The following is a 57,671-nucleotide window of genomic DNA, read 5'->3' as shown; positions in this document are numbered from 1 at the left end:
TAATTGATGAAGAAATTTCTAAGAATCCTTTTTTCGGACCTGGTACGTTACCTTTTACTAAGATAACTTTGTTTTCAGCGTCAACTTGAACTACTTCTAAGTTTTGGACTGTTACTGTGTTTCCACCCATACGTCCTGGCATTTTTTGTCCTTTGAAAACTTTTGAAGCATCAGATGCCATACCTACTGAACCAGGTGATCTATGGAAATGAGAACCATGTGACATTGGTCCACGTGCTTGGTTATGGCGCTTGATAGCACCTTGGAATCCTTTACCTTTAGATACGCCAGTTACATCGATGATGTCACCAGCTTCAAATGTTCCAACTGAGACTTCTTGACCTACTTCGTATTCATCAACATTGACGTTTCTGAATTCACGAATGAAGCGCTTAGGTGCTGAGCTCGCTTTTTTAGCGTGACCTTCAGCTGGCTTATTAGCATATTTGCTTGATTTGCTTCCTTTTTTGTAAGCTGCTTTATCAGCATAACCTACTTGGATTGCATTATAGCCATCTACTTCTTCAGTTTTCTTTTGTAATACTACGTTTTCACTAGCTTCTACTACTGTTACAGGGATTAAATCACCGTTTTCTCCGAAAACTTGTGTCATCCCGATTTTTCTTCCTAAGATTCCTTTGGTCATCGAAAGTCCACCTCCTAAATTTTTCTATTATAATTTGATTTCGATGTCTACACCAGATGGTAAGTTTAAGCCCATAAGAGCATCTACTGTTTTAGGTGTAGGGTTAACAATATCGATTAAGCGTTTATGTGTACGTTGTTCGAATTGTTCACGTGAATCTTTATACTTATGCACGGCACGAATTACAGTGTAAACTGATCTTTCAGTCGGTAACGGAATTGGTCCAGAAACATCTGCACCAGAACGTTTTGCTGTTTCAACAATTTTTTCTGCAGATTGATCGATAACTCTGTGATCATAAGCTTTTAATCTGATTCTGATTTTTTGTTTTGCCATAATTTTCCCTCCTTATTCGTCTACATTTAAGTGATAGACTTCTCCACGAAAACTATCTCACACAGCGCCATGGCAAAGCGGCCGGGTGTGTCAGTAACCTTTCGCTTCATCGCGTGTTCTTAAAGTCCAACATTAGATATGTTACATGAAAAGCAGTGATTTATCAAGCTTTTCTGCAAAACTTTTTACTATTTGCCTAACACATACCTTGTTATTATACTTGAACTACTTATTCAGTTCAACCTCTTTTCGGAAATTTTTGATGTTTGTAATTTTAATTGATTATTTGTTCTTTTTTATTTCTATTTCATTTATTTCGTTTATACTATTATTTAGTTAGGAGTGAATATTAATGAAAAGTGGTATTCGTACAACGCTTATAATTTTGAGTTTAATGTTAATTGCTGGTGAGTTTATATATGGTATTCCGTTTTTAGGTGGGAGTATTATTTTTAGTTTTGGTTGGCAACCTTTATTAATCAATGCTTTGCTCTACTTTGTAATCGTGATTATATTAGTCGTCGATAAACAAAATTCTATTAAACCAATGTTAGTGATTCCTTTATTAGGTGTTTTCGGTTCCTTTTTAGCATTTGTACCTTTTGTTGGTATGATTGTGCATTGGATTTTATTCTTTTTAATGTTGTTCTTTGTGTTAATTATTTTTTCGACACCACTTTATGTTCCAAATAAACATGCAAAAGTTGTTTATACACAACACAAACAAGAGAATAAGAAGTTTTAAAAATATATAGTTATGATAGCTATATTATAATGAAGAAACACATCCTTTTTTATAAAATTTTTATTAGTAATAAGTGCTTACAAAAAAACCTTTTGCTGCGATACGAAACGCTGCAAAAGGATTTTTTATTTAGCCGTGAACAAATACAAAATATAATATAAACAATATCATTAAAGCATACATGATTGGGTGGACTTCTTTATGTCTTTTAGAAATCAACATAGTGATTGGATAAAAGATGAAACCACAAGCAATACCAGTTGCGATTGAATAGGATAATGGCATCATAATAATCGTGATAAATGCCGGTACGGCAACTTCGAATTTTTTCCAATCTATTTCCGCAAAGTTGGCAGCCATCAACACGCCCACGACTACAAGCGCTGGTGTAGTCACTGCACTTGTTACTACTTCCATTAAAGGACTAAAAAATATAGCTAATAAGAAACAAAAACCTGTAACAACACTAGCAAATCCAGTACGCGCCCCTACAGCGACACCTGACGTAGATTCAATATAGGAAGTTGTTGTTGTCGTACCAAAAATTGAACCAACTATCGTTGCTAATGAATCAGAAAATAGTGCGCGTCCAGCTCTCGGTAATTTATTATTCTTCATCATACCTGCTTGTGTTGCTACTGCAACAAGTGTACCTGCAGTATCGAAGAAATCTATAAATAAAAACGTTAAAATTACAATTAAAAATTGCACAGTGAACAACTGACCGGGATCTTTGAATGCTTCAAAAGCGGCTCCAAAAGTAGGTTCAATACTTGGTACTTTGCCTACAATGCCACTTGGTGTATGTATTAATCCTGTAAGCATACCTAAAATAGATGTTAGTACCATACCAATAAATATAGCACCAGGTACTCTAACAGCATACAGAATCACTGTTATTATAATTCCAAATATTGTTAACAATACTGGACCATCAGTTATATGACCCAAAGTCACTAACGTAGAATCATTATTAGTAATAATTCCTGAGCTTTGTAATCCTACAAAGGTAATAAACAAACCTATACCCGCTGAAACCGCCATTTTCATTTGATAGGGTATTGCATTAATAATGGTCTCTCTTAAACCTGTCATAGTCAGTATTGCAAAAACTACACCAGAGAATAACACACCAGTCAAACCTACTTGCCATGGAATTCCCATTGTTAACACCACTGTAAATGCGAAAAACGCATTTAAGCCCATGCCGGGTGCTAAGGCAATTGGATACCTAGCTATCAAGCCCATGAATAACGAACCAACAAACGCTGCTAGTGCTGTAGCAACAAAAATAGCACCTTGATCCATTTTCATATTTTCTGAAACACCTTTTACGCCTGCTAAACTTAGTACTTGAGGGTTGACAGCTAAGATATATGCCATTGACAAGAAAGTTGTAAGCCCACCAAGTATCTCTTTCTTATAGTTTGTTTTATGTTTTTCAAACTTGAAATACTTTTTCACGGTTTAGTTCTCCTTTTTTTAAAATACCTACACATTCTAATACCAATTTCACTATTTTACAATAGCAAACACGAACTTCTTGTCAAAATTAATGCTATTCGTTCGATTAATTTAAAATTTCAAACCTTTTAACGCATCTTGAAATGGATTGTTCTCTAAGCCATCATTGTTATTCATATATTTTTTTAAATCTTTTTTGTTTACTTTATCTGATTTTTTATTTTTATGACGTTTATCCATTTGTGCTTGTGTTTCAGTATGTCCGCACACACAACGATATACTGCTTCTTTTCCTTTTCCAAACAACATCATTTTTTTATGGCAATTTGGACAACGCGCATTGGTTTTTCTTTGAATATTCTTTTTAGTTTTACATTTCGGATCCTGACAAACCAGCATTTGTCCATTTTTAGTTTTAACTTTAATCATAAATTTGCCACATGTAGGACATTCCGTTGTGGTTAAATTATCGTGTTTATAATTCTGTTCGCTTTCTTTAATTTCACTGACAACTTCATGTGTGAAATTTTTCATCTCAGATATAAATTGATTGGCATTATATTTACCTTGTTCTATTAAAGATAGTTTTTCTTCCCACTCAGCAGTTAATAGCGGAGATGTTAATTTTTGTGGTGCAAGCTCTAGTATTTGTTTTCCTTTAGAGGTAACTTTGATTTTACCGTCACGTGATTCGATTGCATTCATATTAAATAATTTTTCAATGATATCTGCTCTAGTCGCAACAGTTCCAATTCCACCTGTTTCTTTTAATGTTTCATTATATTTTTTATTGTTTAATTTAAAGAATTTTTGTGGGCTTTCCATCGCTTTTAATAATGTACCTTCATTAAAATATGAAGGTGGCGTTGTTTCATGGTGCTCAATTTTAGCTTGTGTGATATGCAATTTGGATGATTTTGTTAATTTTTCTATTTGCTCGTTTACTGATGCTTCAGTTTCATAAATCGCTTTAAACCCTAATTTTTTAGTAATTTTATCTTTAAATTCGAATTTATATTTCCCACTTACAATTTGGATTGATACAGCCTCGTATTCGTGTGGCGGCATAAGATTTTCTAAAAATCTTTGAGCAATCATCAGATAAATTTTTGTTTCACGTTGGGTTAGTTGATTCATATCTGGACGTACTTCTGTTGGAATAATTGCATGGTGGTCTGATACTTTTTGATTATTTATAAATTTTTCATTTATTGAAAAAGATTGTGTTAATTGTTTTTTTGCAATTTCTTTTAACGATGTGCCCATGATAGCTTGTATTCTATCTTTTAGTGTATTTACCATATCATCAGTTAAATAATTAGAATCTGTTCGTGGGTATGTTACTAGTTTATGTCTTTCATACAAAGTCTGTAAAACATTCAATGTTTCTTTTGGACCAAAGTGATAACGTTTGTATGCCTCTTGTTGCAAATCTGTTAAACTGAACAGTTTAGGTGCATAGGACTTTTTATGTTTTTTATTAATACTTTCAATCAAACCGTCTTTCTCACTGATTTCACTTTTTATCTTTTCAAAAACTGATTTATCATTACTTGTCTCTGGCGTCACACATTGGAATGTAAGCCCCCCAGCAACAATATTCATTTTATAATAAGTTTGTGGAGAAAAGTGATTAATTTCGTTTTGTCTCATTTGAACGAGTTGTATCGTCGGTGTCTGAACTCTACCGAGAGACAATTGTGCATCATATTTCGTAGTTAATGCACGCGTTGCATTGATACCAACAATCCAGTCTGCCTCACTTCGAGCAAGTGCTGCATAATATAAATTGTTAAATTTACGACCATCTTGTAATTTTGAAAAGCCATCTTTAATTGCTTTTTTTGTTACTGAACTAATCCACAACCTTTTAATCGGTTTCTTATTATGAGATTTATCCAAAATTAAACGCGCAACAAGTTCACCTTCTCTACCGGCATCTGTTGCGATAATAATATCTTTTGTGTTTTTGTTATTGATTAATGATTGTACAATAGAAAATTGTTTTTTGGTCTTACTTATGACAACCGTCTTCATACGGTTAGGTATAATAGGGAGATCGTTAAGTTTCCATTCTTTATAATTATTATCATATTGTTCTGGCGTAGCATTTGTAACTAAATGCCCCAATGCCCAAGTCACAATATATTTATTATTTTCAAAGTAACCATTACGTTTATCATTTATATTTAATGCTTGTGCAATATCTCTACCTACAGAAGGTTTTTCTGCAATAATGAGTGATTTCATAATTTCGTCCTTTCAGTTCAATGATATTCTTATTGTAACATGTATATAGCACATCAAAACTTCCATTTACATGAAAAAGTTCTTATAATTAACTTAATAGTTCATCATATGGAGGTATTATATGAAAACAACAAATCCGAACGATGTCGATCAAATCTTGGAATTTTTGAATAATGCTAACTATCAATCTGCTTCTTATTTGTACAAATTACCACAAATGCATAATGATATTAGGTCTGTTATTACCAATGCAATACAGGATCCTGGTGTATTTGCACAAGTGAACAATCAAGATGAAATTACAATGTTACTTTTAGCTTTAAAGTACGAAGATAATAAATATAAAGTATTAGGCCCATTTATACGCAAAAATATTACGCCTACTATCGAAGAAATGACACAACTTTTTGATGCTTTAGCTCAAAGTAAACCTGATACTGCAAATTTTAATTTTTCTTTTGAAGAACATGAACAAGAATACTTACCGTTTATGAAATCATTAGGTGCATCCTATAGCTTTACTGACTACTATCTCATTTCTACAAAAGATATTGGAAATGTTGGTAATGAACAAAATATTATTGAATATCAACCTGCGTTCTACCCTTATTTTAGTAAATTACATGATCAAACATTTAAACATGATGTAATGACTGCTGATGAAATTGTAAAATCATTAGATGAGTACCATCGCCTATTTATATTCATGTCTGAAGGATTATTAAAAGGTTATTTATATATTGAAATCGCTGAAAACAACCATATAGCTGAAATCAAATACTTTTCTTCGCACTCTGATTACAGATTAATGGGGATTGCTTTTGATTTACTATCATATTCTCTACATTTTGCTTTTTCAACTTTTGATATTGATAAGATATATTTTAAAATACGCAGTAAAAATACTACACTTGTTGAGCGTTTCAACGAATTAGGTTTTAACATTAATTATGAATATAAAAAATTCAAGTACGTAGCGGCATACATTTAAATTATAAGTGTTTTATATTTTTACATTTTTAATATCCATATAGACTATTTTAAAAATTAAAAAGCTGAACTGTAATCTAATATTTTTACTATTCGATACCTTTACTTTAAAATGAGTGTCTAGGGCAATCTTCAGTGATTGTTTTATAAAGGGAAAGTAAAAATAAATAGAGAGTGAGTGAAGCTTAATTATGGATTTATTAATTGCCCTGCTCCCAGCATTATTTTGGGGAAGTGTTGTTTTAATTAATGTACTCGTTGGTGGTGGCCCTTACAATCAAATCAGAGGGACTACTTTCGGTGCACTTATCATAGGTATCTTATTATTACTTACTGGCAATACAAAATTCGATGACCCCATCGTGATTATTGTAGGTTTAATATCTGGTGCTTTTTGGGCATTAGGACAAGGTTATCAATTAAAATCAGTCAGTTTAATTGGCGTATCTAAAACAATGCCAATTTCAACAGGATTACAACTTGTTGGTACTACTTTATTTAGTGCTATATTTTTAGGTGAATGGAGTACTGGCACACAAGTAATTCTTGGCCTAGTTGCAATGATTTTACTTGTTGGCGGTATTGCGCTTACTTCAATTAAAGGTAAAAATGAAGCTTCAGAAAGTACGAAAAACTTTGGAAAAGCAATTCCTATCTTGTTAATTTCCACTGTAGGTTATGTCGTCTATGTTGTGGTTGCACAAATTTTTGGTGTTGATGGTATGAACGCCCTATTCTTCCAATCTATTGGTATGGCAATAGGTGGATTAATATTATCAGCTAAACATGAAACTACGATTAGAAGTACAGTTTGGAACCTGATACCTGGTGTCATATGGGGTATAGGAAACTTGTTTATGTTCTATTCACAACCAAAAGTAGGTGTGGCGACAAGTTTCTCATTTTCACAATTATTAGTAATTGTTTCTACACTTGGTGGCATTTTTCTTTTAGGTGAACGAAAAGATAAACGTCAGATGATAGGCATCTGGACAGGTATCATTTTAATCGTTATCGCTGCATTTGTTTTAGGCAATATTAAAGCTTAATCAAGTATTATAAAACTGTATTCGACTAAACACTTTAATTCATCAAAATTTATGCCGAATAACTAGGAGGAATCTTAAATGTTTAAAGATTTAGCAGGAAAAGTAGTCATTATTACTGGGGCTGGTAGTGGTATTGGAAAAGCCATGGCAGAGCAGTTTGGTGAAGAACAAGCGAATGTCGTATTAAACTACAGATCCGAACGTCATATGGATGCTATAGAAGCCTCAATTAAATTAATTGAAAATGCTGGTGGCAAAGCATTAAAAGTTCAAGCAGATATCTCTAAAGAAAATGATATTGATCACCTCATTCAAACTACTGTAAATCACTTTGGTACATTAGATATCATGATTAACAATGCCGGATTTGAAAAAGCAATCCCAACACATGAAATGCCTTTAGATGAGTGGCAAAAAGTAATTGATATTAACCTAACAGGTGCTTTTTTAGGTTCCAAAGCCGCAGTTAATCAATTTCTCAAAGAGAATAAAAAAGGTGTTATTCTTAATACTTCCAGTGTACATGATAAAATCCCTTGGCCTAACTATGTGAATTACGCTGCTAGTAAAGGTGGTTTGAAATTAATGATGGAAACAATGTCTATGGAATATGCTCAATATGGTATCCGCATTAATAATATTTCACCAGGGGCAATTGTAACGGAACATACAAAAGAAAAATTTTCAGACCCAACAACACGGGCAGAAACATTAGAAATGATTCCGGCAAAAGAGATTGGCGAAGCAAATGAAGTCGCAAATGTAGCAAGATTTCTTGCCTCTGATTTAGCAAGTTATATTCATGGAACTACCATTTACGTTGATGGTGGAATGACTAATTACCCCGCGTTTATGGGAGGTAAAGGATAAAGTCATCGCGCCAATCCAAACACATGCATTTGATCATTAATACTTATGCTCAATATATAAGGGTCCGGGACATCATTGATGTGTCCTAGACCCTTATTTTTTATATTTAAATCGTTTCATAGTCTTCCAAAAATCAATTATACAAATAACGCTTGATATATATACAATATAATAATGCTAATTAAAATCGTTAAATTACTCACCATTCCAACGAGTGGCAAAGTCTTATACTTAAATTGAATGGAATAAGGTATAATAGCAACACCTACTGGTAATAACCAAGCAACTTGTAATGTTGTTTTAATCATATCATTATCAACTGGTAAAAAGAAGTAAACGAGCAATCCTGCTATGATTCCCAATCCATAATGTAAACCTAAATACTTTAAAGCAATAGGCAAGAAGCGTTTATCAATACTAAAGTTAAGCATCAAACCTAATAATATCATTGAAAGTGGCATATTAGCGCCAGATAGTACAGAGAAAAAATTAATTACAGGCTCTGGGAAGTGTATATTAAGCATATTTAATATAAACATAATGATATATGTCATTAAAGGAACCGATTTAAGTAAATTCTTTCCTAAATATTTAAAATCAAAATTATCACCTGCACTACTGAAATAACTGCCAACAAAGTATGTAACACCAAACATAATCATTGCGCCACCTATATCTGCCATTCCAAAATATATCATTCCTGTTTTAGGCCATATCGCTTCTACAAGTGGATAAGCAAATAAACCAATATTTAGCGAAGCTGTCATCATGCCAACTGTTCCACGTATGTGATTGTCATATTTTAAGAAAAACCAAATCACGATGACCTTAGCGATAACACCATACAATATCATCATTATCGGTAATATTGATAGTGACAAATCTAAACTTGCACCATTTAAATTAACAATCACTAAAGAAGGTAATGTTATGTTTAATACGAGTGTTGAAAAGACTTGACTATCGTTAGCTTTAAAGTAATTTATCCGTTTGAGTACATAGCCTAATGCAATGAGTAATATAATAATGATAAATTGTTGGGTCACATTATTCCTTCTTTCATCCAATCATCTGTTTTCATTCTATTTTCATACTTTAACATAAGTGGCAACCATTTTAGAAGCTTTCGAATCCATGTTATAATTCAACTAATATACGAAATGCTTACATTAAACAAAAATGGAGGTAATTGAATGGATTTAAATGATAAATTAGCGGAACTGAAATATGATTATGTTAGATTACAAGGAGACCTCGAAAAAAGAGAATCAGTTAATCAATCTGTGGATCCTTTAATAAAACAACTTGAAAAAATAGAGCAAGAAATGTCAGAGGTACGTTCAGAAATTAGACAAAAAGAAAATAAATAACATCCTAGTAAATCAATAACTTACATGCTAAGATTAAGGGCGAACATAGAAAGGATGTAATAAATGCAACTGTATCTTATATTTTTGCCAGTGTTATATTTAATCGTAAGTTACATAAGTATATTTAAAATGAACACCATTATAACGCGTATTTTACGTATTATTATGTCTTTACTTTTATTATTCGTGGTAGCTATTACAACATTATCGTTCCCAGCAATCAATTGGTGGGTCTTTATTGTCCTACTGCTTATCATAGGTAATGTAGAAATTACAGCTTTCAAAAACGGCAAAAAAGACCAAAAAGCCGTTCAAATTTTAAATATAATGAGCGTTATCTTATTTGTAATTTATGTTATTTTGACTTTAGTTTTATATTAAAAACCACTATTTTAAAATACTGTAACGTCACACATATAAATCAGCCCCGACAAGATTTCTGATTAAAAGAAACTTATCGGGGCTGATTTTATATATTCAAACATGTGCTCATATATATAAGTACGGACATACAAAATCCACAAAAAGCATGTCATCTCGTATGTCCACATTTTATTTTACTTTCTTTTTCTCAAGATTTTTGACTTTAATGTAAATAATATTTCATATATTACTGGTACAACAATTAAAGTTAATAAGGTTGAAGAAACCAATCCACCTACTACAGTCGCTGCCATACCTTTTGAAATAATAATAGAACTGTCTTGACCAAATAACATTGGCAGCAACGCACCAATCGTTGCTAATGCTGTCATAAGTATTGGTCTGATACGCGTTCCTCCTGCTTCTAACAGTGCCGCTTGCATTGCCATACCTTGATGTTGTTTATTAATCACTCTATCAATTAACACAATTGCATTGGTTACAACAATACCAATTAGCATAAGCATACCAATCATGCTAGGTACAGATATTGTCTCGCCAGTCACCACTAATGCAACCACTACACCTATCACTGTATATGGCAATGAGAATAATATTGTGAAAGGTGCCAAGGCGCCTTTAAATGTTAACACAAGTACTAAATAAACTATAATAATTGCTGCTAACATCGCCATAGATAATTGTGTTACTGCATTTCCTATATCTTCATTTGCCCCTCCCATGTTAACGTCTACGTTATTCGGCTTATCTATTTTATTTAACTGTGACAACACTTTCTGTGAAGTCCCGCCAACATCATCATTTGTCACTTTTCCGGAAACTTTTGACGTATAGTCTCCTGCTTTAGTTTCTATTTTGTTTGGCGTCGTTGTTTTTTCTAATTTTGCGATATCACTTAATTCAATAGATTGACCAGTAGCTGTTTGTATTTTAGTATTTTTAAGTTTTTCTTCTGTCCAATCCGTTTCTTTATCTTCTTTAATTTTCACATCTATCGATTTACCATTTTCCTTTACGGTTGTGACACTTTGCTCAGGTGTATTCTGATTTAATGTCATGGCTAATTGTGATGCAGACAAACCATAATTGGAAGCTTTATTTTGATCGACTTTGATATTATATTGTTCGTATGTTTGAGATAAATCAGACTTAACATTAGCAATGCCATGAATATGTTTCATTTCTTTTTCGACTTTATTGACAGTTCCTTTGATAGCATCAACAGATGGACCAGTAACAGTGATTGCTAATTCATTATTTGTACTACCTGTACCCATATCCTGATTTGCCCAATCTCCAGGATGATGATATTTGTTGATATGTTTTAATACTTTATCTGGTTCTTCATCAAAGTTAGGTGTATCACTCTCATATTCAACCATGATAGCCATACTATTTGAACTACCTGTAGGATCCGTTGGCGTTGCTCCACCTACAGAGTACTGAACTGTTTTCACCTTATCTTTAGTGTTCAAGTATTTTTGTACTTGTTCGGCATGTTCTAATACACCTTGCTCTGTCTCACCTGGTTCAGGAGTGTAAGTTAATGCCATGAATTTATCTTCTCCAGTTGAGATAAAACTAGTCCCTAGTTTAGCGGCCCCTAAACCGATACTAGCGATTAAAATGATTGTACTTAAAATCATTACAATCCATTTGTGCGCTAATGACCAGCGGAGTATACGTTTATATCCTCTTCCTACCAGACCTAATGTTTCTTCTCTCTGTTGTTTGACACCTTTTTTGAAGAAAGTAGCACTTAAAGAAGGTACGATGGTAATCGAAACAAGTAAAGAAGCTAGTAAACTAAATGCAATCGCTAATGCAAATGGCCTAAACATCTCACCTACTGAACCATTGACAAACGCCAATGGGAGAAAAACTATAATAGTAACGATTGTCGACGACATTATCGGTTTAAATACTTCACTCGTCGCACTAATAATGAGGCTGTTACCAGTTAGTGTTTCTTTTTTATCTGATAAACGTCTATAAATATTTTCAACTACAACAATTGAATCATCGATCACTCGACCTATCGCAACTGTTAACGCACCAAGTGTCAATATATTTAACGACACATCTGTTAATTTCAATGCAACCATTGCAATTAATATAGACATCGGTATCGAAACGACTGAAATTGCTGTTGTTCTAATATTTCTTAAAAATAATAATATAACAATTATGGCAACAATCGTACCGAGTGCTGCTTTTTCAATCATTGTATACAGCGAGTCTTCTATTGGTTTCGCAGTATCCATAACTTTAGTAGCTTTGATATCTTTATTGTCTTTGGTAAATTCATCAATTTCTTTTTTCGTATCTTTTGCTACTTTAACAGTATTGGCATCTTGTGCTTTCGTCACTTGTACATTGACTGCATCTTTGCCATTTGTTTTAGAAATAGATTGTCGTTCATCACCAACTGAAATATTTGCAATGTCTTTGAGTTTAACAGAAGGCATGCTATTTTCACCGTCTTGATCATCTGAGGTAGGCATTGCTGCTGCCATGTTACCTCCTTGTGATGAACTTTGGTCACTCGTACTTTGACTTGCATTTTCATCGTTGTTACCTTGAGTGCTCATACTTGAAGCTGATAATGGAATCTCAAGGTTTTCCAATGCACTTATTGAAGTAAATTGGCCATCAACCACTACTGACTTTTCAGTTTTACCGAACTGGAATAAACCTAACGGGGTTTCACTTGTGGCACCCTTTAAGAATTGTTCCACACTATCTACAGTCAATCCTCTGTCTTGTAATTTTTCCTGATCAAATTTAATTGAAACTTCTCTAGATGTTTGTCCATTCAATTGTGCATTTTGTACACCATCGATTGTTTGAAGTTTAGGTAGTAACTGATTGTTAACTTTTTTTGTTGTATCTTTTAAATTATTATCCTTTGTGGTAAAAGAATAAGCCACAATTGGAAAAGCATTCATTGAATTCCTTGTTAAGTCGGGGTCTTCCACACCATCATCAAACTTAATTTTATCAAGTTCTTTTTTTAAATCGTTTTCTGCCTTATCCATATCTGTGCCATTTTCATATTCAACAGAAACCATAGAAGCATTTTGAATAGATTGTGCATTAACATTTTTCACACTTGCCATTGACCTTATTTGGTCATCAATTTTATCACTAATTTCTTCCTTCACCGTTTCTGGTGTAGCACCAGGCATGGTTGTTTGTACTGTAATCACTGGTGGCTCAACATCAGGTAATAATTCAAGTTTCATTTTTGCACTTGAATACACACCACCTAAAATGACCAGCAATACCATAAGAAAAATTGCAAATTTATTTCCAAGTGAAAACTGTAATAGTTTTTTAATCATATCTTTTCTCCTCTCAACTAGCATTTTAATGCGATACTTCATTTAATTTCATTACGTTTAATTATATATGTATTTTCTAAATTCATAAAAAATGCACGTTATAAAGTTTAAGTTGCATATTAAAACTTTATAACGTGTCTACTTTTTTACAAAATCACAAACAAAACTACTAACGTTTTAATTTACGTGAAAGTTTTATTTTAGCTTTAGTCAATTTAGGTTTAACATTTTCAATAACTTGATATAATGGTTTATTTAACACATAATCAAATTCACCTATTTTTTCACTTAAATAAGTTCCCCATACTTTCTTAAATGCCCACAATCCATAATGGTCTGATTCCTTATCGGGATCATTATCTGTGCCACCAAAATCATATGTTTTTGCACCATGTGCTCGAGCGTATTGCATCATTGCAAATTGCATGTGATGATTTGGCAAGAAGTCTCGATAATCATTTGATGACGCGCCATACAGATAATAAGATTTATTTCCAGCAAACACAAGCAATGCACCTGATAAATATAATCCTTCTGGGTGCTTAGCTTCTAAAGCTTCCATCTCATTGATAAGTTCTTGCGTTTTTTTCATTTTATTGTCAGCATCGTTTATTTTATTTAATGTCTTTTTATCTTGTTTTTTTTCAGCTAGCTTTTCTTTTTCCTTTTCTAACTGCGCTAAATCTTGGCGTAAATCCTTAAGCACGGGTTTAGGCTCTAATTTCACTAAGAATAATTCTGCATCTCCATCGGGATGTAAAGCATCATATATATTTTGGAAATAGCTAATATCTCTCGTTAAAAAGCCATCTCTTTCACCCGTAATTTTCATTAATTCGGCAAATGTTTTCAAACCTTCTCTATCAGAACGTTCTACTTTCGTACCACGTTTTAATGCCAATCTAACTTTTGAACGATTACGTCTTTCAAAACTTTGAATTAAAGCGTCATCGTTTTTATCAATCGGTGTTATCATTGTCATTCTTGGTTGGATATAATCTTTCGAAAGTCCTTCTTTAAAACCTTTATGTCTAAAACCTAATGCTCTTAGATGTGTAAGTGCATCAGCACCATTATCTACTTCAACATCAGGGTCGATTTTTATTGCATAAGCTTTTTCTTCTTTTGCTATCTGAATTGCGTATTCTAGTAATGTTTCTAATGCGAGTTTATTACTATAATCTGTTACAAAACCTCTTGAAATATAGCATAGCGTATAAGGCAATTTAGGAACCTTTTTAAATAATAACTGGGCCACTCCTAAAATCTCACCATCTTCACCTACTGCGATACGCTTTGAGTACCAGCCAGTCAATCGCTTTGTTTCTGCCCATTTTGTTAATTGTAATAGATCACCTTGCGGATGCGCTTTAACAAATGCATCATGAGCTTGATTTGTTATATTCATCTTTTCCATAAAAACTGATATCTCCTTTTACCATTACATACTTTGTTATTATACATTGCTTCACACATTCTTTCACATCATTTCCTATTATTTGCTATAATATGATACGAAATGAGGTGTTCTAGTGCGTATCATTATATTGTCATTACTCTTTTTAATCAATTTAATTTTTGTAATCCAAACATTTAGTACAACGTTTAATGTTTCATATCTAAGTTTAAGAATCATTCTCGCTGTTTTTACATTTGTAGCAACAGTGTATTTACTACTTTTATCTAATAAAAATAAATGGGGAACTTACTTAACTATTTTAACACTAATCACTTCTGTGATACACATCGTCGTTATTGCACATAGTATGTATGTTTACATTTACTAATCCGCTTCAACTTTGTACTTAAGCCCTCTAATGATTAAAGTGTACGGTGAAGTTGTATGATCGTCTTTCAAAGTAACCGCTTTATAACCTGAATACTCACCATCGTATATACGATATACAATATCATCGTTTTTCAACTTTAATGTTGTGAACGTTTCTGTATCATTCACGATTTCCATCCCAAACCACTGTTGCCATTTTTCAACCGTATGTGTTCTTTCTGTACTATTAATTTCAATCGCCTTGATACTAAAGGCGTTTTGCCGTAATGATGTTAGCTTTTCTTCTCTTGTTTCAATATTTTCATTCCATTGAATAAAAAATGGCGGTTTAACTCTATAATCTGGATCAGCTATATATAACAAGCGCCATGTAGTCTTTTCTCCTTTAGTATTTTCCCTTTCCATTTCTACAGGACCTATAACATCTATATTTTGTGCTTCAAGTTTTTCTTTTAGTTTGGTAATATCTTGCGTTTGAAATGCTATTGTTTTCAGTCCTTGTTTATACTGATCTTGAACGATTTTTGAAGGAAATGAGACTCGCCCTTCTTCACTTTTGACAATTTTTTGCAATTTTTCTGGTTTATAAATATCAAGTAATTCAATGTAAGCATTATTTAAGTACGCTAAACGATTATATGTGCCTAATTGATTATGCTTACCACCTTGATATAGTGTAAATAAATGGCCTGGGAATTTGAAATTATCTAATTGTTGTACATAATGAACGATATGATCTAATTTTAAATCTTGCATACCTTGATCCCCCTACTTTTTCTTTATATTTATTCTAACAAATTGTTTAAGCGTTTACTTCTGATAACCTATGATTACGATTAAATTTACTTTTGTGAAATCATATTTATATAGTGATTAAAAATCATATTTTAAAAAATAGCTATTGATTTCCTTGGCAGAATAGACTAAAATATAACTTGTTCAAAAATTAAGTTAGCTTTGCTAACTATTTTCGGAGGTGTGCATTCATGCAAAATAAATTTGTCTTTGATAATATCATTGCAATTTATAGACCATATACAAAACTATTCCAACCCATCTTTGAATCATTTGATCTCTATCCTGCACAATGGCTCGTTTTAAAAGATATCTCCTATAATGCCCCAACCACTTTAGTACAAATTTCAAAACGACGCTCTATTGAAAAACCGACCACAAGAAAAATATTAAAAGTGCTTTCTGAAAAATCTTTATTAACTGTAGAAACAGGTACCGATAAACGAGAAAAATGGCTTTCACTTTCTCAAAAAGGAGAGAATCTTTATAAAAGCATTAGTACTCGCGTAGATAAAGTGCAAGATGAAATCATTAAAAATACAGGTTTGTCAGATTCAGAACTGGAGCATATCACACAATCAATACAACTTATTCACGCGAAAATTTTAGAGAAAGAGGAGTTTTAACATGAATCAATCAGCATCGATGAAGACACCAATTTGGACAAAGAATTTTAATATTAATTTCATAACTAATTTTTTAGTCTACTTATGCATGTATTTACTTATCGTTATCATAGCAAGTTATACAAAATCTGAATATCATGCCTCAGACAGTATGGCAGGACTTGTATCCGGATTATTTATTATCGGTTCTTTAATCGGACGATTTATCACTGGAAAGTACGTTAATAAAATAGGACCTAAACGGATTTTAATCATTGGTTTAATCTTATTAATCATCACACAATTGTTCTATTTTATAGAAGGTGCCTTAGCTATTTTAATGTTCACGAGATTAGTTAATGGTATTGCTACTGGGGTTACTACAACAGCGACAGGAACAATTGCTGCATATGCAACGCCTCAGGAGAGAAAAAGTGAAGGTATTAGTTTATTCTCTTTAAGCTTAGTTATCGGCGCTGCAATCGGTCCATTTTTTGGCCTTTTACTTATTAATACATTCCCAATTCAATTGTTATTTTTACTTTGTTTAATGTGCGGTATCATTAGTTTTATCATTTCATTTTTCATTAAGCTAAATATCGATACAACGCGTGATATCATAAAACCTCAAACTACTGAAAGTAAAAAATTTAATATTAATAACTACATCGCCAAAGAAGCATTACCTGTGGCAATCATTATGCTCCTTGCCGGGTTATCTTATTCGTCTATTCTGACATTTTTACAATTTTTTGCACAAGAAATTAATTTAGTTACAATATCTAGTTATTTCTTTATTTTTTATGCTATTGCATCACTCATTACAAGACCAATCGCTGGTAGAATGATGGATCTCAAAAATGAAAACGTCATCGCTTATCCTGCTTTCATCTTTTTAATACTTACCTTTTTAACGTTAAGTATTACAAATAATAGTTGGTTATTAATTCTTGCGGGATTACTCCTTGGTGCTGGTTACGGAAATATTTCTTCTTGTATGCAAGCAATTGCAATCAAAGTATCTCCACCGGCAAAATATGGAATAGCTACCTCAACTTACTTCATTGGTTTAGACTTAGGACTAGGATTTGGTCCATATATATTAGGATTTGTAACCTCTGCAGTTTCATTCGCTCAATTATACGCTATTATGGGTGTACTGGTTTTAATTACTGGAGTTATTTATTACTTTGTTCATGGTAGAAAAGTAAAACACATGAACATCTAATCTTTTCATTAAACAATAAACTATATATCCCGAAAAAGATTGGTTTTAGCTGTCAATAAAAGTATTGTTGGCAGTTTTTTTACATACTTTATGGCTGAAGCGCCAATTCGTCTACATTTTACAATATTTAAAATTGAAATTTGTTTATTTATATTATAATTATTACTGAATTAGGTTTATTCTATATTTCAAATACATAAAAAAAACCAAATGCTATTTTAGCACTTGGCTTATTTCAAATTTATATTGTTGTTAATGATTATCATCTGATTGTAACCTTAATGATTAAGCGACTTTTATGTTTTCGATTTCTGTTATAATATCATCTATTACTTTTAACTGATCATCTGTGTAATAATAGAACACTTGTCTTTCATCTGTTTCTGATCGAACTTTTGAAATCAATTCTTTTTTATAAATCTTTCTTATAATAACATCTATTTTACTAGTGTCCCATAACATTTCAAAATGTAAGGTATCTCTTAATTCTTTTCCGCTAATTTTATTAGCTTCATAAACCTTAAACAGAACTACAAACTCTTCGATAGATAAACGGTGAGCTGACTTCAACCAATGTTTCAACTGACTTAAAGCCCTCTCAGACGTAATATAAAATGATGCTTTACTTTCCATAAATTTGGCCTCCTCATGATTTACTTTCATTGTTAGTATTGGCTTTATATAATGAATAAGCTTTTAAAATATTATATAACACTTTCTTCATTAAATCTATTATTTTAAAAGAAACAGATAAATAAATTTTACTATTGTAAAGTTTTTATATAGCTACAATTGATTATGGTAATCTTTTTCTATTGTTCATTATCTTTAATCGTTAAAAAATTACTTATGTATAATACATTTTCATATAAAAATATCTTTCCTCATTTTTGAAATCATTTCACATAAGATATGAGTTCAAATTATAAAAAAAATGAGTAGGAGATAATTCAATTGAAATTTGAATTATCTCCTACTCTTAATATATTTTAGAATAACTTCGTAAATGAATATAATTTTCGTATTATTAGTTATTTGAACTTCTTAAAAATTTAATAGCTATGAATGTTGTGATAAAAGTGCAATCTCCATAAACGATTGTATTTGATAAGTCAGCCACCAATATAGTTCATATTGATTTTTTTACGTTTTCTATTAGCTACTGTTTGTGCAGTACGTTCATCTGAATATCTATCATCTCTAATATTCCATAAAGCTTTAAATTGTTCAAACAGAGCTTCATCTGACACGCCTGATCGCATAAATGACTTTACATTAAATCCATCTACGGTACTAAATAGACAACCATAAAACTTACCATCTGATGATAATCTTGCACGTGTACATGTTGAACAGAATGATTCAGATACACTTGTGATAAGACCAAACTTAGCACCATTATCTTTATGTCGATAATATTTAGCTACTTCACCAAAATATTTAGGTTTTACAGGTTCTATATCAAATGATGACTCAACCATTTTTAACATTTCATCTTTTGTTACTACTTTACTGAAGTCCCAACCATTATCATTGCCTACATCCATAAATTCAATAAAGCGTATTTCAATATCTTTATCTTTGAAATATTGAATCATAGGTAAAATTTGATCATCGTTCACACCTTTTTGAACAACTACATTTACTTTGACATGAAAACCAATTGAGACCGCATAATCTATTTGCTGTAAAATTGTGGAAGCTTTGATATTCCGGTTGTTTATAGCTTGGAACACTTTGTCATCAATCGCATCTAAACTTACATTAATACGTCTTAAACCAGCATCATATAATCTTTGACCATGTTTTTTTAATAATAAACCATTGGTAGTTAAACCAATATCCTCTATACCATCAAGTTGATTCAACTCGTATATTAATTTATATAAATCTCTTCGGAGTAGAGGCTCTCCACCGGTAATACGTATTTTTTTGACTCCTAATCGCGTATAAACTTTAGCAATACGGACCATTTCATCAAAAGTAAGTAATTCATCTTTGGGTAGGAAAACAAAGTCATCACCAAATATTTCTTTTGGCATACAATAGTCACAACGAAAATTGCAACGATCTGTAACTGACAATCTTAAATCTCGAATTGGACGCCCAAGTTTATCAGTTATTTGCTCTACCATCTGATCAGCCCCCTATCTATTCTTAATGTCGTGATGTAAATCTATTAAGTCTTGTTGATAGTTAATATTTTTGTACCAATAATCAGATGAACCAATTTCGTGCACATCTAACCAATCACTTTTAACTTTTGAATAGACATTCTTAAGGCTGTAATCACCTGATTCCAATGCTGCCTCTACAAAAGAAAGCGTATGTGGACTATAAAAAGCCATCGTTGGAATGGGCATGCCATCTTCTTGGAAACCGGCGATATCTAGTTGATCTTCTATTAAATGTTCAACCATAAATTGATACAATTTACTTATTGCTTTTTGTGTAATCATCGGTGTATCTACAGAAATCACAAAGAAAAGCGTTTCATCAGTGTGTTGTTTCATGACAGAGTAAATACCAGCCAGCGGGCCTTTACCTTTGTTTTTAGCATGATCGATAACAATATTATCATAATCAAATTCATGTGCTAATATTTCATTTGTGCTAATAATTATTTCATTAAACATATTTGTAGCTTCTAAAACTTCAATGATACGTTTATAAAACATTTGTGAATGAATCTTTGCAAATGCTTTTGGTTTTCCAAATCTTTCTGATTGTCCACCAGCAAGTATGATTGCTTTCATATTTCCATTACCCTCCACTAACTGGTGGTATCAACGCTACAGTATCATTAGGTTTTACGATATCATCACCTTTGACAAATTCTTCATTAATCGCAATTTGAAACTTTTTGCTATTAATACTAGGATAACGCTCAAACAAATCTGATACAAATTCATCGACGGTAATATCATAACTTAAGTCAATATCTTCTGAACTTTTATCCAAAACTTCTTTTATTTCCGCAAAGTATAAAACTTTCATAACTTTTTCCCTCCAACTGCATCCTCATGGTTACCATGTTGATGACCTTGCCATTCAGCACCATCTTCCCAAATTTCTTTTTTCCAAATGGGCACTACCTCTTTAATACGCTCAATTGCATATTCATTAGCACGATAAGCATCTTTTCTATGTGGCGATGATACACTTATCAATACCGCTATATCAGAAATAGCTAACGGTCCAATTCTATGGACAATGGCCGTTTTTGTCCCTGGCCATTTGTTTGAAATCTCATCACCTATTTGTGCCAACTTTTTCTCTGCCATAGGTATATACGCTTCATACTCTAAATACTCTGTTTTAACTCCTTTTGTCCACTCACGTACATGACCAGTGAAAACAACAACAGCACCTTGATGTTCATTGAGCACATATTGGCGATATTGTTCGGTTTCTATTGGCTTATTTGTAATTTCAAATTGTTTCATTTAATCCATTCCCTTTTCGTTAACGAAAGATAATAACCATTGCTCAAATTTTTGAAATGCTAATGGTTGCCCAATATTAATATAATACTGAATATTTGTTAATTTATTTAACTGTTGGTAATCAGCATCATCACGATATATAAGCACTTTATCATAATTTGCCTCTTTAAAACCTTCTACTAAAATGATGTCACTGTCTATTGTAACAGATTTATCAATGATTTCATCCAACCTTTGTTTTTCAGTTCGTGTAACTGTTTGTTGTAGATGATGTCCTTGAACAATACTTTGATCTGCACCTGCATTAAAATGTTTCATGTGATCAACAGTATTTGCCTGCAGTTCAATATCTGACAAGTTTAAGTCATGTTGACCGTGGTGTTTAACCGTTGCTACACAAAAGCCATGTGATTTTAAAAATTTCACTGCGTGCGTCATCAAAGTGGTTTTTCCCGAGTTTTTATAACCTACGATTTGTAATATCATAGCGTCGTATCCATTTCATATGCTTGTGATTCAGTTAAAATGACATCAACTGTGTGGCCTTTTTGATATCCTCTTGTACCACTAGGTAACACAATCATTGCATTACTATGCGCAATCGCTACTACTGCACCGGACTTATTAAATCCTGATGGTACAACCGTCATCTCTTTACCATTAAAAGTCACTGTTGCTCGAATAAATCTAGTAAATGGATTTGGCTTTTTAAAATCTTCCATGAGTGTGGCCTGCACAATTTGTGGATATATCGCTCTGGCACCCATCATATGCTGTATTGCAGGTTTGACATAGAGTTCAAACCCGGTGAAACAAGCAGAGGGGTTACCTGATAATCCAAATAAATATTTGTTATTTGCAATAGCTACCGTAGTGACACTTCCTGGACGCATGGCGATTTTATTAAACAAGACTTTAGCGTTGACCGCTTCATAAATTTGAGGCAAATAATCGAAATCGCCTACTGACACACCTCCAGTTGTAATGACAATATCATGCTCAACCATTGCTTCACGCATCACTTGAATACTACTATTTAAATCATCTTGTTGAATTTTATATGCATTGACATCTAACTGATGCTTTTTTGCTAATGCAGTTATCATAGGACCATTTGAATTACGAATTTTTCCCGGTTCTAAATCGTCGCTAACATCCAACAATTCACTTCCTGTTGCAATCACAGCCACGCTAGGTTTTTCAAAAACTGGAACTTCTGTATAGCCATATGTTGCCAAAACAGCGATTGCACCTGGATTAACACATTGTCCTTTTTCTAATACAATATCGTCAACTTTGGTTTCTTCACCCTTTAACGAAACATTCTCATTTTCGCTAAAAGTTTTTCTTATTGTAAAATCATGTTCACCTTCGACAGTTTGTTCAAGCATAACTACAGCATCGGCGCCTTCAGGTATTTGTGCACCTGTCATAATTCTTACAGCTTCAAATGCTCCAACTTTTTTAGTTGAAACTGATCCAGCTCCAATGTGGTCAATGACTTTAAATTTAATGCGATTGTCACCGCTCGCCTCTTTTGTATCAATACTTCTTAATGCAAAACCATCATATGGTGATTTATCAAACCTTGGTATCTCATGAGTTGCTACAATGTCTTCAGCTAAAATATAGTTTAAACTTTCTGCTAAAGGTAAAGTGATTCTATTTGTAAAAATATTTTGCTTTACCACACGTTGAATTGCTTCATTCACTGGAATCGGATTTCTTTTCTCTACAGGCATCGTAAATCTACTCCTTATAATTAATAATTTCATGATATACTAGAACACGATTAGGAGGGATACTTTGACTGAATTCACCCATATAAACAAACAAGGAAATGCGAAAATGGTAGACGTCTCTGACAAAAACACAACAAAACGCTCAGCTACTGCGCATTCTAGTATTACGGTAAATCCAGCGATTTATAAACAAATCGTTGATCATACTAACCAAAAAGGGAATGTGCTTAATACTGCTCAAATTGCTGGTATTATGGCTGCAAAAAACACATCTGATATTATACCAATGTGTCATCCATTACCTTTAACTGGTATAGATATTACATTTGATTGGCAAGAAAAAACACAAGCATACACTTTAAATATACAGGCAACGGTCTCTACAACTGGAAAAACTGGTGTGGAGATGGAAGCGCTCACTGCCGCTTCAGCTGTAGCACTTACGGTTTATGATATGACAAAAGCGTTAGATAAAGGCATGGTCATTGGAGAAACTTATCTACTCTCTAAAACAGGCGGTAAATCTGGTGACTATCAAAGATAGTTGTCATAAATATTAATATGTAAGAAATAGAGTCCAACAAACTTAAAATGTTGGGCTCTAATTTATTTTGTAATCTCTTGCACTAAATGATTCAATTCTGGTTTAATGAGCTTATTTAATGCTAATTTAACTGCACCAGTAGAGCCTGGTATACTGAAAATCAATTTATTATTTACCGTGCCAGCAATTGCTCGAGATAACAACGCACGAGTCCCAACATCTTCTGTATAACTTAGATATCTAAATAATTCTCCGAATCCTTCAATTTCCTTCGTAATCAAACTGGAAACAGCTTCTATCGTTACATCTCTTTGTGCTATACCAGTACCTCCTGTGGTGATAATGACATCAATATCCTCTGCTAGCCAATGCTTTAATTGCTCAGTAATTACAGTTTGTTCATCTTTAACAATTTTATAATGTGATTCTGTAATCGTAACGTTTAATGTTGAAAGTAACTCTTTAACTAATTTACCACCTTTATCGGTTTCATAATCTCTTGTATCAGAAACAGTTAATACTGCACATCTAATATTTCTATCAAGCTTTACATTTGTATGCATATTAAACCTCCTTAGCCGAATAATTGGTTGATCAACGTTATCGCCTGTTGTGGGCGAGTCATCCCATGAATTAATAATCTCCCGCCTTTAAAGCTAACAATTCTATGTTTTTTGTATTCAAAATGTAACATGTAAGGATTACGTTGATATGGTATTTCTTGTTGTTGTAAAAATGCTTCTAACATTTCCTGGGAAATTTCTGGGTTTTCATATTGAACAGTATCTCTGCCACATAAACTTGCAAATTGTCTTTGTGTTGTATTGAGATAAGGATATGTCGGTTGTGTACCACAAGTTGTACAAGCACTATCATGCAATTTACTAAAGCCAAATGTAAAGTGTGTGCCTTCCCAAATATCACCGTAAGTAACTTTAGTCGCTATTGTTGCGCCAGTTAATATTTTTAATGCATCTCTTAATTGTAAACTGGTCGTCATAGTGACTGCTGGCTGAATAACACCTACTGTATCACAGGTCATATTAATTGTAGGTAACTGTGGAATTAAACAGTTAAAACACGGTGTTTGTTTAGGTATAAATGTTGCTTCCACATAAGTACTCTGTACGACGCCACCGTAAATCCATGGTATGGTATTTTTATAAGCAAAATCATTAATCAATTGTCTTGTTTCAAAATTATCTGTAGCATCTAGTATAAGTTCAATATCTTGCGCATATGTTTCTAAGAATAATCGATCAACATGTGCAATGTGTATGTGCAAGTTCAGATTTTGACGTATTGCCATTAGATTTCGTTCAGCTGCGACTACTTTAGGTAACTTATCTACTGCATCCATTTCTGTATACATCGTCTGGCGCTGCAAGTTACTAAATTCAATATAATCTCTATCGACAATCGTCAACTCACCTACACCAGCTCTCACAAGTCCTTCCGCAAGGTGTGTTCCTAAAGCACCCATACCAATAATTAGCACATGTGCATTCATAATTTTCTCTTGCCCAGATGTGCCTATATGCTTAAATAGCATTTGCCTTGAATAACGTTCTTCATTCACTTTGAAATCCCTCACTTTGCGTCATTATTTTCATTATAAATCTTGGCGTTCTCTGTAACAACGGTTTGAATTCATTAATCAAAAATCATGTACACCACTTTTATTCATATTACCCAAAAGGCAAAATAAAAGAGTAGGTACAAAATCAAAACTAGATATTGATTTCATAGTCCTACTCTTTATCGCAAAACAGTTTCAAAAAATATAATGATACATTTATGGCGATTGCTGATACTTTGATTTTTGGTATTAAAATCACTAATCATTATTTAAATTTGAATTTTCAATCCATCAAATGAAATGGTTGATTTTAAGCCATCTTCTTCTAATCGCTCTTCTAATTGTTTAATTTGTGCCTTCGTTAAACTTTCAGTAGCTTCAATATGAGTAAAATATGTATGCTTAGCATTAATAGTTTTAGCAATAGTCACGCATTCATCGAATGTAACCTCTCCTAAAGCATTTAACATACCTTCTGGATGAATACGTTCATTAGTTATAGGATTAACTTCATTGCTACCAAAAGGTAAAATAGCAACATCAACATTTTTCAACTTCTCCGTTGGTCGAAAGCCTTTAATTTCATCTGGAATAATAAGTATACGTTTGGTATTTGTAGTTAAATAAAAACCAAACGCGAATTGCTCTGCTAATTGAATCCACTCTACTGTTGTGTCTTCAAAACTAATTTCTGCATCATTGTCAACAATTACTAGGTTAATTACGCCTAATGATTCTAAATATTGAACATATTCCCAACGCGCAAAATATGCTTTAAAATCTTCCACTTCTTGAGTTGTAATATAAACCGTTGTCGTTTTGGACTTAGGTACTTTGTGAATAAAATCAAAATTGAGTGTTTCCCATATCCTCATCCCCATCGTGTGATCTGGATGCCAATGAGAATAAATGCCATATTTTATATCATAAATTTTTGATTGTCTTAGTTGTTGAAATATATCTTCCGAAGTGTCGATTAGTAATTGTAAATCATGAATGAAGATACCAGGCCCTGTTCGTTTTTGTGCATCTTTATGCTGTGAAACTGATTGATAAAGTGTTGGTACACCCCCAGAAGTTCCTAAACATTCGATTATCATTGGATCACCCCCTACTTATTTATAAATGTGATCATAATTCTTACGCAACCTCTCATAAATTATAGTTGCATATCATCCGATATTAATAATTTCATGTGCCAGTACTTCTGCTTCATATTGAGAATGAGTAACAAAAATAATAGGTATATTCCATAATTTAAAGATTCGTTTTACTAACAAAATACTTTCTGCTTTTGTTGTATCATCTAAACTAGAAAACGGCTCATCTAGTAACATCAAGTCTGGTTTAGTACTCAATGTTCTAGCTAATGCAACACGTTGGGATTCACCACCAGATAAACGTATTGGAAATTTATCCTTTAAGTGAACAATGTTTAATTGATTCATCAAATTGTCTATATGCTGTGAATACTGTGTCATAAAAGTGATGTTTTGAAACACAGTCATATTTGGAAATAATTGATAATCTTGAAATAAATAACCGATATTGCGTTTTTGAATTTTTACATCAACATTTGAAGTAGTATCTGTCAATATATGGTCGTTAATCTGTATATACGCTTGATCTGGTTGCTGTAGACCAGCAAGCATATTTAAAATTGTTGTTTTACCTATACCTGAAGGTCCTTTAATGGCATAAATTTTAGGTGTAGTATCATCTATTTTTACATGTAATTGTGTACTATTTAAAAGATGATTCAAAGATATATTAAGCATTAACGAACCTCCCGATAACCATCTTTATTCAATAGATTGATTGTACCAATTACAGTGATAGCAAATGCAACTAATACAATCACCCATAACCATGCTTGATTCTCTTTTCCCTGCTCTACTAAAAAATATATTTCTAAAGGTAACGTGTTAGTTTTATTAGGAATATAACCTGCTACCATTAACGTAGCACCAAATTCTCCAATTGCTCGTGCAAAACTCATCATTACACCAGCAAGTATTGAGCGCTTAGATAACGGTAAAACTAATTTCATAAAAATTTTATTTTCACTTGCACCCATCGTTCTTGCAGTATTCAACATTTTAGGATCTATACTCCTAAATCCTTGTACAGTATGCTGATACATCAGCGGAAAGCTGACAATGATGGAGGCTATTATGGCACCAGTTAAAGTAAATACAACTGGCAAATGTAATACATCGCTAAAAAATCTTCCAACCACACTATGTGGTGAAAATACAATCAGTAAAATAAAACCCATCACTGTCGGTGGTAACACAATTGGTAAGACAATGAAACTTTCTAAAAGTCTCGTTATAAAGCCACGACGCTTATACAACCATCTTGATATAAAAACACCTAGTATCGTAACGATAATCGTACTGATAATTGCAACCCTTAATGATATCCAAAACGGCGTGACATCTGGCATTTCTGCTACCCCCTATACTTTAAATTTATATTTTTTTAAAATTTCTTGCGCTTCATCTGTTTTTAAAAATTCAATCCACGCTGTTGCTAATTTTTTATCTGAAACTGTCGCTGACTTATATGTGATTGGCTGTTTTAATTTAGCGGTTTGAATTTCTTTTACGTTACTATCACCATTTTTTTGACTTTGATATAAATCTGTTTTATAAACATAACCTAATTGAGCATTGCCTTTTTCAACATAATTTAATACTTGTCGCACGTCTTTTGCAAAAACTAAATGTGGTTTAACATCATCATATAATTGATGATCTTTTAAGTATTGCTCAGCATATTTCCCTGCAGGCACAGATTTAGTCTCGCCAATAGCCAATTTTTCACCTTGTTTTAAATCAGACACATTCTTATATGTACTATTATCTTCACCTATAAGCACTAAGTCATTTTGTGCGTATTCATATTTATTTTGAGCTTGCTTACCTAAAGCATCTACATCTTTTGTATTTGCAGACATAAATACATCTACAGGTGCGCCTTTTTCTATTTGTTGTCTCAATGCGCCTGACCCACCATAATTAAAGGTGATTTTAGCATTTTTATGTTTTTTGTTAAATGCTCGTTCTAAATCTTTAGTGACATCTGTTAAACTTGCTGCAGCTGAAATATGTATTTCTTTCTTATGATCATCCTGAGTGCTAGCATCTTTTTCGCTCTGCTTCTTATCGCTATTAGAGCATCCAGTTATTAATATACATGCCATAATCGTTGCAATCATTAAAAATTTCCAAGTGTTTTTCATTTGATTGTCTCCTTTTTCATATAATTATATGCCTATTTATTTCAAAAAAAAAGAGCGTATACAAAAGTAAAAGGTACTTCGTATAGCTCAATTTTCAAAATATTTATTGTAACGATGCTATAAATGTTTTAAATGCACTTTGGCCTTGTGATGTGTTTTTAAATACACCTGCGTCTTCAAGTACACGTTTGAATTTGAAACCAAGTTCTTTTTCAATAATTTCATTTACGTTTTTCTCATGAATATCATATCGTTGTGTCATGTCTTCTGCCCATGGTTGATGTATGCTTGGCACTTGTTGTTGTTCACCTAATAAAAATGCTTTAACCTGTTGTAATTCTTGTTTTAATCTACCAGGCAAAATGGCAGTCCCCATTACTTCTATTAATCCAATGTTTTCTTTCTTGATATGTTGAACGTCTTGATGGGGATGAAATATACCATCTGGATATTGTTCCGATGTTTGATTGTCTCTTAAAACAATATCAAGTTCATATTGTTGTTCTCTATAACGGGCAATCGGCGTTACAGTATGATGACGCTCACCATTTTTACTGTATGCTCTTATATCTACAGTTTCATCTGAATAACTATTCCATGCTTTTCTAATAAATTCTGCCGCTGCCACCAAATCATTTTTATCTTCGCTTTTCAAACGAATAACACTCATAGGCCAATACAATGTAGAAGCCGTTACTGTTGAAAATTGTTTTAAGTTAAAATTGTTCATTTCCTTAGCATTATCCATCGGAAATGTGTGTCTACCCGATTGATAATGATTGTGTGTCAATATTGAACCGCCAACAAGCGGAATATCTGCATTTGAACCAATAAAATAATGCGGAAATTTATCTACAAAATCCAACAGTTGTACAAATGTTTGCTTATCTATCTTCATAGGAACATGTGATTGAGATAACACAATACTATGTTCTTTGAAATAGGCATATGGAGAATATTGAAATCCCCATTGTTCTTGTCCTAAGTTCAATCTGATGATACGGTGATTTGTTCTCGCTGCTTGTATTACAGACCCTTTAAAACCTTCATTTTCCATGCATAGTGCACATTTAGGATAATCTGTTGCAGGCGCTTCTTTCGCTTTGGCAATTTGTTTAGCATCTTTTTCTGGTTTGGATAAATTGATTGTTATTTCCATATCACCATACTCACTTGCTGTGTTGAAATTTATATTATGCGCAATTGCATCTTCTTTCACATAATGATTGCGTTTGGTTATGTTATAAAAATAGTCTGTCGCTTTCTTTGGACTCTGTTGATATAATTCATAAAACTTATAGTTCAGTACAGATGGTCGTGGTGTGATTAAATCTAATATTTGTGCTTCAATGATTTCTTTGCTATATAAAGCGTCATCTATACATTTCGCATTGATTGCTTCTTGAATCCAATATTGCGTTATCTCAAGCGCTGTAGTCTCAGAATTAAATTTGGAAGATGTTGTGTCCTCTATGCCTGAAGCATTTAAAATACTCAGCAATCTATTTTGAATATAAATGGCATCTTCCACTTCATAATCTCCATGTGCTATAGCGTGAGATACAAATAGTTGGACAGCGTAGTGATTCAATAACATCCATTATACCTCCTGATACCCGTTAGGGTGCTTTTCATGCCATTGCCAAGCAGAACCAATAATATCGTGTATATCATCATGTTTAGGTTTCCATCCTAATACTTCCTGTGCTTTATTACTTGATGCAATTAATTTGCTAGGATCTCCAGTTCTTCTTTCACCAACAACTGCGTTTATTGTTTTACCTGTGACTTTTCTTGCTGCTTCTAAAATTTCAAACACTGAATAACCTTGGCTACTACCTAAGTTAAACGCACCTGATTCTCCACCATTTTTTAAATGTTGAAACGCTAAAATATGCGCATCTATTAAATCAACGACATGTAAATAATCTCGTATGCAAGAGCCATCTTCCGTATCATAATCATCACCAAAAACAGTTAGTTCATCTCTTTGCCCTAACGCTACTTGTAATACAATTGGGATTAAATGTGTTTCAGGTCTATGATCTTCCCCTATTATGCCGTGTTCTTTAGCGCCTGCAACATTAAAGTATCGGAGTGCAGCAAAATTCACACCATATGCTTCATGACACCAATGCATCATTTTTTCCATCATTAATTTACTTTCACCATAAGGACTTGTTGGTGTTTTAGAATCATTTTCTGTAATTGGCACAGAGTCAGGTTCACCATATACAGCTGCTGTTGATGAGAAAACAATATGCATGACATCATGGTCATACATCACTTCTAACAATACTTGTAGACCATTAACATTATTATTAAAATATGTTAATGGTTTCTCTACAGATTCACCAACTAATGAGTATGCGCAAAAATGAAATACACCGTCAATATTTTCACTATTAAATACATTTTCTAAAAATGCTTTATCACGAATATCACCTTCGTAAAATTTCGCTTTATTGTGTATTGCTGCTTTATGTCCAGTGCCTAAATTATCTACAACTACAACATCATAGCCTCTATGAATTAATTGGTCTACGGCATGGCTTCCAATATAACCTGCGCCACCTAATACTAATACGCTCATGGAAAAATCCTTTCTTTTTCAAATTTATTTTAAATTGTTTTTACACCATCACTAATGCCCACATGATAAAACGATGGCTCATAGCCGATTTTTTCTATATATTTATTTGAGACTTCATCTTCTAGTGCTTGAATTTGATTTTTGTGCACTAAAGCAATTGCACATCCTGCAAAGCCAGCACCAGTCATTCTTGCACCGAGTACGCCTTCCACTTGTTGCGCAGTTTCCGCCAATGTATCAAGCTCGATACCTGTTACTTCATAATCATCTTTTAATGAGGCGTGCGAATCATTTAATAAATGGCCAAATTTTTCAAAATCATTAACAGATAATGCTTGATAAGCAAGTTTCGTACGTTCATTCTCTGAAACAGCGTGTTTTGCTCTTTTGCGTTTCACATCATCTTTAATAAGCATTTGATGTTTTTCAAATTGTTCCATTGTTAATTCACCTAAAGACTCAATATTTAATTTTTGTTGTAATGATGACAGTGCAGATTCACATTCACTTCTACGCTCATTATATTTACTTTCAGTTAATGAGCGACGTTTATTGGTATTCATGATGGATATGACATAGTCTCCAAACTTAGCAGGTACATATTCATAATCTAACGTTGCAGTATCTAGTAATATGGCATGTTCTGCTTTCCCCATACCTATAATGAATTGATCCATAATCCCTGAGTTGACACCCATAAATTGATTTTCAGTACGTTGCCCTATCTTAATAAGTTCTAATCTCTCTAAATTCAAGTTAAATAACTGCTTTACCAACCAACCGGTTAATAATTCGATTGATGCAGAAGATGAAAGGCTAGCGCCGTTTGGAATATTACCTTCTACCAAAATATCAAAGCCTTGATTAATTTCTGAAAAAGCTTCTACTAAATATTTAATAACACCTTTCGGATAATTCGCCCAATCATGCTCTTTATGAAAATCTAAATGTTCTAAGTCGAAAGAAATCATACCAACCGTTTCAAAATTATTAGAATATAGGCGAACCAATTTATCTTCTCTTTTAACAGCTAAACCATACGTTCCTAATTCAATTGCTGCTGGAAACACATACCCCCCATTATAATCAGTATGTTCTCCTATTAAGTTAATTCTTCCTGGTGCAAATGCACTCACTTCAGGCTTTACGTCAAATAAACTTTCGAATTTCTCGCGCATAGCTTCTAACATAACATCCCGCTCCTTTAAAAATCGATATACACAATAATAAAAACCCTTAGTAAACTTAAATAAAGTTTACTTGTTTACTAAATGTTTTGTCAATACACTTCACTTATTAACTTTAAAAGTCATCCTTTCTTTCAGTTGTGCTTCTGCAATTACATGAATAGCAATTTTCCTTGTTTTATTTATTCTCTCTTCTGCCATTCTTACTGCTATTTTTCCGAAGTCGTCTATCGGTATATGTACGCTACTTATAGAAGGAACCGCATACTGAATCACTTCCAAATCGTTAAAACTTATCAATTTGATATCATCAGGTAAAGTGTATTTTTTTAGTTGTAGTTGTTGCAATATGCCTAAAGCGATCATATCGTTACCTGCGATAAAAACTTGAGGTAGATGCTGGTTTTGTAATACTTCGTTTACTGCATTTATACCATCTTCTTTATGCCAACCATTCATTAATACTTCACCTTTTCTTCGGTGCTTATTACACCAATCATTGAATGCGATATACCGTTTATCTTCAATATTTTGATTATTTAGTGTTGGCATGCCTGCAAGGTTTTTTATTGTATGAGTACCACCTACGTAAACAATATCGTTTAATTCTGAATGATCTATATCATCTAATAGTTGAGTCATTGCATCGTATAAATCCGAATACACTGCATCAACTGATTTAGGCGTGTTAGGGTTATTAATAACCACAATATTCTGATTGTAACTCTGCAATTCTAGAATAGCTTCTGCAGCAAAATTACCTACAACAATAATTGCGCCAGCTTTGGCTATTTTAGTAAAATCAATCGCATCATGTTCTCCATCAATGCGAAGTGTTCTTTTTAATGATAGATTTAAACGTTTTACTTCTGCTTCAATAGCTAATCTAATCTCACGATAATACGGATCAGACATTTCTTTGGCTCTTGATGCATAAGTAATAATTTGTATACTTTTATTTTTTCTTTCAGCTTTTTTATATTGAAAATTTTCTGCTATGTCGTATATTCTTTTTCTCGTTTCTTCCGCGACAGATAAGGTGGGATCATTATTTAATACGCGGGAAACCGTTCCTGGACTCACCCTTGCTTCTTTCGCAATATCTCTTATACTAGCCATTTGCCGAATCACCCCTCACTATTGTGTTTACTATAAGTTTACTTCTAAGTCTGGTATATATCAAACAAATATTGCAGTTAAGCTTTTGGATATAAATGCAATTTATTTTTTTGCAACAAAAAATACGCTAAAATAGATAGTGAATAGGAACTGGGGGATAAATACTATGAACGAAGATGTTTTAACAAACCAACATATTGTTAGATATGAAGAAGGTAAACTTATTGAAACAACAGATCACTATGTCACAGAATTCCCACTGACGATTATGGTCAATGGTGAAGAATTTGCAACGGTCATTTGCAGTCCAAATCATATGAAAGAATTAGTACTAGGTTTTTTAGCTTCAGAAGGTGCTATTTTAAAAAGTGATGATTTGAAATCAATCCAAATTGATGATAGTAAAGGCTTTGCACATGTCGAATTAACCAAATCACTTAATGACCGGTTTGAATATTCTACTAAACGGATGATTGCATCTTGCTGTGGTAAGAGTCGTGAATTTTATTTCCACAATGATGCTGCAATAGCTAAAACATCAATGTCTAAAATTAAACTCACCCCTCACCAAGTCCTTAACATGATGACACGTTTACAAAGTGCAAGTAAAATTTTCAAACAAACTGGTGGATTGCATAATGCTGCCATCAGTGATGGAGAGGCATTTTTTGAACATAGACAAGATATAGGTAGACATAATGCCTTAGATAAACTTTATGGTTATTGCATACAACATCATATACCTGTGCGAGATAAAGTATTAATATTTAGTGGGCGTATATCTTCCGAAATCCTTATTAAAGCTGCGAAAATTGGCGTTGGTGTGATTTTATCTAAATCCGCACCAACCACATTAGCTGTAACACTTGCCAATGATTTAAATATTACAGCAATTGGTTTTATTCGGGATGGTAATTTTAATGTTTATAGCCATCCAGAGCGCATAATATCATAATGTGTTAAACGCCCTTTACATCATAAAAATACCAAATTAAAGACAAATCTTAAGTGATGATTCACCTGAGGTTTGTTTTTTTTATCTATTAAATGATGCGCTTTGATAAAAGTATCTACACTCATTCAAAATTAATAATGTATTTAATGTTGGATGTGGGTTAACGCTAATACTTACAAAAAACATCAGCCAAATATTACACCATAAAACAGTACCTTCAGAAAATATGCATAAAAAAATGTCGACAAAGTTAATGGCTTTGTCGGACAGTATAGTACGCTCACGTTGCGAGCATATTTTTTAATTAAAGTAAAAATGAGACTTTTTCAAATATCTTCTTTTACAATGTGATAACAAAAACTGATAAAAACATAACCTTGCTTCACGTACATATCTTTAGCACTATCTTCTCCATCGGCGATCAAAATCAATGGTTTGGGCATGGCTAATTCTGCAGCAAAACTTTGCATCACACTACCGACGCCTTGTCTTTGATGGCATGTTAAAACACCAAATCCATCAATTTCCACAGTTGTCTCATCTATGATCAAATCTAATATACCAGCTGGAACACCCTGCCTATATGCTATAAGACGTGTTTTAGCATCATTAATATATTGATTTTTTATCATATTTGTACTTTCTTTAACATACCCCTCACCATATGGTGCTGCAAATTGACTATGAACACTAATATAATCATCTATAGTATGCGCATCCACTACTTTAACTTCTACTTCAGAGTCTATATACTTTTTGAATTTTTGAGGTTCAATCGCATATAACTCCATGAGTCCTAATTCAAATTGCTCTTGGCTAATTAATCCTAACCATTGTTGGTCTAATGCTACGTTTTCCGGAAAAGTAAAAGTTAAATGATTAGAGTTTTGTTGCTTATGAAAATCAGTTTGTGTAGCTATATCCGCTTTCCATTGTTGAATTGAAGGCATTTGTTTATACACCCATTTATTTGCATCAAATATTAAAGGCATTTGAGGAGTTAAATAAATAGTTTTATATGCATCTTCAACGTAAACATTCCCAGGTTGGAAAATATTACTCAAAGTTATGTTCACCATCATTTCTCCTCCTCTTTGTCTCAATTAATTCTACTTAAGTAATTGCTTGAATCGACTATGGTTTAACATGATATTGCCTATTAAACTAGCAATTAGCGCTTTAATAACATCTCCTGGCATAAAGACAAAAGATAACATGATTGATTTAGAAATTGGCAAATTTGTAATAAGTCCCATTATAATCGTACCCACAACATCTAACAAAACGACACCTATCAATACAGTTGTTATTAATAATACAATAAAGTTGATCTTTTTCAAATATAAGTCTCTTACAAGACCAATAAGATATGTAATAACAGGATACATAAATAAAAAACCTGCTGATGGTCCTGCAAAAACACCAATACCACCACGGCCACCTGATAACAATGGTAATCCAGCAACAACTAAAAGTAATAAAACAACGACACTCAATGTGCCATATTTACGACCTAATAAAATGGCAGCTAGAAATATACCGATATTTTGTAACACAATTGGTACAGGCATTATGGGTAATGGTATTGCAGGTACAAAACCTAAAACTGCAATAATAGCAGTCATTAAAGCAGTATAAACTAAATATTTCGTTGACATCATCAAACCTCCTTCGATGAAAAAATTATACCACAAATGTAAACTGTTAAAAATAAAAAGTTTACAATTTAAATTTATAATCTTTTTCTAAACAAAAAAACATGAGCTTGAGACATCTTTGCTTTGTCACACGCTCATGTTTTATTTTGGTGATATTTATTTAAATCTCTAAAATACTACTGTAAATAATAGATTATGAATTCGTTTTTAAAAATTTCTCTTTCAAATCTTTTCTCATATACTCCAATGTATAAGGGTCGTTGTACCAATAAGTTTCTGCTTGCACTTCTATAACATGATTATTTTTAACTGCAGATAAGTTGTTCCATAGATCAGTTTTTTTATAACCTGGTTTTGATTTACCCTCACTCGTGGAAACGATATAATCACCAGCATAATCCGCTAGTTTTTCTTGTTTAATTTCAGCCCAGCCTTCTTTTTTAACTAACTCATTGAGTTTGTTAGGCATCTTTAATCCAAATGCTTGGTACATAACTTCTCCTCCACGTCCCCAGTTAGGTCCGTAAGTGTAAAGTTTTTTATCAAATTCATCAAAAATTGACACTGTTGTATCTTCACCAATTTTCGCTTTGATTGCTTCACCATCTTTTTCAGTTTGTGATTTCCATTTTTCTTCCCATTTTTTTACTTTATCTTCTTTTCCAAGTAGTTTACCTAATTGTCTTTGTTGATCTAAATATTTATGTTTACCATAATCGTAAACAACAGTCGGTGCAATCTTCTTATACTTTTTAATGTTTTTATCTGTAGAGTAAGCTACGATCAAATCTGGTTTTGTTTTTGCAACTTTTTCAACATCATTTTCTCCAACTTTTTCAACATCTTTAAATTTATCTTTTAAAATATGACTGTTATCGACTTGCTCATTGACAGCTACAATTTTACCTCCTAAATATTTTATTCCGCCTGCGTATGTAGGTGCAACAACTGCAATACGTTCAGGATTTTTAGGTATATCAATTTTCTTTCCGCTATCTAATGTATAAGCTTTTGTGTCTTCTTTGTTACTATCTGAGCCGCTTTCAGATTTTTTGCCGCAAGCTGCTAATATTAGAACCATTATAATTATTGGAAATATTAATTTTTTCATAAGTCTCCTCCATTGAAAATGATTATCATTACCATTGAATTATATAATGATTATAAAATTTGTACAATAGAAAACCTAAAATTTTTATTATTTTAAAAAATAAAAAAAGGAATGAGTTAGAAAATCAACTTTAATCATTGATTTCATATACTCATTCCAATATAAATCGTTTATTCAAAGATTTCATTGACTATAAAGACAAGCCATGTTCTCGGCATTTATTTAAAGTGGCCTAATACACTATGCGCAATATTAGTATAGGCCATGTCTTCCATCGGCGGATTATGCAGACCAGCTCGCATATCTCTATAATAACGTTGCAATGGTCGTTCCATTTCTAAACTCTTAGCGCCCACAATACGCATGGCAATATCTATTACTTCTAAACCTTGATTCATCACCAACACTTTACTTGCTGAAGTTTCATTCCAAATCGGTATCTCTTGTTGTTGGTTGTATAACGCTGCAGTACTCCATAAAAAGTGGCGTGCAGACAATAGTAATGATTCCATTTTACCAACATTTTGCTGTACAGTTGAAATATCGCCAATCACACCATCAATACTTGCAGGACTATAATTTTTTGCAAAATCTACGGCATAATCTCTCGCCGCTTGTGCAATACCTAGATATGTACTAGGGATATGTAGTATCCAGCCATTAGGTTGCTTGCCACCCGCACCTCTTATTTCTACAAAATTTTCTTCTGGAATGAAAACATCATTTAAAATCAAATCGTGACTTTCAGTTGCACGCATGCCTACCATATTCCAATTGTCTGCAATCTCCACACCAGGCGTATCTTCAGATATCAAGAAAAAACCAACAGTATCAATTTCTTCATAATAGGCACTTACAATAAAATGGCTTAATCTTCTACTCATTGAAGTAAAGGTTTTGACCCCATTAATCACAAAACCGTTATCTTTTTTTATTGCATGTGTAGCAGGTCTTGCGCCGCGTGTAGGACTACCTGTTTCGGCTTCACTGACAGCTCTGTTAACTAATGCACCTTTTTTCACTTCTACTGCAAAGCGCTCTAGCATATCTTGTTCCCAAGCATGTTGTTCATATAATTGCCCAACAACACTAAGGTGCCAGCCAACTGAAAGTGCAGTCGCACCATCTATTGCTCCTAAATATGTCTGTAGTACAACCATATCTTCAACAGTCGCACCCTCACCACCATATGCTTTAGGTAACGTTAATAACGTATAACCTTCTTTTACCAACCAATCAATATTTTCATATGGAAATCTTGAATGTTTATCATTATAATCAGCTTTTTCTTTAAACTGCGCTTTGATTGAATCAAATTTATCTATCCACTTTTTTTGTATCTCTGTATGTATTAATGCAGAATAATTCACAGTGTCCACCTCATTTTAGACTTTTCTCTATTAAACTTAGTGTAACACTCGCTTATAACGAATAAAAGCTATTAGATTACAAAATCTTACTTTACCGATAAGGATTAATGTGATACTTTGTACGTATTGATATTCTGGGGGTTTAAAATGATTACAGTTGAACATTTAATACATAAATATAAAAATCATACTGTTCTTAATGGCGTTAGCTTTTCACAAAATAAGGGAACTGTGACTGCTATCATCGGTCCAAGTGGATCAGGTAAAACAACGCTACTTAGAACATTGAACGCGTTAGCGATACCAAAATCAGGTACAATTCAAATTGGTAATCAAAATTTTGTCGCCGATAAACATTCAAAAAAAGATATTTCACAGTTAAGAAAGAAATCTGCGATGGTGTTTCAAAACTATAATTTATTCAAAAACAAAACAATTCTTGAAAACATTACAGTTGGCTTGATACATGGTAAAAAAATGCCTGCTAAACAGGCAAATGAAATGGCCATTTCTTATTTAGAGCGTTTTAATTTATTAAACCAAAAAGATAAATATCCTTCACAACTATCTGGTGGTCAAAGTCAACGCATAGGAATCATACGTGCCTTAGCGCTTAATCCAGAAGTACTGCTATTAGATGAACCTACGTCTGCGTTAGATCCTGAATCAATTCAAGGCGTATTGTCACTTATCAAATCTATTGCACAAGAAGGCATGACCATGGTAATCGTCACTCATGAAATACAATTTGCTAAAGCAATTGCAGATCAAATTCTATTTATAGATGAAGGTAAAATATTGAAACAAGGTACACCACAATCAGTTTTAGAATCTTCTGATTCTAAAAGAATTAATCGTTTTTTAAACACCGTAGAAATGGAGCGTGACTTATTATGAAAAATAATAAGTTACGTATTTTAATCATTTCATTGTTGATTACGGTGTTATTTAGTGGATGTAGGCAAACACAAGAATCCTCAAGTCATAATAATAAAAAAGAAATCAAAGTAGCAATTTCTGCAGAAGTTAATCCGCCTTATTTGTATACAAATAAACAAAATGAGTTTGCCGGTTTGGATATAGACTACCTAAAACTATTAGAAAAAAAGTTACCGCAATATCAGTTTAACTATGAAGCTGGCGAGGAAGAATCTAATCTTGTAGGTATTGGTGCTGGAAAGTTTGATATGGGAATTAACTGGTTTTTCAAAACACCTGAACGCGAAAAACAATTTCTCTATCAAGACGTTCCTTATAGTTACGCATTGCCTTTAATTGTTGTTCATAAAAATAATTCTGATATACATTCACTCAATGACTTACCTGATAAAAAATTAACACCAATGGCACCAAGTGGCGGATTATACTCTATATTATCTCAGTATAATAATTCACATTCTCCAAAAATTGATATCGATACTATTCAAGAACCTTCTAACGGGGACAATTTAAAAATGGTTAGCAATAACAGACGTGATGCCATGATTTTAAACTGGAACACTTACAATGCGATTCAAAAACAAATCAATGCTGATGTTAAAATTGGCGGAATTATAAAAAAAGAATCATTGCATATTGTCTATAATAAAAAGCATCAAAAATTGCATGACGACATTGATCAAGCTACTCAAGAACTAATAGATGAAGGTGAATTACAAAAACTTTCTGAAAAATATTTTGATATCAATGTATTTGATGATTTGGATGAAATAAACAAGCAAAAAGATAAATTGGAGGTACAATCATGACAAATTCTGTTAACTGGGGTGATTTATTCGGCCAAGTTTTACAACAATTACCCATAACACTATTCATCTTTATATTGTCACTCTTTTTTGCCTTAATACTTGGGTGCTTATTAGCAACCATCCGTATCAAAAAAGTAAAAGTATTATCACCTATCGTCCGTATTTATCTGTCTTTTATTCGAAGTACACCTTTAATTTTACAACTTTTTTTGGCATATTTTGCTTTGCCGCAATTATTATTATTCATCCAAATCGATATCAATCATTTTAGCAGACTGTTTTTTGTAATTTTAGCGTTCACATTGCATACGGGTGCTTATCTTTCAGAGATTATACGGGCAGGATACCAATCAGTAGACTATAGCCAAATTGAAGCAGGACTATCTGTCGGTTTATCTTACCCACGGATTTTAGTAGATATTATAATTCCACAAGCGTTACGCAACAGTATTCCAAACTTGACGACACAAGTGATTGAACTAATTAAAGACACATCTTTAGCTTTTACAATTGGGATTATTGATATGATGGGACAAGTTAAATTAATTATTGGAAATAACTATGGACTAGGTATGTTAGAAGTTTATGTCGTCATATCTATTATTTACTGGATAATCGCTCTTATCATACAAACTATATTTGCACTCATCAATAAACGAGCCCAAAAACCATATCGTGTCTAAGGAGGTAATACTTTGTCATTTATACTTTATACTGTTTCAGAAGTGCTTAAGGGTGTACCAAATACAATTATTATTTCAATTGTAGCAATGATCGTAGGTTTAATTATCGGCACACTATTTGCTTTTATTCAAACAAAAAAAATTCCAATTATCTCTCAATTTATAGTGATATATAATTCTTTTTTTAGAAGCACACCACTTATTGTCCAATTATTTATTATGTATTATGGCATACCAAAATTAGTGATTTGGAGTAATGCACAATTTACATTGACAATTAATCCTGATATTTTCTCACCATTAGTTATTGCATTTATTGTGTTTTCCTTACATGCTGTTGCATATTTGTCAGAATCTATTAAAGGGGGATTACTTTCAGTCGATACCGATCAAATTGAAGCTGCTCAAACTGTAGGACTTTCAACAATTAGAACTTACAAAGAAATTATATTACCGCAAGCATTCAGCTATGCGCTTCCCAATATTGAAAATCAATTTATAATGCTTATCAAAGGAACTTCTCTAGCATTCGCAGTACAAGTTACTGAGATTATGGCAGTTAGTCATGTTATTGCAAATGAAGGCTATCGTTTTATAACTGTATATAGTGTAGCAGCAATATTTTATTGGTTACTTGCCATAGTACTAGAATTGTTATTTTCTAAAGTTGAAAACCGTTCAGCACAATATATGACTTCAAAAACCACAGCATAAATCACAATAGAACAAAATCATTTTCATATAGACACTTATTTAAATTTTCTGTTTTATCGATTTCCAATACTCCATGTGCTTATCTATAATTTTAACCTTGACACATGTATACAAAACGACTTATTTTTTACAGTTAATATAATAGTTAGTCGTATGTACTGAACATTTATGATGCGTTTTCTTTTCAATCTCACAGTGACAAAAAATCAGCACTCAATATAAAATATGAGTATCAAAAAGGCCCGTAACTACATTATTTCAAAATGTAGTTACGGGCCTTGATATTGATATGGACGTTCCAGTCTTTTTAAGTTTTCATTTATTCCTATAACATTGTCTTTAATAGCTACATTGCTAAACTTTCGGCATACTGTCTTTTTCTTTTATAATAATTCTTAACCTTTTTAGGCATTCTACCATTTTGTAATTCATCTTTAGTTATAATAGGATAATTTTTGAACACAATAGATCCTAAGTAACCACAAACAGCACTTCCTATTGCACATAATAATGCAACGATAATCACAGTCAATGCATTATTAAAGCCAAACATCACCATTAAGCCTGCAATTGGCGTTGCAGTGCCTGTTGCTTCATTAACGAGCCCAAACATAGCAATAATAACGCCCGATACAGCGCCACCTACAAAATTTGTAGCATAAACAGGAATTGGATTGGCAGTAACGATATCTGCTTGTGATAACGGCTCAATAGCCACAGAAATCGTTGTTTTACGATCACCGAACTTCATTCGTTTAAACAAAACAAAATTCATAAACGATGATCCAAAAACTGCCAATGCACCAATTGCCATTGGTGTTTCTGTAAGTCCTAATAACGCAGTCAATGCCATTGAGCTTAAAGGTGCAGTTGCTACAACTGTTATAATCCCCCCTAGCACTATCCCCATTAGTACTGGGCTTGAAGTTGTCGAATCTTTAATGATATTACCTATTTGCAATAATGTCGCATCTACAACAGGTGCTACACCAATTGCAATAATTCGTGTGATAGGTGCAATGATAATAATTGAACCTATTAAATCCAAACCATCGGGAAATTTTTGTTCTATCCATTTCATACCAAAACTGGCTATGTAACCTGCGACAAAACCTGGTAGTAAATCCATGTTACCGCATGCAACGGCAATAACAAATGCATATACAGGAGAAACGCCCATTGCTAAAGCAACTAAACCAGCAGCAGCAACCCCGCCTAAGCCACCTGCCGCTTCACCTAACTGGCCTAAAAATGGAATTCCCATTAAATCTCCACCTACATATTTATGAAAGGCTTCGACTAAAAAAGAAGCAATTGCAGCATTTGCTAGCGCTCCCATTGCTTTTCCACCATTTGGTGCCTTACTTGTAAAAAGTGTAAACAAACATAAAACAATACCTAAAAATATAACCCCTAAAAGTAAATTCATAAAAACACCCTTCTAATATTTGTATGCGCTTTCATTTAACAAATATTAGTATATCACATTTAATGTTTTACTCAAATAATATTTTGGTTCAATATATAATTAATAAAATAAAATTACACTTTTCAGAATATTCGTTTTTTTATATATGTAACACGACTCATTTTCAAAAGTGAGTTACTTTAGGTAGTCTTGTAATGTTTTTATCATATGTTCAATTTTCTGACGTTGTGTTTCATTTATATATACAACAACTGTACGTTCGTCAATATCACTTCTCTTTTTACTCAAATAACCCATTTTAATTAATTTTTGCAATGCTTTCGTTAAGTAGTACGGTTTTAACTCTGAATATTGCGCAATTTCTTTTGCGGTAACCTCATAAGATTGACACTCATGTATATAATTCAAAATAAATATTTCTTCATAATTTAATTTGTGATATTTCTTAGTTTCTTTGAAAAACTGTTTCCCTTTTTGATACAAAGTTATTAATTCGTTTAGTTCACTTAATTCTTTTAATTTTTCCATAAAACCACTCCTTATGTTTTTTCATGTTGTTAATATATTTCAATGTGTGCCTGTCTTTATGTAATATAATTTTATCCTATTTATGCTATTGAATTCAATATGGCTTACTATGAAAAATATTAGGTTTTACTACTATTTTTTTAATATCACTTTTTATTATTAAAATTTAGTGCTACATATATCCTTTTTGTTACTAAAAATTCACTAATAGCTTATATAAATTTTTAAAATTATTAGCATTTGCTTTTAATTTAATAAATTGAAGATCACTAAAACCAACTAAAAATACTTCGGCATATCTAATAATAAGCATTGTTATATACGTCAACCAAACAACTATATTAACCAAACAAACTGCCTAATGTCATGGAGCTATGTTGTAGCACTCTCTCATTATAAACACATAAATATCAAATTATCATTTTCAAAGTGTAATGTCGTTTTTAAAACGAAATGTTTCAATTATCACTATTTACAAGTAATTTTCTCATAAAAAATCTGTATAAAAAAACAACTTGAGACATTTATTAAAGTCCCAAGTTGTGTTAATTTTCATTTCTTGTTTTTCTTTATTTAAAAAGAAACACTTTATCATATTGATATCTAGACGATACCTTAATGAATAATTATTTCTTTTTACAATCTAACGTATCTAATAAGCTAAGCGCTGCTAATCCTGTTAAATCAAGTGCATGTTTTGCACCTGCTTTACCATGTCCAGCTTCAAAGTGTTTATACGCTGCTACACCTAGCACAGTAATCGTCATTAACGAAGCAATACGTGATAATCTTTTACTTGCAAAGCTTAGCACGAAAAATACTGCACTTAATGATTCTAAAGCACCAGCTAAAGGTACTGCATTTGCAGGTAAATTAAATACTTCAGTGAAAGTATCTTTCATAGATTTGTCACCTTTTAATTTAGGTTTCGCTGCACCATATAATTCTTTTGCTAATTTTAAATTTGTTAAATAACGTAATATCATTTTTACTCTCCTTCTATTTGTTTTCAAAATATTTATCTACAATAGGTTTTACCCGCTCACCCAATAATTTAATGGTGTTTATTGTATGCTCATGTGGCATTGAACCTACAGGTGTATGCAACATAAAGCGAGATAAACCTAGTGTTTCAACAGTTTCAATAATTTTATTAGCCACAGTTTCCGGACTTCCAACATATAATGCACCATTCGGGCCTGCTTCACGAATGAAACTATTTTCATCATATAGTGGCCAGCCACGTTCCTTAGCTAATACATCATGGCTTGCTTTTACTGAAGGGAAAAATTCACGAAAAGCTTGTTCATCCGTTTCAGCAATATACCCCCAAGAATGCGTAGCAATCGGTAATTCTTTCACATCATGACCATAGGATTCGGCTATCGATTTATACATATCAATATTTCTGCGGAATCTTTTGGGGTCACCGCCAATTATAGCATAAGTGATGGGTAATCCTAATGCTCCTGCTTTCAATGAAGATTCAGGTGTTCCACCTGTAGCTATAGAAATAGGTAAAATACCATGCTCAACTCTAGGATAGACACCTAAATTTTGTATATTGGGTCTCAGTTGACCGGTCCAATTTACAATTTCATTTTGATTAATTTGCATTAATAATTCAATCTTTTCATTAAATAATTGTTCATAATCATTTAAGTTATACCCAAATAGTGGAAATGATTCTATAAATGAACCTCTTCCTACCATTATTTCGGCACGACCATTTGAAATTGCATTTAATGTTGAGAACCTTTCATAAACTCTTACAGGATCATCTGAGGATAGCACAGTTACAGCACTACTCAATTTAATTTGCTTTGTATTTCTAGACGCTGCAGCTAAGACTGTAACAGGATCAGAAACGGCATAATCAGGTCGATGATGCTCTCCTAACCCATAAACATCAAGACCATAGTCATCTGCAATTTCAATCTCTTCTATGATATTTCTTATTCTCTGAGCATTGCTAATTGCAGATGTTTCACCTTTATCGGTGAAAATTTCACTATTATCAGCAAATGATGTTAAGCCAATCTCAATTTTCATTAATTCACCTCGCTTACCAAGTATATTTTTTATACTCATTATCTTAAAACCTTTCAAATAAACTGTCAATAGCATTGCTCATGAACATTACAGCGGTATTTGTATAAATTACTCTCAATTCTTTCAAAAAATAAATAATCTCTAACTTTAGAAAATAATATATTATTTAAATAACTAAATTTTAGCATTTGTTAGCATTTGTAATTTTCTGTTATTTTACAGATTTGTAATAAATTAGAGTGCAAGATTACACATGAAATCATTAAAATGTGATAACAATGGGCGCTGAGAACTATATAAAACTAATGTTATTTGTTACATCTAACGATTAATTATTAAAGTTAAATTACAAAATGATAACATTGCACACAAACCGACCATTATCTGATAAAGTATTGCTTGTCGTTAAAAAACAACGAAAAAAAATATTTTAAACTATTGTCATTTAGAGACTGAGATAATAAATTAAATGCTTTATAATTATTAGGAGGATATTTTACAATGAAAAAAATCGCTACAGCTACAATCGCTACTGCAGGAATCGCTACTTTCGCATTTGCACAAAACGAAGCAGATGCTGCTGAAAATAATAATGGTTATAACCCTAATGACCCAACTTCTTATAGCTATTCATATACAATAGATCAACAAGGTAATTACCACTACACTTGGCAAGGTAATTGGAATCCAAGCCAAGCAGACCAAGCTCATTCAAATAACAATGGCTATGCAAGTAATGGTCAAAGCAGTAATTATGGTTCTACATATGGTAACGCTACTCAATCATATACAGCTAATAATAATACAACTGGTGGCGGTGGAGCTGCTTCAAATTCAACTTCAGACCGTAACATCAAAGTAACTACAACAAGCGCGCCATCAAGTTCATCAAGTTCTATTTCTAGCACTTCAGGTTCTTCTAACAACCTATATACTTCTGGCCAATGTACTTATTATGTATTTGATAAAGTCGGTGGTAAAATCGGTTCAACTTGGGGTAACGCTAACAACTGGGCAAGCGCTGCAGCTGCTTCAGGTTACACAGTAAACAATTCACCTTCACAAGGTTCAATCTTACAATCTTCAACTGGTGCTATGGGACACGTAGCATATGTTGAAAGTGTAAACAGCGACGGTTCAATCCGTGTATCTGAAATGAACTATGGTCAAGGTCCTGGTGTTGTTACTTCACGTACAATTTCAGCTAGCCAAGCTTCAAGCTATAACTACATTCACTAAATGTTAGCACATAAAAATAGCTAGACATAATCAAGCAGCAATTTCTATTGAAACGATATAGAAATTGCTGCTTTTTTATTTCACTTTTAGATTTTAACTGGATAATATCACTTACAATTATTCTAGATATATTTAATTAGTATTGTTTTTTCTAATACATACCAATATTAGCGATTTGGCAAAGTGATACGGACTTAGAAGTTATATGAAATTTATATAGTGTGTATAATTACTAAGTTGGAAACCTGTATTTTATCACAATCCAGCTACATCAACGATCATCAACACATACGCTTTAAAATATAAAAAAACATACTAAGATTAGTTTTGAAGCAATCTTAGTATGTTTCATATCATCTTAGATGACTGGAACTTAGGTCACCATTTGGTACTTTTATCAATTCTAGTCATCTTTTATGTACACTTTTAAAGTGATAAATCTTCAATGATGCATCAGCTTATATCTAAAATTAGCAATATAATACTCACTTGTATCATTGTAAAAATAACATGACACTACCATCATAGATTAATTTAATTTAGAGAATTAAAACCATTTAAATTATGATTTATGCAAGTATAACTATACATATATCATTTGTGTATTGTTAACATAAATCGGCTTTATACTGTACCATCGCTACAATATACAATATAAAACCGACTATAAATAGATAATAGAAGGATATTTAAAATCTTTACCTATATTGAAATATTGATGTATTCCTATAACATAAAGTAATATCGCTACAATAATTACTAAACTCAATACGGAACCACCTCATCCATAGTTTTGTTTAGCCGAATTAGCTATCTCATAAACATATTATTAATAATTCCACTTAAATCTATCTAAAAAAGTAGTAATATAAACAAGTTTGCAACTTGAATACATTACTACTTTTTTCTTAATTTATTATCACAATGTTACTATATTACTTTTATCCTTCGCTAACTTTAGCTTTCTTGATGCCAATACCACTAAATCCATAAAATATTGCAAAAAAGACACATAAATAACAAGGCACTGCCCAAATAAAGAATTGATCGACAGAAACGCCTAATTGTTGGGTATAATAAATACCAGATGTTCCCCAAGGTATCAATGGTATAATCATTGTACCTGAATCTTCCAATGTTCTAGATAGATTTGAACGATCCAAGCCCATTTTATTATACATATCCATCATTAATACACCGACCATGATTATCACTACAGAAGCAACGCCTGCAGCTAACACCATCATTAATCCACCTACAACTGTAGCAAGAATTAAAGTCCCTACAGAATTAATATTACTAGATATTTTCTTCAAGATTACATCTAAACATCCTGCTTTTTCCACAATACCAGCAAAAGCATAGCCACAAAAGATCGTGACTACAATTTCTGTCATACTCATCATACCGCCCTGTTCTATTAAATTAATCGCTTTTTCGGATAATGAGCCATGTAAATTTGGTACCATACTTTTATTAAAACCATCAAATGTTGCTTTAAAGCCATCTGTCACTTTAAAACCATTATTAAATGCACCGATAACAATCGCACTGACACTAGAGATTAACATCGATGGCACTGTTGAAATTTTAAACAACAAGCATACAATAATAATGATTAACGGTAACCATACGAAAAAGTTAATGTTATAAATCGTTGATAGTTCCTTAAGCATCGCATTAACTTGTGAAGTATTCGCATTACCTTTAAATTGTAAACCGGCAAAATACCACACAATTAATCCGATGATAGACGCTGGAACCGTTGTCCATATCATCGCTCTTATATGCGAGAAGATATTCACCTTAGTAACTAGTGCTGCTAAATTAGTCGTGTCTGATAGTGGTGACATCTTATCACCAAAAACTGCACCTGCAATAATCGCACCTGCTGCCATACCAGCTGGAATATTTAATTGTGCACTTATCGCCATCAGCGCTATGCCTGCTGTAGATGCTGACCCCCACGCAGTACCAGTAGCAACTGATGTAATTGCACAAATAATAAATGCGGATACTAAAAACAGATTAGGATTTAAAAATTCTAAGCCATAATAAATCAGTGCAGGCACTGTTCCCGAATACATCCAAGTACCCACAATAATACCTACAGATAATATAATATATATCGCTGGCATAGCAGTCGCTAAACGATTAGTAATCCCTTCTTCTAAATCTTTCCATTTTAAACCTACGCGTCTCGCAATAATTGCAGCATAAGCTGAAGAAAGAATAAGTAATGCTTGAATTGGAATATCAAACACAACAAAACCAGTTATTACAATAATAATCATCACTATGATTGTTGAAATAGATTCTAAAAAAGTTGGTTGTCTTTTCATACACATTTCCCCTTATTTATATGAATGAATATTATAATTAGTACAATCCTAACTTATCTTTTCCTAACTCATCTATCGTTAATCCTTCTTCAAAGAAGTCACGTTCTAAAATTGTTGATGCAATAATGATAATCGCATCAATGTTAGGTGTTGGCACATCAATTTCTCTTCCTAAACTTGACCAAAGCACTAAACCATATGCAATATCTTCTGTTAAATAACGATTTTTTACATGATTAGGTCCTTTAATTTGAGAAAATACAGGACTCGTATTAAACAAACGATTGAGTGGTTCATCTTCATCTTGTCTTTCTAGATAACCACGTTCAATTCGAGCTTCTTTTGCAGAAGATAACTCAAATCCTAATTTTCGCCCTAGTGTTAGTCTCTCTAACTCTACTGCATGTAATAAACGCACAGTATGTTTTGTGATTCCCTCTTCATACAACGCAAATTCATCAGCATAATCTATTCTTCCTACATTTAATAATGTTGGTCCTGGATGAACTTCAGGATTACCATTTTCTAAATTTGTTTTCCATAAACTTTCTTCTTTTACAATATGAGGATATAACTGCTCAATTGTATCAAAGCTATCACTTAACTCTTCTTTATCATATGTTGAAAAATGTACTTTTCTAACATTTAAAGATAAATCGACACGTGCTGCTTCAAAATCGACACGCGTACCATAAGTTAATGTATTTACTTCTGCAAACTTTGGCATTACATCAATATGCATATCTTCTAACACATTCATAAAACGTATTGATCCCATTGCAGCAGCAATATTAAAGAAAATTAACTGATTCGCTTTGATAAATGGCGCCATTGTGTGCGCATAATGTTCAATAAATGATGATGGTATCACAACTTGTATAACATCAGCACCTTCAAGCACGTATTCCATATCATCACTTATGTCAGTAAATTTTACGAAGGTTTCTTCACCTTCATTATTAAATGTAAATCCACCTTGTTCAATGGCTTTGTCAAATTTATCTATAGACTGATTTCTACAATATAACTTGACTTCATGTCCTTTATTAACCATATCAAGTGCTGCAGTAACAGCACCATTACCTGACCCTACAATAGCTATCTTCATAAACACCCTTCTTTCTTTAAACATTGAATTTTTTTTCGTATTAAACATTACTCTCATGTATAACCTATTAAGAAAAATGATAAACACTGGTATACAACCTATCTAATTTTCTCAATTTAAAGGTACTTAAGTGCATTTCTATATTTTAACAATATCGCCACTTTGTAAACAGGCTTTTTATAAAATTTTTCAAATAATGTACAACTCATTTTGGGTTTTGTTATAGTAATAGTAAATTAAAAGGAGGAATAATAATGACTGAAGATTACGCAAATCGTGAAGTATTAAATCAAGAACCTAATAGTGATGCAAGATTGATGGCTACATTAATTTATGTGCTTAGTTTTTTCACTACATTTTTAGCGCCACTAGTCATTTGGCTTATTAAACGTGAAGATTCTGCATTTGTTGATAGAGCTGGTAAAAACTATTTTAATTTTCTAATTTCATATGTTATCTGGCTAACCGTTTCAACTATTTTGATGTTTATTCTCATAGGCTTTATTTTATTTCCTATTTTCGCAATTTTAAATTTTATTTTTACAATAGTAGCAGCCGTAAAAGCATATAATGGCGAAGATTATTTACCTCCGTTATCTATTAGATTTTTCAAATAATTTATATCAAAATTTTGTGATTCTTTACACCTTCTGTAATATACAAATTTAGTATATGTGTTGATAATCGTGTTAAACCTTATACTTGTGCAATTTATACTATATTACAACAATATTTGCTTTTGTAACCTCACGTGTTGTTTATTACAACAATATGTGAGGTCTTTTTAATTGTTTTACAAATACGTAACATTCCACACAAAGTGATAATCTTCTGTTATTGTATAAATTGTCGTTGAAACTAACGCAGTAATTATAAAAATAAATTTTATTAAAATAATAGATGAATTAAATTTTGGGAGGACTTTTTTATTATGAAAAAAATAGTAACAGCAACAACATTAACAGCAGGTATCGGCGCAGCAATTGTAGGTTTAGATCACGGAAATGAAGCAAACGCAGCTGAACAATCTACTCAAGCTAACCAAAACACTACTCAAGCTACATCAGGATCAAGTGCAAACTTGTACACTGCTGGACAATGTACATGGTATGTATTTGATAAAACAGGTGGTCAAATCGGCTCTACATGGGGAAATGCAAATAATTGGGCATCTGCAGCATCTTCAGCAGGATATACAGTTAATAATTCTCCAGAAGCAGGTTCTATCTTACAATCTAGTGAAGGTAGCATGGGCCATGTAGCATATGTTGAAAATGTAAACAGTGATGGTTCGGTTAATGTTTCTGAAATGAACTATAATGGTGGACCATTCTCAGTAAGTGAACGTACAATTTCAGCTGGTGAAGCTAGTTCATATAACTATATTCACTTAAACTAATATTGTCATTAAGTCATCACGATTGGGAGTCATACAAAACATAAGGTCTTATACTTATTTCATGATTTTATGCGTATGATAAATACAGTTATTTATATTAAAAATGTCAATAACAATCTGTTTTTAATAACAAGTAGTAACTTATATAAGCGTCTGGGACATAAATCCCCATTCTTAAAATAAGAGGACCAATCCTTAATATGGATTGGTCCTCTTTATATTTAAAATTTTAAGATTTTGACTGTGCGTAGTTGACTAGGGGATTGTGCGAGCCTGTCGTCTCTCACTCATACGGATTCCCACGGGCGTTAGTACATAACAAAATCGATACAACTTATATTTTGTCATTCAAAAAATAAGATTTATACGTATCATTTAATAGCCACTATTAAATTAACGAGCGATATATGTATAAGATTATAACTTGACTCTACAAACACTACCAATGGAAACTTCAGTTCATTTTCTCACAAATGATATGCCACGACATATTAATGAATGAAACCGATAAAACAATCCCTGAAAATGTATTCGATGCATTTAAACATCTTGTGGTGCAATATAATACTAACAAGAGATTAAAAATCACTATATATATGTACACATAATATCATTCTCTAGTCGTAAAATAGAAAAATTGCTTAATGATCGTAGCTGAATGATGTGACTCTCACAAAATCAACCGCCTTTTTATAAACCAATAAATCATTTTAGAGTAAATCCTAAAACAATTGTCCTATTATAATCATTATTTCTTTATATTAATGGTATTTAATAAAAGAAAAGTAACGACTCAATGAGCTAATTATAACTAAAACCATATTTAAAAAGGCAATTTCTATATGATTTCAATAAAAATTGACTTTTCACTTGTCAAAGTACTGTATATACCAGACCCTTTTATATTGAATTAACGCTTACATATTGCAGGCTAATTAAAAGTTTGAGAAAATAGTAGCGTTTCATGTAAAAAGGAGGTTAAAGCAAATGCAGTGGTTTAAAGTTATCTTGGCAGGGATTATAGAAATATTATGGGTTACTGGGTTAAACTCTGCTGACTCATTTTTGAGTTGGACCGGTACGATTATTATCTTAATTTTGAGTTTCTATTTAGTCATTTCAGCTTGTAAGTCATTACCTGTTGGTACTGTTTATGCTGTATTTGTAGGTATTGGTGCTATTGGAACAGTACTGGTTGATATGATAATTTTCGGTGATCATTTTAACATTATGAAAATAGCATTAGTTATCTTACTTGTTATAGGAATTATCGGTCTTAAATTAACTACAGAGGAGGCTGAACAATAATGGCATGGATGATACTATTTATGGCAGGTTTATTAGAAGTTGTTGGTGTCATTATTCTAAATGAAATTGCTCGTACTAAAAAGAAACTGTTCGTAGTGCTTTTAGCAGTTGCCTTTATTTGTAGTTTTAGCACACTTAAACTAGCAATGACAATGGGCATACCTATGGGAACGGCTTACGCAGTATGGAGCGGTATAGGTACAGGTGGAGGCACGCTAGCTGGCATGCTTATCTATAATGAATCTAAAAATATCAAGCGTATTTTCTTTATTGTTGTCATTGTTTTAGCAATTGTTGGTTTGAAAATCGTTGGTTAACGTAACTTTTAAATTTAGTACAGTATCTACTAAAATAAAATGCTTATATAACGCTACAATGATAATCACAAGTGATATTTACTTTGTTTGAATTGAGAGCAATGTAAAAGTTTGTTTACTTATATGAAATTTACTATACTTTAAGTAAAGGAAGTGATTATATATGGTAAAAGTATTTATTGCAGGCCCAATACCAGAAGTAGGGTATAACTTGCTAAAAGAACAAGGTTATGAAGTTGATATGTATGAAGGTAAAGGAATTATTGATAAAGAAACATTGATTCAAGGTGTTAAAGATGCCGACGCTTTAATCAGTCTTCTATCTACTAATGTTGATAAAGATGTGATTGATGCAGGCTCAAACTTAAAAATCATCACAAACTATGGTGCTGGTTTCAATAATGTAGACATTAAACATGCACGTCAAAAGCAAATTGATGTAACCAATACACCAAAAGCATCAACAAACTCTACTGCCGAATTAACTTTCGCACTTGTATTGGCAGTTGCAAGACGCATCCCTGAAGGCGATAAATTATGTCGTACAACTGGATTTGACGGATGGGCACCATTATTCTTCCGTGGTAGAGAAGTTTCTGGTAAAACAATAGGTATTATTGGTTTAGGAGAAATTGGAAGTGCAGTGGCAAAACGTGCCAAAGCATTTGATATGAATGTACTATACACAGGTCCTCATCAAAAAGTTGATAAAGAACGTGAAATTGGTGCTAAATATGTTGATTTTGACACACTCATACAGCACTCAGATTTCATTACAATTAATGCTGCATATAATCCAGATTTACACCATCTCTTTGACACAGAACAATTCAAGTCAATGAAACCAACAAGTTATCTTATTAATGCAGCTCGAGGCCCTATCGTAAATGAAGCCTCTCTAGTAGAAGCATTAAAAAATAAAGACATCGAAGGTGCAGCATTAGATGTGTTTGAATTTGAACCTGAAATTAATGATGAACTGAAATCATTAGAGAATGTTGTCATTACGCCACACATTGGTAATGCTACGTTTGAATCACGTGATATGATGTCAAAAATTGTAGCAAATGACACAATAAGTAAACTTAATGGTGATGAACCTAAATTTGTCGTTAATTAATCATTGATAATTTAACAAAATAACAATGCAGCGACATCACTCATTTTTAACTCATGTTTAAACATCAATTTTTATTAAATCAAATATAAATTGCCCTATATCAATGGGATTAAAATAAAAACACTTTCGTAGAATTCATTTAAAATGAACAGTACGAAAGTGTTTTTTCTATTAGCAAAGTTGATGATTCAATAAAAATTTAAAATATTTTTATGTTAGCGGATCGTTCTAGCTGACATAATTGAATCACTGAAAATAACAAACTAGATTATTACCTTAGAAAAGTTATCTAATAATAGTACATTTTGATATTAAAAAGCGTGTAAATATAATTTTTCCGAATTACATTTACACGTTTTGTGATGTTGAGGCTTTGGCCAATGTTTATGTTTTACTTTGCTTTCGACTTATAAATGAATTTTGTCTGATTTGAAAGTAATCGATCAGGTAAAATTTTAGCAATTTTATTTCTCGCTTTCACGACGAATTTATTTGTTCTTTGAGCAGTTTTTCCTATTTTTCTAGAACGTTTCACTATTTTTTTTGTATGTTTTACACGCAATTTATTATAGCGTTCTAAGGCTAAATCAAAATCATATGATTGCATACAATTCGCTAAAACAATAGCATCTTCCATCGCTTGGCCAGCACCTTGCCCCATGTTTGGCGTCATTGCATGTGCAGCATCACCTAGAAGTACAACACGTTGATAAACAAACGATTTCAATGGGTTTAAATCATACATATCATGTAATAATATATCTGTTTCACTTTGCTTATCTAATATTTGTCTGACTTCATTAGGAAAATGATTAAATCTTGCCTGTAAATGTGGCTTCGCAAAAGCATGAACCTTAGAATCATGGGCTTTGGCAGAAATTGAAATAAACCAATAAGCTTGGTTATTTAATAATGGTACAATGCCTACTCTACCTTTTGTAGACCAAAACTCTTTAGCAACATTGTTATCTTTTAAATCAATATCATCAACTAAGCCTCTGAATACTGCGTATCCTTGATAAATTGGCTTACTATTTGGCACTATTGCTTGCCTTATGTTTGAATGGATACCATCAGCGCTGATACATAAATCAAATGATTGTGAAGTTTGCTCGGAAAATTGTAAGGTTACTTTCAAATCCCCATTTTCAATTCCTGTCACATTATGATTGGTGAAAATTGCGCTATCCGGTACATAAGATTTAATCACTTCTAATAAACTTTGACGTGACATCGTTAAATTAACTGTATTTTTTTTCAACTTAAGTTTTGATAATAGTTTGTCTTTATCATCTCGAACTTCCATCATATCGATGACTTGTCCAATGTTTTTAAGTCCTTTTGCCAAATCATAACCATTCAATTTCTCAATGACATTACCACCAATGCCAATACCAGCACCTAATTCAGATACTGTATCCTCTTTTTCAAATACACTTACATCATGACCTTGCTCTATTAATAAAGCTGCTGCAGTTAAACCACCTATACCTGCACCAACGATGGCTATTTTCATCTTTATTCACTCCAACTTTCCCTAATCTTTTAATATTATATTCACATTTGTATCATAACATAACAAAACTTAAATAAAGCTTGTAAAAATTGCGATTGCAATACTCTATAATCCAACTACAAGTAATAATCTTTGTTAATGTCATCTTTTTTAATGCCTAAATTTTTATAAAAATGTTTCATAAACCAAGCGATATTATCATCCCAATCCACATCGCTTGCATATTGATGTTCACCTGGTGTCTTAGGATTCCATCTCATTTGATAAAGTGAGATTTGTTTATTATCAAAGTAATTTTTTCTTACAAATTTGGCCCCACCCATAATTGCTTTTTCAGGTGATGTCCACGATTGTTTCTTTGCAAAACTACTACCAGTATGTACAGCATTTTCATCAAATGCACCTATACCAAAAAAATTATAATACCTTTCACTTTTATCTTTAATGCCTTTAGCTAATTCCGATTTACCATTACCTGTTTCAACTAAGGCATGACTCACTAAATATAAAACATTAACCTCATACTTATCTTGTGCTTCTAGAAAAGTTTTACCTTTCCCTTTTAATACACCTTTATTTTTTAAAATTTTATTTATTTCAGCTTCAGACATAGATACCTTTTCAGAAATATCCATATGGTTTAAATCATCTTGATCACTATTAACCTCCATTGCTTTTTTCACATCTGTAGTAGTAGCTTTAATGAATTTACCTTCCTGTTCTTTCATATTTAATGCGTCTGAACTTACTTGCTTATCTACCGCTTCATTAAAGGTATGTGTTCTTTGTTTTTCAAATAAAGATGTTTCATTTATTATTAATAAAATAGCAAATATAACAATAATTAATATTAATAATATCAACGGTATACGTTGCTTAACACGCTCGTTCATATTTTAAAATCTCCCTGCATTGCATTTTATTGAGTCAATGTGAAATAGGCAAAAATAATCGCAATAAGTACAATTATAAAGGAAACATTAATTGCAATACGCATGCCTTTTCGATTTCTAAACAATGTGTTGAAAATCACTAAGCTAATTGCCAATGAAACAACAAACATTGTAATCGCCATCGCAATATTTAAAGTGATTAAAAATATAATACCAATGACTAAAAATACATTTGAAATAATAGCCATGATTTTAATTAATTTCGGATTGATAAGACTCCACTCCTTGTAATCATATTCTAAGTAAATCATTCTGTTTATTGAAATTGTATCATATTTACTTAATTTTCAATATGTCATTTATCATAGCAAAAAAGCCCTCATGTGAATAAAAATTCACAATAAGGGCTTTTTTCATCAATATATACACTTCATTTTATGATCTAGACATGCCTCTGAGCATATTTAACATATAAGTTAAACTACGATTCATTTCGTCATCTCTCAGTACACTCATTAAGCCAGTGATAGATGTTTTTTGGTTTGGACTAGCTTGATTTGCAACACTTAATCCTTTATTTACTTTATTTAACATAATGCTCAAGTCATTGACATTCAAATCACCTAAAAGGAAAACAAGTGATGCCATATTTGTAATCAATCCTGTGTATTGTTCTTTGTTTAATTCAACTGCGAATTTATTAGCGATAACACCTCGACTATTGACCATACCTGATACTGCATCTAGTATCTTAGCATCGTCCAACGTGCTAATAATGTTAATAGCTTTCATGATACTATCTTTATTTGCTGCAATTGCATCTGTTACTTCTGCTAAACTTTCTTGTTTGATTTGTTCT

At 32.4% G+C, this 57,671-nt stretch carries 59 protein-coding genes (2 of these 59 running past the window's edge); 20 read left to right on the top strand and 39 right to left on the bottom strand.

All coding sequences use genetic code 11. The annotated features are described in order from the left end of the window. Positions 1 to 646: the 5' portion of a 50S ribosomal protein L3 gene (gene rplC, locus KA814_RS02445; RefSeq protein WP_064209386.1), read on the bottom strand. The gene continues 14 nt to the left of window position 1, outside the view; 646 of the gene's 660 nt are visible here — the first part of the coding sequence; it begins with the start codon at positions 644 to 646; its stop codon lies off the left edge, out of view. A 27-nt stretch (positions 647 to 673) separates the two neighbouring features. Next, positions 674 to 982, bottom strand: a complete 309-nt coding sequence (gene rpsJ / locus KA814_RS02440) for a 30S ribosomal protein S10 (RefSeq protein WP_002482611.1) — start codon at positions 980 to 982, stop codon at positions 674 to 676. A 352-nt stretch (positions 983 to 1,334) separates the two neighbouring features. Between rpsJ and KA814_RS02435 the strand changes: the two genes are divergently transcribed. Beyond that, on the top strand, positions 1,335 to 1,727 hold the full coding sequence (locus KA814_RS02435) for a hypothetical protein (RefSeq protein WP_064209385.1): 393 nt from the start codon (positions 1,335 to 1,337) through the stop codon (positions 1,725 to 1,727). Between the two features lie 129 nt (positions 1,728 to 1,856). Here KA814_RS02435 and KA814_RS02430 read toward each other — a convergent pair whose 3' ends face one another. Beyond that, on the bottom strand, positions 1,857 to 3,191 hold the full coding sequence (locus tag KA814_RS02430; RefSeq protein WP_046208428.1) for an NCS2 family permease: 1,335 nt from the start codon (positions 3,189 to 3,191) through the stop codon (positions 1,857 to 1,859). Positions 3,192 to 3,302: 111 nt separating this feature from the next. Beyond that, positions 3,303 to 5,441: a DNA topoisomerase III gene (locus KA814_RS02425; protein WP_064209384.1), complete on the bottom strand. Its 2,139-nt coding sequence runs from the start codon at positions 5,439 to 5,441 to the stop codon at positions 3,303 to 3,305. A 121-nt stretch (positions 5,442 to 5,562) separates the two neighbouring features. Here KA814_RS02425 and KA814_RS02420 point away from each other — a divergent pair, with 121 nt between their 5' ends. From KA814_RS02420 to KA814_RS02410, 3 genes are all read left to right on the top strand, one after another. Next, positions 5,563 to 6,432, top strand: coding sequence for a GNAT family N-acetyltransferase (locus KA814_RS02420; RefSeq protein WP_064209383.1), 870 nt, complete (start codon positions 5,563 to 5,565; stop codon positions 6,430 to 6,432). 190 nt (positions 6,433 to 6,622) lie between these two features. Next, complete coding sequence (locus KA814_RS02415) at positions 6,623 to 7,480, top strand: RhaT/GlcU family sugar-proton symporter (protein WP_046208430.1); 858 nt, start codon at positions 6,623 to 6,625, stop codon at positions 7,478 to 7,480. Positions 7,481 to 7,558: 78 nt separating this feature from the next. Next, a complete protein-coding gene (locus KA814_RS02410) occupies positions 7,559 to 8,350 on the top strand; it encodes a glucose 1-dehydrogenase (protein WP_064209382.1) in 792 nt (263 codons plus the stop codon). A gap of 137 nt (positions 8,351 to 8,487) precedes the next feature. Here KA814_RS02410 and KA814_RS02405 read toward each other — a convergent pair whose 3' ends face one another. Continuing rightward, a complete protein-coding gene (locus KA814_RS02405) occupies positions 8,488 to 9,396 on the bottom strand; it encodes an AEC family transporter (RefSeq protein ID WP_064209381.1) in 909 nt (302 codons plus the stop codon). A 147-nt stretch (positions 9,397 to 9,543) separates the two neighbouring features. Between KA814_RS02405 and KA814_RS02400 the strand changes: the two genes are divergently transcribed. Both KA814_RS02400 and mspA read left to right on the top strand, forming a co-directional pair. After that, positions 9,544 to 9,720 carry an SE1832 family protein gene (locus KA814_RS02400; protein ID WP_164987263.1) on the top strand — a complete coding sequence of 59 codons (177 nt, stop codon included), beginning with the start codon at positions 9,544 to 9,546 and terminating at the stop codon, positions 9,718 to 9,720. Between the two features lie 63 nt (positions 9,721 to 9,783). After that, complete coding sequence (gene mspA / locus KA814_RS02395; RefSeq protein ID WP_046208433.1) at positions 9,784 to 10,101, top strand: membrane stabilizing protein MspA; 318 nt, start codon at positions 9,784 to 9,786, stop codon at positions 10,099 to 10,101. 176 nt (positions 10,102 to 10,277) lie between these two features. On the opposite strand, the gene KA814_RS02390 is transcribed toward mspA, so the two are convergent. From KA814_RS02390 to KA814_RS02380, 3 genes are all read right to left on the bottom strand, one after another. After that, positions 10,278 to 13,448, bottom strand: coding sequence for an efflux RND transporter permease subunit (locus KA814_RS02390; RefSeq protein ID WP_064209380.1), 3,171 nt, complete (start codon positions 13,446 to 13,448; stop codon positions 10,278 to 10,280). A gap of 169 nt (positions 13,449 to 13,617) precedes the next feature. Further along, on the bottom strand, positions 13,618 to 14,865 hold the full coding sequence (locus tag KA814_RS02385; protein ID WP_046208435.1) for a lipid II:glycine glycyltransferase FemX: 1,248 nt from the start codon (positions 14,863 to 14,865) through the stop codon (positions 13,618 to 13,620). A 366-nt stretch (positions 14,866 to 15,231) separates the two neighbouring features. Then, on the bottom strand, positions 15,232 to 15,993 hold the full coding sequence (locus KA814_RS02380) for a VOC family protein (RefSeq protein ID WP_064209379.1): 762 nt from the start codon (positions 15,991 to 15,993) through the stop codon (positions 15,232 to 15,234). 230 nt (positions 15,994 to 16,223) lie between these two features. On the opposite strand from KA814_RS02380, the gene KA814_RS02375 reads away from it, so the two are divergent. After that, positions 16,224 to 16,658 carry a MarR family winged helix-turn-helix transcriptional regulator gene (locus tag KA814_RS02375; protein WP_064209378.1) on the top strand — a complete coding sequence of 145 codons (435 nt, stop codon included), beginning with the start codon at positions 16,224 to 16,226 and terminating at the stop codon, positions 16,656 to 16,658. A gap of 1 nt (position 16,659) precedes the next feature. Beyond that, a complete protein-coding gene (locus KA814_RS02370; protein WP_064209377.1) occupies positions 16,660 to 17,865 on the top strand; it encodes an MFS transporter in 1,206 nt (401 codons plus the stop codon). Between the two features lie 285 nt (positions 17,866 to 18,150). Here KA814_RS02370 and KA814_RS02365 read toward each other — a convergent pair whose 3' ends face one another. The 7 genes from KA814_RS02365 to KA814_RS02335 form a co-directional block, all read right to left on the bottom strand. Next, a complete protein-coding gene (locus KA814_RS02365; protein WP_046208439.1) occupies positions 18,151 to 18,498 on the bottom strand; it encodes a SarA family transcriptional regulator in 348 nt (115 codons plus the stop codon). A gap of 479 nt (positions 18,499 to 18,977) precedes the next feature. Then, positions 18,978 to 20,000, bottom strand: coding sequence for a GTP 3',8-cyclase MoaA (gene moaA / locus KA814_RS02360; RefSeq protein WP_046208440.1), 1,023 nt, complete (start codon positions 19,998 to 20,000; stop codon positions 18,978 to 18,980). A 12-nt stretch (positions 20,001 to 20,012) separates the two neighbouring features. Next, positions 20,013 to 20,621, bottom strand: coding sequence for a molybdenum cofactor guanylyltransferase MobA (mobA, locus tag KA814_RS02355; RefSeq protein WP_064209376.1), 609 nt, complete (start codon positions 20,619 to 20,621; stop codon positions 20,013 to 20,015). Between the two features lie 7 nt (positions 20,622 to 20,628). Next, entirely contained in the window at positions 20,629 to 20,862 is a 234-nt protein-coding gene (moaD, locus tag KA814_RS02350) for a molybdopterin converting factor subunit 1 (RefSeq protein WP_046208442.1), read from the bottom strand. Then, the gene (locus KA814_RS02345) at positions 20,859 to 21,311 is read right to left on the bottom strand and encodes a molybdenum cofactor biosynthesis protein MoaE (RefSeq protein ID WP_064209375.1); all 453 of its coding nucleotides are present in this window, start codon (positions 21,309 to 21,311) and stop codon (positions 20,859 to 20,861) included. The genes moaD and KA814_RS02345 overlap by 4 nt, the downstream gene beginning before the upstream one ends. Then, positions 21,312 to 21,797, bottom strand: coding sequence for a molybdopterin-guanine dinucleotide biosynthesis protein B (gene mobB, locus KA814_RS02340; RefSeq protein WP_064209374.1), 486 nt, complete (start codon positions 21,795 to 21,797; stop codon positions 21,312 to 21,314). Then, positions 21,794 to 23,053 (bottom strand): molybdopterin molybdotransferase MoeA, encoded by a 1,260-nt coding sequence (locus KA814_RS02335; protein WP_064209373.1) that lies wholly within the window; start codon positions 23,051 to 23,053, stop codon positions 21,794 to 21,796. The genes mobB and KA814_RS02335 overlap by 4 nt, the downstream gene beginning before the upstream one ends. 64 nt (positions 23,054 to 23,117) lie before the next feature. On the opposite strand from KA814_RS02335, the gene moaC reads away from it, so the two are divergent. Then, complete coding sequence (gene moaC, locus KA814_RS02330) at positions 23,118 to 23,597, top strand: cyclic pyranopterin monophosphate synthase MoaC (protein ID WP_046208446.1); 480 nt, start codon at positions 23,118 to 23,120, stop codon at positions 23,595 to 23,597. Between the two features lie 62 nt (positions 23,598 to 23,659). Here moaC and KA814_RS02325 read toward each other — a convergent pair whose 3' ends face one another. From KA814_RS02325 to KA814_RS02280, 10 genes are all read right to left on the bottom strand, one after another. Further along, on the bottom strand, positions 23,660 to 24,160 hold the full coding sequence (locus KA814_RS02325; RefSeq protein WP_064209372.1) for a MogA/MoaB family molybdenum cofactor biosynthesis protein: 501 nt from the start codon (positions 24,158 to 24,160) through the stop codon (positions 23,660 to 23,662). Between the two features lie 11 nt (positions 24,161 to 24,171). Then, entirely contained in the window at positions 24,172 to 25,176 is a 1,005-nt protein-coding gene (locus KA814_RS02320) for a ThiF family adenylyltransferase (RefSeq protein WP_064209371.1), read from the bottom strand. Positions 25,177 to 25,445: 269 nt separating this feature from the next. Continuing rightward, the gene (locus KA814_RS02315; protein WP_064209370.1) at positions 25,446 to 26,276 is read right to left on the bottom strand and encodes an MBL fold metallo-hydrolase; all 831 of its coding nucleotides are present in this window, start codon (positions 26,274 to 26,276) and stop codon (positions 25,446 to 25,448) included. Between the two features lie 72 nt (positions 26,277 to 26,348). Further along, on the bottom strand, positions 26,349 to 26,954 hold the full coding sequence (locus KA814_RS02310) for an ATP-binding cassette domain-containing protein (RefSeq protein WP_046208450.1): 606 nt from the start codon (positions 26,952 to 26,954) through the stop codon (positions 26,349 to 26,351). Beyond that, on the bottom strand, positions 26,954 to 27,625 hold the full coding sequence (modB, locus tag KA814_RS02305) for a molybdate ABC transporter permease subunit (protein ID WP_046208451.1): 672 nt from the start codon (positions 27,623 to 27,625) through the stop codon (positions 26,954 to 26,956). Before modB ends, KA814_RS02310 begins: the two co-directional genes overlap by 1 nt. A gap of 12 nt (positions 27,626 to 27,637) precedes the next feature. After that, positions 27,638 to 28,423, bottom strand: a complete 786-nt coding sequence (gene modA, locus KA814_RS02300) for a molybdate ABC transporter substrate-binding protein (RefSeq protein ID WP_046208452.1) — start codon at positions 28,421 to 28,423, stop codon at positions 27,638 to 27,640. A 103-nt stretch (positions 28,424 to 28,526) separates the two neighbouring features. Beyond that, positions 28,527 to 30,020 carry a UDP-glucose--hexose-1-phosphate uridylyltransferase gene (gene galT / locus KA814_RS02295; RefSeq protein WP_046208453.1) on the bottom strand — a complete coding sequence of 498 codons (1,494 nt, stop codon included), beginning with the start codon at positions 30,018 to 30,020 and terminating at the stop codon, positions 28,527 to 28,529. A gap of 3 nt (positions 30,021 to 30,023) precedes the next feature. Continuing rightward, positions 30,024 to 31,016, bottom strand: a complete 993-nt coding sequence (gene galE, locus KA814_RS02290) for a UDP-glucose 4-epimerase GalE (RefSeq protein ID WP_210122657.1) — start codon at positions 31,014 to 31,016, stop codon at positions 30,024 to 30,026. A gap of 29 nt (positions 31,017 to 31,045) precedes the next feature. After that, complete coding sequence (locus tag KA814_RS02285; protein ID WP_064209368.1) at positions 31,046 to 32,206, bottom strand: galactokinase; 1,161 nt, start codon at positions 32,204 to 32,206, stop codon at positions 31,046 to 31,048. Between the two features lie 99 nt (positions 32,207 to 32,305). Beyond that, entirely contained in the window at positions 32,306 to 33,322 is a 1,017-nt protein-coding gene (locus tag KA814_RS02280) for a LacI family DNA-binding transcriptional regulator (protein ID WP_210122656.1), read from the bottom strand. A gap of 166 nt (positions 33,323 to 33,488) precedes the next feature. Between KA814_RS02280 and fdhD the strand changes: the two genes are divergently transcribed. Then, entirely contained in the window at positions 33,489 to 34,277 is a 789-nt protein-coding gene (fdhD, locus tag KA814_RS02275) for a formate dehydrogenase accessory sulfurtransferase FdhD (protein ID WP_046208457.1), read from the top strand. Between the two features lie 326 nt (positions 34,278 to 34,603). Here the strand turns inward: fdhD and KA814_RS02270 are convergent, their stop codons facing one another. The 4 genes from KA814_RS02270 to KA814_RS02255 form a co-directional block, all read right to left on the bottom strand. Further along, positions 34,604 to 35,356: a GNAT family N-acetyltransferase gene (locus KA814_RS02270; protein WP_046208458.1), complete on the bottom strand. Its 753-nt coding sequence runs from the start codon at positions 35,354 to 35,356 to the stop codon at positions 34,604 to 34,606. 30 nt (positions 35,357 to 35,386) lie between these two features. Next, positions 35,387 to 35,935 carry a biotin transporter BioY gene (locus KA814_RS02265; RefSeq protein ID WP_046208459.1) on the bottom strand — a complete coding sequence of 183 codons (549 nt, stop codon included), beginning with the start codon at positions 35,933 to 35,935 and terminating at the stop codon, positions 35,387 to 35,389. A gap of 193 nt (positions 35,936 to 36,128) precedes the next feature. Next, entirely contained in the window at positions 36,129 to 37,046 is a 918-nt protein-coding gene (locus KA814_RS02260; protein ID WP_046208460.1) for an ABC transporter substrate-binding protein, read from the bottom strand. 218 nt (positions 37,047 to 37,264) lie between these two features. Next, on the bottom strand, positions 37,265 to 38,416 hold the full coding sequence (locus KA814_RS02255; RefSeq protein ID WP_046208461.1) for an acyl-CoA dehydrogenase family protein: 1,152 nt from the start codon (positions 38,414 to 38,416) through the stop codon (positions 37,265 to 37,267). A 147-nt stretch (positions 38,417 to 38,563) separates the two neighbouring features. Here KA814_RS02255 and KA814_RS02250 point away from each other — a divergent pair, with 147 nt between their 5' ends. Genes KA814_RS02250 through KA814_RS02235 form a run of 4 tightly spaced genes read left to right on the top strand, consistent with a single transcriptional unit; the run spans position 38,564 to position 41,561 of the window. Then, on the top strand, positions 38,564 to 39,313 hold the full coding sequence (locus KA814_RS02250; protein ID WP_046208462.1) for an amino acid ABC transporter ATP-binding protein: 750 nt from the start codon (positions 38,564 to 38,566) through the stop codon (positions 39,311 to 39,313). Next, on the top strand, positions 39,310 to 40,164 hold the full coding sequence (locus tag KA814_RS02245; protein WP_210122655.1) for an amino acid ABC transporter substrate-binding protein: 855 nt from the start codon (positions 39,310 to 39,312) through the stop codon (positions 40,162 to 40,164). Before KA814_RS02250 ends, KA814_RS02245 begins: the two co-directional genes overlap by 4 nt. After that, the gene (locus KA814_RS02240) at positions 40,161 to 40,847 is read left to right on the top strand and encodes an amino acid ABC transporter permease (protein WP_046208464.1); all 687 of its coding nucleotides are present in this window, start codon (positions 40,161 to 40,163) and stop codon (positions 40,845 to 40,847) included. Before KA814_RS02245 ends, KA814_RS02240 begins: the two co-directional genes overlap by 4 nt. A 12-nt stretch (positions 40,848 to 40,859) precedes the next feature. Next, positions 40,860 to 41,561 carry an amino acid ABC transporter permease gene (locus tag KA814_RS02235; RefSeq protein ID WP_064209365.1) on the top strand — a complete coding sequence of 234 codons (702 nt, stop codon included), beginning with the start codon at positions 40,860 to 40,862 and terminating at the stop codon, positions 41,559 to 41,561. Between the two features lie 346 nt (positions 41,562 to 41,907). Here the strand turns inward: KA814_RS02235 and KA814_RS02230 are convergent, their stop codons facing one another. The 4 genes from KA814_RS02230 to KA814_RS02215 all read right to left on the bottom strand — a co-directional run bounded on the left by KA814_RS02230 (position 41,908) and on the right by KA814_RS02215 (position 45,570). Then, entirely contained in the window at positions 41,908 to 42,990 is a 1,083-nt protein-coding gene (locus tag KA814_RS02230; RefSeq protein ID WP_210122654.1) for a PTS sugar transporter subunit IIC, read from the bottom strand. 174 nt (positions 42,991 to 43,164) lie between these two features. Continuing rightward, entirely contained in the window at positions 43,165 to 43,518 is a 354-nt protein-coding gene (locus KA814_RS02225) for a transcriptional regulator, SarA/Rot family (RefSeq protein ID WP_046208467.1), read from the bottom strand. A gap of 626 nt (positions 43,519 to 44,144) precedes the next feature. After that, complete coding sequence (locus KA814_RS02220) at positions 44,145 to 44,504, bottom strand: DoxX family protein (RefSeq protein WP_046208468.1); 360 nt, start codon at positions 44,502 to 44,504, stop codon at positions 44,145 to 44,147. 13 nt (positions 44,505 to 44,517) lie between these two features. Next, entirely contained in the window at positions 44,518 to 45,570 is a 1,053-nt protein-coding gene (locus tag KA814_RS02215; protein WP_064209408.1) for an LLM class flavin-dependent oxidoreductase, read from the bottom strand. 501 nt (positions 45,571 to 46,071) lie between these two features. Here KA814_RS02215 and KA814_RS02210 point away from each other — a divergent pair. Next, positions 46,072 to 46,809, top strand: a complete 738-nt coding sequence (locus tag KA814_RS02210) for a CHAP domain-containing protein (RefSeq protein WP_046208469.1) — start codon at positions 46,072 to 46,074, stop codon at positions 46,807 to 46,809. A gap of 941 nt (positions 46,810 to 47,750) precedes the next feature. Here KA814_RS02210 and nhaC read toward each other — a convergent pair. Further along, on the bottom strand, positions 47,751 to 49,151 hold the full coding sequence (gene nhaC, locus KA814_RS02205) for a Na+/H+ antiporter NhaC (RefSeq protein ID WP_064209364.1): 1,401 nt from the start codon (positions 49,149 to 49,151) through the stop codon (positions 47,751 to 47,753). A 37-nt stretch (positions 49,152 to 49,188) separates the two neighbouring features. Further along, entirely contained in the window at positions 49,189 to 50,259 is a 1,071-nt protein-coding gene (locus KA814_RS02200; RefSeq protein ID WP_064209363.1) for an NAD/NADP-dependent octopine/nopaline dehydrogenase family protein, read from the bottom strand. 254 nt (positions 50,260 to 50,513) lie between these two features. On the opposite strand from KA814_RS02200, the gene KA814_RS02195 reads away from it, so the two are divergent. The 5 genes from KA814_RS02195 to KA814_RS02175 all read left to right on the top strand — a co-directional run bounded on the left by KA814_RS02195 (position 50,514) and on the right by KA814_RS02175 (position 54,403). Next, positions 50,514 to 50,876: a DUF4870 domain-containing protein gene (locus KA814_RS02195; RefSeq protein ID WP_046208472.1), complete on the top strand. Its 363-nt coding sequence runs from the start codon at positions 50,514 to 50,516 to the stop codon at positions 50,874 to 50,876. Between the two features lie 314 nt (positions 50,877 to 51,190). Further along, a complete protein-coding gene (locus tag KA814_RS02190; protein WP_046208473.1) occupies positions 51,191 to 51,658 on the top strand; it encodes a CHAP domain-containing protein in 468 nt (155 codons plus the stop codon). 987 nt (positions 51,659 to 52,645) lie between these two features. Continuing rightward, entirely contained in the window at positions 52,646 to 52,966 is a 321-nt protein-coding gene (locus tag KA814_RS02185) for a DMT family transporter (RefSeq protein ID WP_046208474.1), read from the top strand. Further along, positions 52,966 to 53,283 (top strand): DMT family transporter, encoded by a 318-nt coding sequence (locus KA814_RS02180; protein WP_046208475.1) that lies wholly within the window; start codon positions 52,966 to 52,968, stop codon positions 53,281 to 53,283. Before KA814_RS02185 ends, KA814_RS02180 begins: the two co-directional genes overlap by 1 nt. Positions 53,284 to 53,446: 163 nt before the next feature. Continuing rightward, entirely contained in the window at positions 53,447 to 54,403 is a 957-nt protein-coding gene (locus tag KA814_RS02175; RefSeq protein ID WP_046208476.1) for a 2-hydroxyacid dehydrogenase family protein, read from the top strand. A 391-nt stretch (positions 54,404 to 54,794) separates the two neighbouring features. On the opposite strand, the gene KA814_RS02170 is transcribed toward KA814_RS02175, so the two are convergent. The 4 genes from KA814_RS02170 to KA814_RS02155 form a co-directional block, all read right to left on the bottom strand. Further along, positions 54,795 to 55,919 carry an FAD-dependent monooxygenase gene (locus KA814_RS02170; protein WP_107521715.1) on the bottom strand — a complete coding sequence of 375 codons (1,125 nt, stop codon included), beginning with the start codon at positions 55,917 to 55,919 and terminating at the stop codon, positions 54,795 to 54,797. 116 nt (positions 55,920 to 56,035) lie between these two features. After that, complete coding sequence (locus tag KA814_RS02165) at positions 56,036 to 56,812, bottom strand: N-acetylglucosaminidase (RefSeq protein ID WP_210122653.1); 777 nt, start codon at positions 56,810 to 56,812, stop codon at positions 56,036 to 56,038. A gap of 26 nt (positions 56,813 to 56,838) precedes the next feature. Next, a complete protein-coding gene (locus KA814_RS02160; RefSeq protein WP_071560236.1) occupies positions 56,839 to 57,123 on the bottom strand; it encodes a hypothetical protein in 285 nt (94 codons plus the stop codon). A gap of 124 nt (positions 57,124 to 57,247) precedes the next feature. Beyond that, on the bottom strand, positions 57,248 to 57,671 hold the 3' portion of the coding sequence (locus KA814_RS02155) for a helical membrane plugin domain-containing protein (protein ID WP_019468329.1). The gene runs 44 nt beyond the window's last position; only the last 424 of its 468 coding nucleotides appear in the window; its start codon lies off the right edge, out of view; the stop codon is at positions 57,248 to 57,250.

It is taken from the genome of Staphylococcus sp. GDY8P196P (genome assembly GCF_017891705.1).
GTDB classification, from domain to species: Bacteria; Bacillota; Bacilli; order Staphylococcales; family Staphylococcaceae; genus Staphylococcus; species Staphylococcus ureilyticus.
The sequence above is the reverse complement of the archived record's forward strand: the minus strand, read 5'-3'. Positions and strand labels throughout refer to the sequence as shown.

What these genes read in the sequence shown, in the direction of transcription:
- rpsJ (WP_002482611.1), bottom strand. Translation starts at nt 982, where the DNA reads ATGGCAAAACAAAAAATCAGAATCAGATTAAAAGCTTATGATCACAGA.
- KA814_RS02435 (WP_064209385.1), top strand. Translation starts at nt 1,335, where the DNA reads ATGAAAAGTGGTATTCGTACAACGCTTATAATTTTGAGTTTAATGTTA.
- KA814_RS02425 (WP_064209384.1), bottom strand. Translation starts at nt 5,441, where the DNA reads ATGAAATCACTCATTATTGCAGAAAAACCTTCTGTAGGTAGAGATATT.
- KA814_RS02420 (WP_064209383.1), top strand. Translation starts at nt 5,563, where the DNA reads ATGAAAACAACAAATCCGAACGATGTCGATCAAATCTTGGAATTTTTG.
- KA814_RS02415 (WP_046208430.1), top strand. Translation starts at nt 6,623, where the DNA reads ATGGATTTATTAATTGCCCTGCTCCCAGCATTATTTTGGGGAAGTGTT.
- KA814_RS02410 (WP_064209382.1), top strand. Translation starts at nt 7,559, where the DNA reads ATGTTTAAAGATTTAGCAGGAAAAGTAGTCATTATTACTGGGGCTGGT.
- KA814_RS02400 (WP_164987263.1), top strand. Translation starts at nt 9,544, where the DNA reads ATGGATTTAAATGATAAATTAGCGGAACTGAAATATGATTATGTTAGA.
- mspA (WP_046208433.1), top strand. Translation starts at nt 9,784, where the DNA reads ATGCAACTGTATCTTATATTTTTGCCAGTGTTATATTTAATCGTAAGT.
- KA814_RS02390 (WP_064209380.1), bottom strand. Translation starts at nt 13,448, where the DNA reads ATGATTAAAAAACTATTACAGTTTTCACTTGGAAATAAATTTGCAATT.
- KA814_RS02385 (WP_046208435.1), bottom strand. Translation starts at nt 14,865, where the DNA reads ATGGAAAAGATGAATATAACAAATCAAGCTCATGATGCATTTGTTAAA.
- KA814_RS02380 (WP_064209379.1), bottom strand. Translation starts at nt 15,993, where the DNA reads ATGCAAGATTTAAAATTAGATCATATCGTTCATTATGTACAACAATTA.
- KA814_RS02375 (WP_064209378.1), top strand. Translation starts at nt 16,224, where the DNA reads ATGCAAAATAAATTTGTCTTTGATAATATCATTGCAATTTATAGACCA.
- KA814_RS02370 (WP_064209377.1), top strand. Translation starts at nt 16,660, where the DNA reads ATGAATCAATCAGCATCGATGAAGACACCAATTTGGACAAAGAATTTT.
- KA814_RS02365 (WP_046208439.1), bottom strand. Translation starts at nt 18,498, where the DNA reads ATGGAAAGTAAAGCATCATTTTATATTACGTCTGAGAGGGCTTTAAGT.
- moaA (WP_046208440.1), bottom strand. Translation starts at nt 20,000, where the DNA reads ATGGTAGAGCAAATAACTGATAAACTTGGGCGTCCAATTCGAGATTTA.
- mobA (WP_064209376.1), bottom strand. Translation starts at nt 20,621, where the DNA reads ATGAAAGCAATCATACTTGCTGGTGGACAATCAGAAAGATTTGGAAAA.
- moaD (WP_046208442.1), bottom strand. Translation starts at nt 20,862, where the DNA reads ATGAAAGTTTTATACTTTGCGGAAATAAAAGAAGTTTTGGATAAAAGT.
- KA814_RS02345 (WP_064209375.1), bottom strand. Translation starts at nt 21,311, where the DNA reads ATGAAACAATTTGAAATTACAAATAAGCCAATAGAAACCGAACAATAT.
- mobB (WP_064209374.1), bottom strand. Translation starts at nt 21,797, where the DNA reads ATGATATTACAAATCGTAGGTTATAAAAACTCGGGAAAAACCACTTTG.
- KA814_RS02335 (WP_064209373.1), bottom strand. Translation starts at nt 23,053, where the DNA reads ATGCCTGTAGAGAAAAGAAATCCGATTCCAGTGAATGAAGCAATTCAA.
- KA814_RS02325 (WP_064209372.1), bottom strand. Translation starts at nt 24,160, where the DNA reads ATGCATACAAATGTAAAGCTTGATAGAAATATTAGATGTGCAGTATTA.
- KA814_RS02315 (WP_064209370.1), bottom strand. Translation starts at nt 26,276, where the DNA reads ATGATAATCGAATGTTTAGGAACTTCTGGGGGTGTACCAACACTTTAT.
- KA814_RS02310 (WP_046208450.1), bottom strand. Translation starts at nt 26,954, where the DNA reads ATGCTTAATATATCTTTGAATCATCTTTTAAATAGTACACAATTACAT.
- modB (WP_046208451.1), bottom strand. Translation starts at nt 27,625, where the DNA reads ATGCCAGATGTCACGCCGTTTTGGATATCATTAAGGGTTGCAATTATC.
- modA (WP_046208452.1), bottom strand. Translation starts at nt 28,423, where the DNA reads ATGAAAAACACTTGGAAATTTTTAATGATTGCAACGATTATGGCATGT.
- galT (WP_046208453.1), bottom strand. Translation starts at nt 30,020, where the DNA reads ATGTTATTGAATCACTACGCTGTCCAACTATTTGTATCTCACGCTATA.
- galE (WP_210122657.1), bottom strand. Translation starts at nt 31,016, where the DNA reads ATGAGCGTATTAGTATTAGGTGGCGCAGGTTATATTGGAAGCCATGCC.
- KA814_RS02285 (WP_064209368.1), bottom strand. Translation starts at nt 32,206, where the DNA reads ATGTTAGAAGCTATGCGCGAGAAATTCGAAAGTTTATTTGACGTAAAG.
- KA814_RS02280 (WP_210122656.1), bottom strand. Translation starts at nt 33,322, where the DNA reads ATGGCTAGTATAAGAGATATTGCGAAAGAAGCAAGGGTGAGTCCAGGA.
- fdhD (WP_046208457.1), top strand. Translation starts at nt 33,489, where the DNA reads ATGAACGAAGATGTTTTAACAAACCAACATATTGTTAGATATGAAGAA.
- KA814_RS02270 (WP_046208458.1), bottom strand. Translation starts at nt 35,356, where the DNA reads ATGGTGAACATAACTTTGAGTAATATTTTCCAACCTGGGAATGTTTAC.
- KA814_RS02265 (WP_046208459.1), bottom strand. Translation starts at nt 35,935, where the DNA reads ATGTCAACGAAATATTTAGTTTATACTGCTTTAATGACTGCTATTATT.
- KA814_RS02260 (WP_046208460.1), bottom strand. Translation starts at nt 37,046, where the DNA reads ATGAAAAAATTAATATTTCCAATAATTATAATGGTTCTAATATTAGCA.
- KA814_RS02250 (WP_046208462.1), top strand. Translation starts at nt 38,564, where the DNA reads ATGATTACAGTTGAACATTTAATACATAAATATAAAAATCATACTGTT.
- KA814_RS02245 (WP_210122655.1), top strand. Translation starts at nt 39,310, where the DNA reads ATGAAAAATAATAAGTTACGTATTTTAATCATTTCATTGTTGATTACG.
- KA814_RS02240 (WP_046208464.1), top strand. Translation starts at nt 40,161, where the DNA reads ATGACAAATTCTGTTAACTGGGGTGATTTATTCGGCCAAGTTTTACAA.
- KA814_RS02230 (WP_210122654.1), bottom strand. Translation starts at nt 42,990, where the DNA reads ATGAATTTACTTTTAGGGGTTATATTTTTAGGTATTGTTTTATGTTTG.
- KA814_RS02225 (WP_046208467.1), bottom strand. Translation starts at nt 43,518, where the DNA reads ATGGAAAAATTAAAAGAATTAAGTGAACTAAACGAATTAATAACTTTG.
- KA814_RS02220 (WP_046208468.1), bottom strand. Translation starts at nt 44,504, where the DNA reads ATGATATTACGTTATTTAACAAATTTAAAATTAGCAAAAGAATTATAT.
- KA814_RS02215 (WP_064209408.1), bottom strand. Translation starts at nt 45,570, where the DNA reads ATGAAAATTGAGATTGGCTTAACATCATTTGCTGATAATAGTGAAATT.
- KA814_RS02210 (WP_046208469.1), top strand. Translation starts at nt 46,072, where the DNA reads ATGAAAAAAATCGCTACAGCTACAATCGCTACTGCAGGAATCGCTACT.
- nhaC (WP_064209364.1), bottom strand. Translation starts at nt 49,151, where the DNA reads ATGAAAAGACAACCAACTTTTTTAGAATCTATTTCAACAATCATAGTG.
- KA814_RS02200 (WP_064209363.1), bottom strand. Translation starts at nt 50,259, where the DNA reads ATGAAGATAGCTATTGTAGGGTCAGGTAATGGTGCTGTTACTGCAGCA.
- KA814_RS02195 (WP_046208472.1), top strand. Translation starts at nt 50,514, where the DNA reads ATGACTGAAGATTACGCAAATCGTGAAGTATTAAATCAAGAACCTAAT.
- KA814_RS02190 (WP_046208473.1), top strand. Translation starts at nt 51,191, where the DNA reads ATGAAAAAAATAGTAACAGCAACAACATTAACAGCAGGTATCGGCGCA.
- KA814_RS02185 (WP_046208474.1), top strand. Translation starts at nt 52,646, where the DNA reads ATGCAGTGGTTTAAAGTTATCTTGGCAGGGATTATAGAAATATTATGG.
- KA814_RS02180 (WP_046208475.1), top strand. Translation starts at nt 52,966, where the DNA reads ATGGCATGGATGATACTATTTATGGCAGGTTTATTAGAAGTTGTTGGT.
- KA814_RS02175 (WP_046208476.1), top strand. Translation starts at nt 53,447, where the DNA reads ATGGTAAAAGTATTTATTGCAGGCCCAATACCAGAAGTAGGGTATAAC.
- KA814_RS02170 (WP_107521715.1), bottom strand. Translation starts at nt 55,919, where the DNA reads ATGAAAATAGCCATCGTTGGTGCAGGTATAGGTGGTTTAACTGCAGCA.
- KA814_RS02165 (WP_210122653.1), bottom strand. Translation starts at nt 56,812, where the DNA reads ATGAACGAGCGTGTTAAGCAACGTATACCGTTGATATTATTAATATTA.
- KA814_RS02160 (WP_071560236.1), bottom strand. Translation starts at nt 57,123, where the DNA reads ATGATTTACTTAGAATATGATTACAAGGAGTGGAGTCTTATCAATCCG.